The following is a 56,501-nucleotide window of genomic DNA, read 5'->3' on the forward strand; positions in this document are numbered from 1 at the left end:
TCGCCCTGTACCACCCGCACCAGTTTGCCCTGGGTGTTTTCCACCTGATAGTGCAGGCCGCGCAACACGCCTTTGACGGAGCGCGAGTGGTTGTCCTGGACAAAGCTCACGGTGACGCCGGTGTGCTTCGCGAATTCGCGGGCATTGAAGGCTTCGAAGAAGAAGCCACGGCTGTCACCGTATACCGTTGGCTCGATGATCAGTACGTCAGGGATCTCGGTGGGGATGATGTTCATGCAGACTCGTTTGCCAATTTGCCCAGGTACTGACCGTAACCGGTCTTCTTAAGTTTTTCAGCCTTTGCCAGCAGCTGGTCACGGGTGATCCAGCCCTTGTTGAAGGCGATTTCTTCCAGGCAGGCCACTTTCAGCCCCTGGCGGTTCTCGATGGTTTGCACATATTGCGAGGCATCCAGCAGGCTCTCGTGGGTGCCGGTGTCGAGCCAGGCGAAGCCACGACCAAAGCGCTCCACGCGCAAGTCGCCGCGCTTGAGGTAGGCATTGGTGACATCGGTGATCTCAAGCTCGCCGCGCTCCGAGGGGCGAATGCCTTTGGCGATTTCGACCACGTCGTTGTCGTAGAAGTACAGGCCCGTCACGGCATAGCTGGACTTGGGCTTGAGTGGCTTCTCTTCGATGGACAGCGCGTTGCCCTGCTCGTCGAACTCGACCACACCGAAGCGCTCCGGGTCCTTGACCCAATAGCCGAACACGGTGGCGCCGCTGGGGTGGCTGACCGCGCGCTGCAACTGTTCGGTGAAGCTCTGGCCGTGGAAGATGTTGTCACCGAGGATGAGGCAGACCGAGTCGTCACCGATAAACTCCTCACCGATCAGGAATGCCTGGGCCAGGCCGTCGGGTGATGGCTGCTCGGCATAGCTGATGCGAATGCCGAACTGGCTGCCATCGCCGAACAGCTGGCGATACTGAGGCAGGTCCTGGGGCGTGGAGATCAGCAGGATGTCGCGGATATCGGCGAGCATCAGCACCGAGATCGGGTAGTAGATCATCGGCTTGTCATAAATCGGCAGCAGTTGCTTGGATACCCCGAGGGTGATGGGGTGCAGGCGGGTGCCGGATCCTCCGGCCAGGACGATGCCCTTGGTCATGCAATGAGCTCCTTGATGTCGGTATTGCCCAGGCGTTCCCCCTGGTAGCTGCCATCCTGGACATGGCGGCACCACTGCAGGTTATCCAGGTACCACTGCACGGTCTTGCGCAGCCCGGTGGCGAAGGTTTCCTGCGGTACCCAGCCCAGCTCCCGTTCGATCTTGCTGGCATCGATGGCATAGCGCAGGTCATGGCCGGGGCGGTCCTGAACGTAGGTGATCAGGTCTGCATAACGGGCCACGCCTTCAGGGTGCTGTGGCGCCAGCTCGTCGAGCAGGGCACAGATGGCGTGGACCACGTCGAGGTTCTTCTGCTCGTTGTGGCCGCCGATATTGTACGTTTCGCCGACCTCGCCGCGGCTCACCACCTCAAGCAACGCCCGGGCGTGGTCTTCTACGAACAGCCAGTCGCGCACCTGCTGGCCATTGCCGTACACCGGCAGTGGCTTGCCGGCCAGGGCATTGAGGATCATCAGCGGGATCAGCTTTTCAGGGAAATGGTACGGGCCGTAATTGTTCGAGCAGTTGGTGATCAGTACCGGCAGGCCATACGTGCGGTGCCAGGCGCGTACCAGGTGGTCCGAGGCGGCCTTGCTCGCCGAATAGGGGGAGCTGGGCGCATACGGCGTGGTCTCGTGGAACAGGTCGTTGGCGCCATGCAGGTCGCCATACACTTCGTCGGTGGAGATATGGTGAAAGCGGAACGCACGGCGCTGCTCGGCAGGCAGGCGGCTCCACCAGGCACGGGTAGCTTCGAGCAGGGCATAGGTGCCGACGATATTGGTCTGGATGAACGCTGCCGGGCCGTCGATCGAACGGTCCACATGGGATTCGGCAGCCAGGTGCATGATTGCGTCGGGCTGGAAGCGCTCGAGTACGGCACTGACTGTCGCCGCATCAGCGATATCGGCCTGGACGAATTCGTAACGGGTATTGTTGGCGATGCTTTGCAGCGACTCGAGGTTGCCGGCGTAGGTCAGCTTGTCGAGGTTCAGCACTTCGTGTTCGGTGTTGCCGATCAGGTGACGGACCAGCGCCGAGCCAATGAAGCCGGCGCCGCCTGTGACGAGTATGCGCATCTCAAGTCGCCTCTGGTAAACCAAGTTCTATGGCATGCAGCCTAGCTCGTCGGCTAGGGTGGTGGCAGACAAATATCATGGGTTTGAGCGTGATCATGATGGATATGCCGATTGATATCGATCTAATAAGGGGTAAGGCTTTGCCGATCGGCTATTTTTGCTTTTAAAGCCGATATATATCGGTTATAAATTTGCCATCGCTGCTCCTACCCCCATCGACCAACGCCCCAGCGCACATCGGCTCAGGGCCTACGCAGAGGTTAACCATGAAAACCCTCAATTCTACCCCCCGTGCCGACGGCTTCCACATGCCCGCTGAATGGGCGCCGCAGACCCAGGTCTGGATGGTCTGGCCGGAGCGTTCGGACAACTGGCGCCTGGGTGGCAAACCGGCACAGGCCGCTCATGTGACATTGGCCAAGGCGATCGCCCGCTTCGAGCCAGTGACCGTGGGTGTTTCTGCTGGCCAGTACGAGAACGCACGCCGTCAGCTCGACCTGCCGAACATCCGCGTCGTGGAAATCAGCAATGACGACGCCTGGGTGCGCGACACCGGCCCGACCTTCGTCATCAACGACCACGGCGAAGTGCGCGGCGTGGACTGGGGCTTCAATGCCTGGGGCGGCTTCGATGGCGGGCTCTACGCACCCTGGAACCGTGACGAGGAACTGGCCGCCAAGGTCTTGGAAATGGAGCGCTGCCAGCGCTACCAAACCGAGGGCTTCGTGCTGGAGGGTGGCTCGATCCACGTGGACGGCGAGGGCACGGTGATCACCACCGAAGAATGCCTGCTCAACCGTAACCGCAACCCGCACCTGGGCCGTGAGGAAATCGAAGCGGTCCTGCGTGAGCAGTTGGCCGTCGATACCGTGGTCTGGCTGCCGGACGGCCTGTACAACGACGAGACCGACGGCCACGTCGACAACTTCTGCTGTTACGTGCGCCCGGGCGAAGTGTTACTGGCCTGGACCGATGATTCCAACGACCCCAACTACGCCCGCTGCCACGCGGCAATGGACGTGTTGAAAAACACCCGCGACGCCAAAGGCCGTGAGTTTGTGGTGCACAAGATGCCGATCCCGGGCCCGCTGTACGCCACGGCTGAAGAGTGTGCTGGCGTCGACCAAGTGGCCGGTAGCCAGGAGCGCGACCCGTCGGTGCGCCTGGCCGGCTCGTACGTGAACTTCCTGATCGTCAATGGCGGCATCATCGCGCCGAGCTTCGATGACCCCGCCGATGCCCAGGCCAGAGCCATCCTGGCCGAGCTCTTCCCGGATCATGAAGTGGTCATGATCCCAGGCCGTGAATTGTTGTTGGGGGGCGGCAATATCCACTGCCTGACCCAGCAGCAGCCGGCGCCAGTCAAGCGCTGAGACCACCCTGAATAAAAAGGCCCGTCATACGACGGGCCTTTTTTCGGGTGACCTTTCCAAGCGACGTCCGGCCGCCTGAGTGGCATACGTTTTGTATTGTTTTTCAATTAGATAGCTCGAATGGGTCGGGCTCTCTGATCTGTAACAATGCCTACGTAAATTAGCCGCTCACGGGCAAAGGAGTACGTGTGGAAATGAACGCAGCAAGTGAGTCGGCTTTGTGCCCATCGGCAGTTAACCACCCATCGCTCAAGCTGTTGGCGCAGTGGTTGAAGCACCATGGAAACATCCAGGTCAGGACGACCGACCCACGACGTCTGCTTGCCGGGCGATACCCGCAAGGGCTGATCAGTGAAGCAGAGATGCAGGCGCTGATGGCGGTGTGGCACTGATCTCATCGGTTTTACCGGTGCTGGCCCCTTCGCAGCACAAGGCTGCTCCTACAGGTGGCGTGCGATCCCTGTAGGAGCAGCCTTGTGCTGCGAAGAGGCCGGTACAGGCAACAAAGATCAGAAGCGGTAAGTGCTCGTCACCACCAGGCTCCGCGGATCGCCCACCTGGATCTGCGCCGCACTGGTCGCCGAGCTGTAGTAGGTCTTGTCGGCAATGTTGTTCAACGCCGCCCGCACATCCCAGTCGTGGGTGCGGTAGCCGGCCAGCGCATCCCAGCGGCCGTAGCCTGGCAACACCGTGGTGTTCTGGTTGTCGGCATAACGCTCCCCCACCAACGTCAAGCCGGTCTCGGCGTACCAGCCCAATTCCGGTTTCCAGGTCACGAACAGGCTGGCATTACGCTTGGCCACGTCGTTGATGCGGTTGCCTTCCTGGTTATTGTTGTCTTTGACGATGGTCGCATCCTGCAGGCCGATGCCCCCGCGCACGTACCAGTTGCCGACGATATTGCCGGTGGCGGTCAGCTCGATGCCTCGGGAGCGTTGCAAGCCGCTGAGCAGGGTGATTTCCGGGTTTTCCGGGTCACGCGTGCGGCGGTTGTACAGCTCCAGTTCATACACGGCGAGGGTGGTGGTGAGGCGCTGGTCGAACCAGTCGCTCTTGACCCCGATCTCCTTCTGGCGGGTCAGCTCTGGCCCGGTGTCGTTGGTGTTGCCCGGCGCGCCGGGGGTGATGCCGATCAGGCCACCGCCCACTGGCGAGAAGGTCTTGCTCCACGATGCATAGAAGGAGTGGTCGCGCCACGGCGTGTAGACCACACCCAGGCGCGGGCTGGTGGTGTTGCTGTCCTGCGGCTCGGTCAGGCCATCCTTGTTGGTGGTCTCTACCTCGAACTGGTCGAAACGCACGCCGGCGAGCACCTGCCATTGATCGTTCAGGCGGACCTGGTCTTGCAGGTAGAGGCCACGGCTTTGGACCACGGTGTGGTTGTCGCTCGACAGTAACATTGGGCCCGTGTGCTGCCGGCTGCGGTCGGGGTTGCCAACGTCCAGGCTGGGCACACTATTAGGCGCAGCGGTGTACAGGGTCGGGTCACGCCGTTGGCTGCCGAACTCCAAGCCCACCAACAGCTTGTGCTCCAGCCCCACGGTAGTGAAGTCGCCCTCGGCTTCGAGGTTGTTGAACAGGTTGCGGGTGTTCAGGTCCTGTTGCCAGCGCTGGCGGGTGACAGTGTTGGTGCTGGCGTTGTAGCCCGTCGCATAGGTGTTGTCGAACTCGCTGTCGAGCTTGAACAGGCCGAGGGTGTGGCGCAGTTGCCAGGTTTCGTTCAGCTGGTAGTTGAGCCGCGAGCGCAGCGACTGGGCGCGGTCATCGATGTAGTCGCGCTGGGTATCGCTGTAGGTGGTGCTGCGGCTGACGTCGGCGGGGCGGCCATTGACCCCGGGGATACCGCGGTCTGGTGTGCGGTTGTAGCGGCTGTATTCGTACTGCACCAGCCAGTTCAGGTCGGGCGAGAGCTGCCAGCTCATCGACGGGGCGAAGAGCTGGCGGCTGCCATCGATGCCGTCGCGGAAGCTGTTGTTGTCCTGGTTGCCCAGGTTCAGGCGCAGGCTGATGGTATCGCTAGGGTCTGCGCTGAGGTCGGCGTACAGGCTGCGCAAATCTTCGCTGCCGCCTTGCGCCTCGATGCTCGAACGGCGGCCGTGCTCCGGCGCCTTGCTGACGCGGTTGACGATGCCACCCTGGCTGCCGCGGCCATACAACACCGCTGCGGGCCCTTTGAGCACCTCGACCCGCTCGATGTTGTTGAGGTCGCGAATGTACTGGCTGTCGTCGCGAATGCCGTCCAGGTAGAAATCGTTGCTGGCCTCGAAGCCGCGGATGCGCACGCTGTCGAAGCGCGTGTCGGCGCCGCTGCTGACGTTGGGGATGCCCTCAAGTGCCTTGCCCAGGGTGTTGTTGCCGTAGTCCAGCACGTTGGCGGTCTTGACCGTGTCGATGGCCTGGGGCACGTAGCGCACGGGGGTCGAGGTGCGCGTCGCGGTACTGACTTCCTTGACCCGCGGGTTGTCCTCCTCGCGCTCGCCTTCGGCAGTCACTGACATTTCCGGCAGGGTGGTGGTGGCAGCGGTGGCCAGGCTGGCGCTGAACAGCAGCGACAGGCCAAGCGTCAGCGGAGAGAGGCGGCAGGGTACAAGCATGGAGGCATCCGGACCGTGGCAGGTGAGAAAGGGTGCGAATGGTAATGCTTGCTATTTACTGTTGCTTGGGTATTTGTAAAGGGTTGTCTTTACATATGTATCACTTTGTAACTGCCGCTGTTGTATGCTCCGCGCCCATGAAAGCTGCCGGGTTGGTCAAAGCGACATTTCTGACAGAAGAAAAAATGCCCTCTGATAGCGCCAACAGGCATGGAAATGCACCAGCGGCCTGGGGAATTTTGGTTATATCAACCTGCATTTCACGATTTTTTGACATTTGTAATCGCACACCGCTAGGATTCGGCCAACGCCTGCTGGCCATGACATGGCCATGCTGCTGTAAAAGGCCACCGTGCGATTGCCGGCAAGCCTTTCAGTCTGGATCCGCATAGCGTCGAACCTACGAAGGGGCGTTGGTTCCTGGCGTCATATTGCGAAGCGTTTTTGATTAAGAAATAAGGAAAACAACATGTTGAAAACCAGGATCAGCCTGGTCGCACTGGCAATGATCGCCGCGACCCAGGCCCAGGCCAATGAGCAGGCCGACAGCAAGGGCTTCATCGAAGACAGCCACGCCAACGTTCTGCTGCGCAACGCCTACATCAACCGTGACAAGAAGCACGGTACCGATGACCAGATCGAATGGGGCCAAGGCGTCATCGCCAACTTCTCCTCCGGTTTCACCCAGGGCACCGTCGGTGTCGGCGTCGACGCATTCGGCCTGTACGCCTTGCGTCTGGACGGCGGCAAAGGCCACAACGGTGGTGGCGGCGTCGACTTCTTCAAACCGCACGACACCAAGAACGCCGACGGCAACGCCAGCTCGCCACATAACCTGGCCCGTGGCGGCGCAGCCGTGAAATTCCGCATCTCCAACACCGTGCTCAAGTACGGTGACCAGATGCCAGCACTGCCTGTGCTGCAGTACGACGACGCCCGTCTGCTGCCAGAAAGCTTCACCGGTACCCTGATCACTTCCAAAGAAATCCAGGGCCTGGAACTGAACGCCGGCCGCTTCACCCAAGAAGCGCGCAAAAGTGCCGAGCGTCGTGACGGTGGTGGCCTGAAGTCGATCAACGTCTTCGGTGGTAGCTACAAGTTCACCGACAACTTCACCGCTTCGCTGTACACCGCAGACAACGAAGACGTGATGCAGAAGCACTACCTGGGCATGAACTATGTCTTCCCGATCGCCAGCGACCAGTCCCTGACCCTGGACTTCAACGGCTACAAGTCGGACATCAACAACAAGTTCGTCAAAGCGGCCGAGCTCAATGGTGACTCCAACACCATCTGGAGCCTGGCGGCGACCTACGCCTACGGTGCGCACTCGTTCACCATCGCTCACCAGCGCAGCACTGGCAGCACCGGTTACAACTACGGCTTCTACCAGAACGCCGGTGGCGTGGGTGACGGTGGTTCGACCATCTACCTGGCCAACTCGTACTGGTCTGACTTCAACGCCGAAGACGAGCGCTCCTGGCAGCTGGGCTACGGCCTGGACTTCGGCGCCTACGGCGTACCGGGCCTGACCTACAAGCTGGCCTACGTAGTGGGTGACAACATCAACACCCGCAACGTCGCCAACCCGCAAGGTTTCGGTGAAGGTAAAGAGCGCGAAATCTTCAACCAGATCCGTTACGTGGTTCAAGACGGCCCGGCCAAAGACCTGTCGGTCAAGCTACGCAGCTCGTTCGTACGCACCAACAATGCCGTACAGCAGAACGGCTACAACGACGACGGTAACGAAGTCCGCGTATTCGTCGAGTACCCGATCAGCATCTTCTGATCGGATGGCGTCGGGGCTGCTTTGCAGCCATCGCGGGCAAGCCCGCTCCTACAGAGATTTGCGTTGTACGTGTGGGAGCGGCCTTGCGCCGCGAAAGGGGTGCGAAGCACCCCCAGCCTTCAGGCCGGCTCGGCCTGTCTGTGGCGCACTACTTCTTTTTCTACAACCTCCCCTGTCTCCGGCGCAAAACTGTCGCTGCGCGCCATCCGCCACATCCGCGCATAAAACTCGCTTTCAATCGAGCCACTGAGCAATTCGCCAGGCTTGAGGAACGTATGCAGATCTGAAAACAAGCCAATCTCGCTGGCGCTGACACGCCGTGCCAAATGTTTGGGCTTGAGCTCCGACGGGTGCTCCAGGCCCGCCGCCGCAAGCATCTCAGCCAATGTGTGCAGGGTATTGCGGTGGAAGCTCGCCACCCGCTGAGCCTTGTCCGGCACCACCAACGCACGCTGGCGGAGCGGGTCCTGGGTGGCGACCCCGGTCGGGCATTTGTTGGTGTGGCAGCTCTGCGACTGAATGCAGCCAATGGCGAACATGAAGCCGCGCGCAGAATTCACCCAGTCGGCACCAATGGCCAGCACACTGGCGATGTCGAAGGCGCTGACGATCTTGCCCGCCGCGCCAATGCGGATGCTCGAGCGCAAATTCAGGCCGACCAAGGTGTTGTGCACGAACATCAAGCCTTCGCGCATGGGCACGCCCATGTTGTCACTGAACTCGCGTGGCGCCGCACCGGTGCCGCCTTCCTTGCCGTCGACGACGATAAAGTCGGGGGTGATTCCCGTCGCCAGCATGGCTTTGGCAATGCCCATGAATTCCCACGGGTGGCCCAGGCAGAACTTGAAACCCACCGGCTTGCCGCCCGACAGTTCGCGCAGGCTGGCAACGAACCGCAGCAGTTCGACCGGCGTGCGGAATGCGCTATGGGCGGCCGGCGAAATACAGTCTTCGCCCTCACGCACGCCACGGGTGGCGGCGATTTCCGGGCTGACTTTGTGCCCCGGGAGGATGCCGCCGTGGCCGGGTTTGGCGCCTTGGCTGAGCTTGATCTCGATCATCTTCACTTGCGTCGAGCGGGCTTGTTCGGCGAAGCGTTGCGGGTCGAAACGGCCTTCTTCGGTGCGGCAGCCAAAGTAACCGCTGCCGATCTCCCAGATCAGGTCGCCGCCATGTTCGCGGTGGTACGGGCTGATGCTGCCCTCACCGGTGTCATGGGCAAAGCGCCCCAGCCGTGCACCCTGGTTGAGCGCCGCGATGGCGTTGGCGCTGAGGGCGCCGAAACTCATGGCCGAGATGTTGAAGATCGATGCCGAGTAAGGTTGCCGGCACTGCGGCCCGCCAATGGCGATGCGGAACGAGGCGGGGTCGGGCGTGGCCACCGGCAGCATCGAATGGCTGATGAATTCGAAGCCGGGTTTGTAGGCATCGTTGAGCGTGCCGAAGGCTTTTTCGGCGCTCTCGTTCTTCGCCCGTGCATACACCAGGGAACGCTGGGACCGTGAAAACGGCAGCTTGTCGTCGTCACCTTCGATCAGGTATTGGCGGATTTCTGGGCGGATGGTTTCGATCAAGTAGCGGATGTTGCCCAGGATCGGGTAGTTGCGCCGCACCGCGTGGTGGCTCTGGCGCAGGTCATTGAGGCCGACCAGGCTGAGCAGGGCGGTGATCAGTGTGAATGGCCAGAGCCAGGCATGTTGGGGCAGTAATGGGAGGCTGGCACAGGTGAACGACAGGCAGATGAAAAGGCAGGCGTAGCGGCTGGGCAGTGAGTGTTTCATGGGTCCATCGCAGGCAGGATGACCCGCGTAGGATAGGCAATGGCGGGCTGCGGAAAACCTGGGCAATCGGTAAAACACTGTTACCTGATCCCGAGCGCTCAGCTCTTTGTAGGAGCGGTGACAGGTTATCGAGGTAACAGCACGCTGGCCCGCAGCCCACCGCCGTCGCGGTTGCACAACAGCAACTCGCCGCCATGGCTGGCCGCGATCCGCTGGGCAATACTCAACCCCAAGCCATACCCGCCAGACGCCTGGTTACGCGACCCTTCACCCCGTACGAACGGGTCGGTAACCGTCGCCAGCAAGCCTGGCGCGATCCCCGGCCCTCGGTCATCGACATGGATATAAACCCCCGTGGTCGCGCGCTCCAGCGTGACCGAAACTTCCTTGCCATATCGCAAGGCGTTGACCAGCAAATTCTGCAGGCAACGCTGCAGCAGCAGCGCATCAGCCCGCAAGCTGCCGCCCTGGCCATGAACCGGCAGTGGCTCGCGGGCTGTGGACAAGTCGGCACACTGCCGCGTCACCAGCCGGTCCAGGTCCACCTGTTGCAGGTTTTGCTGCTCCCCGGCCCGCAGGTAATCGAGCACTTGGCCAATCATGTCGTCCATCTGCGTGATGTTCTGCCGCAGGCGCTGGCGATGCTCGTCGTCCGGCAAGCGCTCCAGGCGCAGGCGCATGCGGGTCAGTGGGGTGCGCAAGTCGTGGGACACGGCAGCCAGGAAATAGGCCTTGTCGTTGACCATCGCAATCAACCGCTGCTGCATCGCGTTGAAGGCCTGGGCGGCCTGGCGCACTTCTTCCGGCCCGTCCAGCGCCAAGGGCGGCTGTTCCAGGTTGCTGCCCAGGCCGCGCGCGGCATCCGCCAGGCGCCGCAACGGGCGCAGGCACAAGCGCACCGCCACCAGGCACACCAGCAGCACAGCGACGATGCGCAGGGCATACACCCGCAGCAGGTAATCGCTGATCAACACCCAGGCGGACTCGCCGCTCCAGCCCTGCAGCTCCTGGCCATCGATGGTCAGCCAATGCCCATCGGCCAGCGGCACGGCAAACGCGATATGGGCCTGCGCCGTGCGCAAACCGAACAGGCTGCGCCAGACAATCGGTTGGCCCAGTTCATCGGTCAGGTGCACCTTCAGCAGGCGCACCTCCTGGGCGTGGCCCAGTTCGTAGTTGAGGGCCTGTTGCAGCAGCAGCTCGATACGCTTGCGCCCTCTGCGTTCGTCGTGTTCCGCCGCGGGCAGGTTTTCGGCACAGCGCAACTGATAGTGGGCAGGTGCCTGCGTCGGGCTGCCATGGCAATTGGCACTGGCAATCAGCGGCGCGCTGCGGGCGGCAATCAGCCGAACAGGGGCCTCGAGCACCTGGGCGAAACGCACATCGAACCAGATGCTGCTCGACATCAACTGGATCACCACGGTGCCGCTGACCATGATCAACAGCAGTTGGCCAAACAGCGTGCGCGGCCACAGCCGGCGAAGCCAGCGCATGTCAGGCATCAGCCTCGCTGCGCGCAACGCTCAGCAAGTAGCCTTCGTTGCGGATGGTGAGGATCTGCGCTGTGCCGCCCGGCGCGCGCCGCAATTGCTGGCGCAGGCGGCTGACGCACATGTCCACCGAGCGGTCGTCAGGCAGGTGGTCGCGGCCGAACGCACTGCGGGTCAGCTGATCGCGGGACACCACGCGGTTGTTGGCCTCCAGCAGCTCGCGCAATACGCGGTGGTCGGAGCGGGGCAGGGTCAGCGTTTCGCCGTCAGGGCGGGTGAGCAGGCGTTTGACGTGGTCGAGGCGAAACCCGGCGAACTGCTGCGCTTCCACCGCGGGCTTTGCAACCGGCGTATCGAGGCGCTGCGGGCGCCGCAACACCGCTTTTATCCGGGCAATCAGCTCGCGCGGTTCGAAGGGTTTGGCCAGGTAATCGTCCGCGCCCACTTCCAGGCCAATGATGCGGTCCAGCGTGCTGCCTTTGGCCGACAACATGATCACCGCCAACCCGGGCGTCGATTGCAACTGGCGGCACAGGCTCAAGCCATCCTCGCCGGGCAGCATCAAGTCCAGCACCACCAGCTCGACTTTATGCAGCGCCAGTTGCTGGCGCATCCCGTCGCCGTCAGCGGCCGCTAGCACGGTATAGCCGGCATCGGTCAGGTAATCGCAGAGAAGTTCGCGGATCTCGTCGTCATCGTCGACAACCAGCAGGGTCGTGCTCATTTCAAAAAACACCTGTTCGATGAGGGCCGGTGGCGCTCGTTACGTTCGATTACAAGCCCGTACAAGCCGGGCCTGGAGCCCCAAGGGCGGATCCCTAGAATCGTAACAAAAAATCATCTGCGAATACGAAACCTTCCCAAATGAAACCTCGGAGCATCATGAACGACTTCTCTCCCATCAGCCGAGGCGGAAGTCGCCTCAACCCGCTGGCCTTCTTCATTGCCGTGGCCATCAGCGGTGGAGCGATGGCGGCTGACAGCCAGCCCCTGGAGCTGGATGCCACGCAGATCGAAGACAGCGCGCTGGTGCCTGCCGATGAAACGGGCCAGCTAGGGTACACGGTCGAGAGCAGCCGCAGTTCGACCGGCCTCAAGCTGACGCCGCGTCAAACACCGCAGTCGGTGACCACCATCACCCGCCAGCAGATGGACGACCGCGCCATCCACACCATCGAGCAGGCGCTGGAAACCACGCCAGGCGTGACCGCGAGCAAGGCCGAAGTGGGCGGCCGCACCGACTACCGCGCCCGCGGTTATTCCATCACCAACTGGAAGGTCGATGGCCTGCAGTTCCAGGGCGGTTCCGATTTCAGCGGCGGGGGTAATGCGCTGAACATGGACCTGTACGAGCGCATCGATATCGTCCGTGGCGCCAACGGCCTGCTCGGCGGCACCGGCGACCCGTCGGCCACCGTCAACCTGATCCGCAAGGCCCCGACCAAAACCTTTGGCGGCAGCGCCTACGCCACCTATGGCAGCTGGGACAAACGCCGCCTGGGCGCCGACCTTAACCTGCCGCTGTCCGAAGACGGCCGCCTGCGTTCGCGCTTCGTGATGACTCAGCAGGACGCCAACTCGTTCCGCGACAACCAGTCCGAACGCTCCCGCGCCGCGCTGGCCAACTTCGAATTCGACCTCGACGACGCCACCACCCTGGGCGCCGGCTACCAGTACGAATACAACAAAGTCGTCGGCGGCGGCTGGGGCGCGAACATCCCGATCTGGTACGGCGACGGCAGCAAGACCGACCTGCCGCGCAGCACCAACGTAGTGCCGAGCTGGAGCTTTGGCGAGTACACCACCCGCACCGCCTTCGGCTCCCTCGAACACCGCTTCGACAACGACTGGTCGCTGAACCTCAAGGCCGCGCAAAGCACCGCCGAGGCCCTCAACCACCGCGGCTTGGCCAAGGTCAACTCGGCCGGGCGCGGCAGCTTTGGCGGCTACTGGGACCAGGACGGCAGCGGCGCCGTGCTCAACGGCCTGCACAGCTCCAGCGACACCACCCAGCAGTCTGCGCAAATCGACCTGTCCGGCCCGTTCCAGCTGTTTGGCCGCACCCACCAAGCGATGGTCGGCTACAACGACAGCCGCACTGTCGCCTGGTCGCCGGAATACACCTGCAACATGGTCAGCGACAGCCAAGTCAGCGCCGCAGCGCTGGGTTGCCAGTTCCGCGCCAACAACGGCTTCCCGCTGACCGACTGGCGCAATGGCGTGGATGACGATTACGACATGCTCGCCTCGCGCACCGGCCGCCACAGCAAAACCACCACCCGCCTGCAAGGCATGTACGCAGCGACCCGCCTGAGCATCACCGACCCACTGTCGGTAATCGTCGGCGTGCGTACCAGCAACTACTCGGCCATTACCCGCAGTAACGCCGGCGTGCGCACCAGCCAGGAAGAAAACGGCATCGTCACCCCCTACCTGGGGGCAATTTACGACCTCAACGACACCTACTCGCTGTACGCCAGCTACACCGACATCTTCACCCCACAAACCGCCGAGACCAGCAGCGGCAGCAAAGTCGAACCCATTCGCGGCCAAAGCTACGAAACCGGTATCAAAGGCGAATGGTTCGATGGCCGCCTGAATGCCTCGGCCGCGTACTTCCGCACCAAGCAGGAAAACAAAGCCGTGCTGGACGGCGACCTGACCACCCCAACCGGCAACGACGCCTACAAGGCCGGTTCCGGCCAGGAAACCGACGGCATCGACCTGGAAATCGCCGGCGCACTGACCCCCAGCTGGAACGTGTACGCCGGCTACACCTACCTGCACTTCCGCCGCATCGACAGCGACGGCCGCAGCGACCCGTCACACCTGTTCAAGGCCTCCACCACCTACCGCCTCTCCGGCCCACTGGACCGCCTGACGCTTGGTGCGGGGGTTACTGCGCAGAGCAACATCCGCGCGGTATCCAGCCCCGCAGGCCAGCCCACCAATGGCGTGAGCGCAGGCTCGACCGACGTCAACTGGTCGGGGTATGCGATCTGGAATGCCATGGCCAAGTACCAGCTGACGGATGAGACCAGCGTCAGCCTCAATGCCAATAACCTGTTCGACAAGCATTACTACACCCGCTACGGCTTCTATGCCGGGGCGATCTATGGTGACCCCCGCAATCTGTCGCTGACGCTCAGCACGTCATTCTGACGCCCCCCTGTAGGAGCAGCCTTGTGCTGCGAATGGGCCGCAAAGCGGCCCCTTTCCCACCCACAATCAACTGCACTGCACCCCCGACACCTCATCAATCGGCTTATCCAACCGGTCCTCAAACCTGTCCCAGTCCTCGCCGAACAACTCCACTGGATGCATGGTCCGGTCTGACCCATTGCCACAGGCCAGTGCCTTGGCTGGGCAGTAGAGGTCGCAGCCCCAGCAGATGCGCTCGGGGTGGCTGGGGTGGGTGGGGAATTTTTTGGGCATGGTGTTCAGTCCTCGCAGGTGGGGGCTGATTTCACGCTAGGCGGTTTGGTGGTTTGGGTTTTGATTGAGATCAAGGTGGGGTGGGGCTTGCGGGGGGCTTTCAAATTACCGTTTAAGTGACGGCACAAGCAAAAAAGGCCCACCTTTCGGTGAGCCTTTTTTGATACTGCGTATGGTGCGGCACCAAGAGTCGAAAAATATTATAAATAATTGAAATGTATGCACTTAATTATAGGGTTATTTATTTTCTATCCCTAAAACTATCCTTAGGTATTTAACTGGCTTCTGCATGTGAGCCTTCCTAGAGATTCCGGGGTGTTCGAGAAAGGTCGATGGCGGCACTAAGTTATAAGTGCCCTGGCGCTAAGTACGATGAAGAAGCTAGAGCACTCAGCGACGGTCTTGAGGATCGAAACCAAGGATGACTCCAATATGTCGAACCGTGAACGGGGTCCCTGATCTAGAGTGGCTGTGCTTTGTAATAAAGGCAAAGTTAGGACGATGTTTACAGTCGCTTTCTTCGAAGCTATCTAGAGATTTTTCCCGTAAATGCTGTCGCCAGTTTGTAACAACTGCATTCGCATCGCGGTTCCTAATGTATATCAGCATCCCTCCTTGGTCTTGGTTAACATCTCCAGTTGAGTAGCGTGTTGTTAGCTGCTGAAAGCCCTGATAGAGATAGTCATACGAACTATGTATTTTTGCTTCGCCGATCCACAAATAGTTTTTTTGACCTCTGACCGCCAAATCGGAATGTCCGCCAATTTTTTCGTCATGCGTAGCCTTGTAACCCATGTGTGTGAGGCTTCGTTTTATTTCAGATGTGAGTCGATCTTCCCCGTCTTCGGACAATAGTTCGGGGTTTTCTTGAAGTTTTGAGACTATTTCATCAATATCGATGCGCAACGCCTCGACAAAGTCTTCGTAGCTATCGGCTAATAGCCGATTTATGAAGTTTCCTATCCCGGGAATGTGTGGTGCCAAAACTTTCAGGTCGTTGAGGCTGTAGTCGCCAATTGATGTCTTGCTCACTATTGCGCCTCCTGTGAGAAGGCTTGGCCAATAGTAAAATAGGGATAGATTTTTGTCTCGAAGCCTTCGAAACTTTGGCCGCTTTCTGGGTGGTAAAATACGCCAGTGCGTCTAGCTTCGCTTAACTCTTCCGGCGTGAGTGGATACGATTCATCACCATCTATGAATTCGAATTTCGCTTCGAGTATTCGAAGAGGATACCCGGTGAGGTATTGGACTGTTAATATCGCCAATGAAATGTCAGGGGCGCTTATTATTTTACTTATTCTAGTAAATGTAAGGTGGTTGATAACTTTTTCAGAAAGGAGATAGTCAACCATAAGAAGACTTGCGCTCATCAGTGGCTCTGATGGTGCGCTTTCTTCTATTAGGGCGACTATCTCTTCTCTAGTCATGATATTAAAGGACTTTCATCATCACGAAATTGTAGTCCTCAATGCAAGTGCAGCCAAAAATGTAAATCATGTCAATTACGGGGTCTTCGCTGCTTGCAACGGAGAAGTGTGCTGGGATCGCAACTTCAGGGTATCCATAACCTTGCTCCGAAATCCAACGTTTGGAAATGGAGAAGGGATTGAGGTTCTTAACGGCCTCTGTCCCGCCATGATGGTATGGATCTTTTCTTACGTCCAGATCCTTTCGTCGCATTTTTTCTTTATATATGCCTGCGGCATCAGTGACGTGCCCCAACTCGCCAATAGTACCGTCTGGAGCTTCGTAGAGCCGCTCAATGGCAGGATAGAAATTTATAGGGTTGGCTAAGATTCTATCGACTCCCAAGGTTTTTTTTGCGAATTCATTTATGATTCGCTCAATAGCTGTGACCCTGAGTTTGAGATCTTCGGCACTGATTTTTTTTAGGCCGTCTAGCCGAATGTCAAGATAGCCAGCTACAGGGTCAATGGAGATGACGTCAAAGAGTTGAACAGGCCGTCTCCTAATTCCAATAAGCTCATCAAACGCACCAAAGTCTTGGACAGCTTCATCACCCAGCGCGGTGCCCGGCATTTCCTCCCTTTCAGTGACACGTATCTTAGAGCAAAGAATGAAGTCGTGCTGGTTTCCGATCTGCATGTATGCAACGCAGGTAGCACCCCCATTATACTCTTGAAGTTCGTCCCTAGGCATAGGGTAAGGATAGTGACCAGACAAGTCAGAGTCGCAGACGAAGTCTTTAGCCATGCTCTCAATTAGAGCTTTGAGATAGACAGAGTCTATTTCAAACACTTTAAGGCATTTGTCACCGAAGCTAGTTAGCTCATTGTGAATGCTCTCAATGGCTACAGCATACTTCTCTTTATCTTGCCCAGTAAGTCCTGGCTTCAGCTTTTCTACCGTCGGGTCCCAGCCGGTGGAGGCTGGAAGGTTATGGTTTTTAAGTGCATTTCTGAAATTTGTAAACGAAATGTCTCTAGCTTGTAGTGCAGCAATGAAATCCAAGGTGACCATAACGGTAGAGTCCAGCTGAGCCTAAATACCATGCAAGGAGAATGACATTGGCTACCTTAGGAACCGTCCGAAATTGCATCCTTGCCATTCGACGCCGTCCGCTTTCGAGGTTTCGGCTGAAAAACGTATGACTGATGGCGTTTTAGCATCTGAAGGCGAATCCTGCAAAGTGATTTCATGCCAGATGGCAGGCAGCCATCTGCCATGGGGCCATATACCTGCGACGTCTGGCCGGGCCGGCTGATACGCGAGCATGACAAAATGCCATACGTTATGGGCTCCGGGGTGCGATCGTTCGGGGGGCGAACGTCCAGCATTTATTTAGCCGAAGGGTGAGCAGCTTCACCGTCAGGAAATACTGATAGCGCGTGGCCTCACTGTGTTTGGCTAGTCGATTCTCTAGGAACCAAACAACATGCTTCCTTTGCCACGCCCATGGTGTCTGTAGCTTCCATCGCTCCGCAATTGCAGCTTGGATCACCTTCGCTTGCCGTAGGTGCCGCTGCCGCGTCGCATTCGACCCCGTTAGCACTCCACTCAAAAGCACCTCGATATCGAACGTTCTTGTCATACCCGCTTCCCGATGTAAGCAGCGACTATCTCGATCCGACCATGCCCCAACTCATAACTGACCTGTATGCGAGCCTCGCGGTCGAGGTGCCGGTCTACGCCATAGCAATGGCCACCGTTAATGGGCGCACGGTGCTGGGTGATTTGTTCATAGCGTTCACATGCAAATGCGGCGCGCAATTCATGAAATCCTTTCAGTCCGTATTCATGGAGGATTTCCCGCGATGCTCCAGCTACTCTCTGCACAACATCTGTGTAGCTTTCGCGTTGCGCAATCATGTTGCGGCTACCGGTTGGCGACACTAGCGTCGCGAACCTCAGTGCATGACGAATATGGTTATCCACCTCAATCCACCGGGGTGCCGATGCACCACCCCGGCCGCCTTTCGTGCCGTCCTGGATGTTGATCTTGCCGCAGGCTTCAGCCTCACGGCTAAGCCGTGGCAGGTCAGCCAAGATGGCCTCACGCAAGCGCATGCCGGTGGCTCGCGCCAACAGGACAATCGCTGCGGCCCGTCTCTGGTCACAGCTGCAAAGCGCATCGACGATCTGCTTAACGTGTTCGCGGTCTTGGCCCTGAGGCACTGAGTGTCGAACCCCGGTGCGCTGCATTCCTAACGCCTTGCTCGGGCTTGGCAATTTCACGCACTGATCACCGCGAAGCGCCGCCATGGTCCTGTTAACGCTAGATAGCCGATTTTGTGCGGTGCTGATGGCGAGATCACCGCGCCCAACCAGGTCACGCAGATACGCCGCATAGTCGGTCAACACCTTCCGATCAATCTGTCGCGCATCATTGAAACCGGGGCCCTGATCGGAGCGGCACCACTTCACGAATGCCTGCCACCGATCACAGTGCGCTTTGACCGTGCCGTAATGACCGCCACCGAACATGTCTTTCAGCGCTTGCGGCCCTGCGTAGCTCAATTGCCTGCCGTAACCGAAATTGCGGCCATCGCGTCTACCCACCAATGCCATGTCAGTCACCTCATCATCCGATCTCCGCCCCACGTCATCCCGCCAAGAATGTTGAGTGTTATCAGGGATCAAGGCCCCTGCGACCTGTGAGGATGTCCTCTAACGCGGGACTGGCGGCTCCTTACGACCGGGAGCAAGGGCATCTCATGATCTGGCCTCCTGAGCACCGTTACCGGTGGGCGGGTGGAGGCTGCATTGGCTGACGAGACCAGTGCCGCGAGATCCTGAGCCGGGTGAACGCAGCAATGCGATGACCGGGGCATGCCTGACTGTCAGTCAGGTGCAGGCCATTCCTTGGTCTGCGGCACCATCATCTGCATGGCTGTTGCTGGTGACATCGGCGTTTGTCACGGCAATTGTCACGAGGGGAATTGCCGCTGAGCCATGTGCGATCAGGGCTGCAGCAGTGTCAGGAGCGCCCGTCTCTTTCCAGTGAAAGAGACGGGCGCAGGTTGGCGCACGCGAAATGGCCAAGCGGATAGCTTGCTGCTGAGCAGATGGGTAGGGTGGTTGCCGCAGGGGCAACGATATTGAGTTGGCATCCATCACATGGGTAGTGACCGTACGAGCTGCCGGACGCGAATCGTACTTGCGGGTGAACCACCGCGGGAGCGTCGTGACCTTTAAGGTTCGGGTCACCTGGGGTGCTGTCATCGACAGCTCTTGCGACTCCCGGTCTACGCTTGTGGACAATATTCGTCAAGCACCGCGATAACAGGGATTTAGCGCCTGTGGATAAAAGTATCCCCCGGTGGACATCAGTGGTTTTCCACAGACGTAAGCTGTGCCAGCAGTTTTTTTCTTAGGTATGGTCCTTTCAAACGGGGCGGCTTTGCAGCCCCGTTTGAAAGGACCCGCGCGGAGGAGCTTCATGCGGTGCTGTGGGTAACTTCACAGTGAGTTGAGGTGGTGGTGCGGCGGGTTACTCGGTCCTCTTGGCACTGCGAAGGCGCGTGACGTTCTTGCCCGTCTGCTTGGCAAACTCATGCGGCGTCACATGGTCCTCGCGGTTCGCCTCCAGAAACCGGCTCCACCAGGTCATGATCATCCGGCGTTCTTCGAGGAACTCGGCCTTGTGGGTATAAGCGGCCCGCACGTTGTTGCGTTCCTTGTGGCTCATCTGCCGTTCGATGGCCGTTTCTGACCACAGCCCGGACTCGACCAGCGCACTGCATGCCATGGCTCGGAACCCGTGCCCGCAAATATCCACCTTGGTGTCGTAGCCCATCGTCCTGAGCGCGGCATTCACCGTGTTCTCGGACATCGGTTTCCACGGTTTGGCATCTCCCGCGAACACCAGGTCGAACTTGCCGGTGATCGCGTGGATCTGCTCAAGCAAGGCCACTGCTTGCGGCGATAAGGGTACAACGTGGATATCCCCGGCCATCTTTGTACCCCTTGTGGAAAAGGGCACACCGTCCAGCGCCGGGCGGGTGTCGGGGATCTCCCAGATGCCGCGCTTGAGGTCGAACTCGTTCCAACGGGCGAAGCGCAGTTCGCTGGAGCGTACGAATACATGCAACGACAGCATCACCGTGAGGCGCGTGAGCGGGCGACCTCTGTAGTCCTCGATGCATGCCAATAGCTCTGGGAGTCGCGATAGGGGTAATGCGGGTCGGTGAGTGACCCGTGGTGTCTTGATCGAGCCATCGAGGTCGTGAGCCGGGTTCGCCGTGATCAGTCGCAGCCGTTTGGCTTCACGCATGATGCTTTGCAGGTGGTTCTTGATCCTGAGGGCCACGTCGATGGTGCCGCGCTTCGTCACGGCTTCCAGTGGCTGCATGAGGTCGTGGGTGTCCAACTCAACGATTGCCCTGGCTCCAAGCAAAGGGAATACGTGAGTCTTCAACCGGCTGAGCACAGTCTTGGCGTGGCCGGGCGCCCACTTCGGCACCATGCTCGCATACCAGTCGAGCGCAACGCTTTCGAAGGTGCGGCCGTTGATCACGGCTTGGGTCTTGGTTTGTTGCTTGTACTGGATGGGGTCTATGCCGTTGGCGAGCTGCTGCTTGATCTCGAAGCGCTTGCGGCGTGCGTCGCCCAGCCCGACCACCGGGTAGCTGCCGAGGGCGGTCAGGCCTTCGCGGCCATCGGGTTTCACGTACCTGAGCCGCCAGCCTTTGCGGCCGTTGGGTTGCACAAGCAGGTAAAGACCGTCGCCGTCGAAGAGCTTGTACTCGCGCTCTCTGGGCTTTGCCGTGCGACAGGCGGTGTCGGTAAGCGGGGCAGTGGTGCGGGCCATAAGGGTAGTCTCCGATATCGAAACGGACCTCTATCCTTAAAACTACCCTTATTAGCGCTGGCTACCCTCGGAATCCGACGGAACGCCAAAACGAAAAAAACCGCCAGAAGGCGGGTTTTTCGGGGGTTCCAGAGATTTTGAAAGCTTTCTATGGAACCTTGAATGGTGCCGGCACCAGGAATCGAACCCGGGACCTACTGATTACAAGTCAGTTGCTCTACCATCTGAGCTATACCGGCAATGGGGCGTCATTATAACGATCGTTTGGCGCCTGTAAACCACTTCCTTGCGATTGTTTGCAAATGAGCTAAGTCACCGGCTTAAAAGGAGATTTTTCCTACCAGCCGCGGTGGATCGTGTTGACGTTTGGCTCGGTTTTGCCGGGGTTGAAAAACAGCTTGTCGTTGTCGCAGCCGCGCTTGCGGCACGGGGTGTCGGCGCGCAGGGGGAGGCCTCGGTCGCCGCCCAGTTGCATGGCGGGGGTGTCCCAGCCCAGATTGCTGGAAGGCTGGCTTGGGGGGCCGCCGGCACACGCGGTCAGGGCCATGGCGAGGGTCAACAGGGCAAGGGGCTTGGCTTGGGTCACGATGAGGGTCCGTTGTTCCATTGTCGGCTCTGGCGCAACGCCAGAAGGTCGCAGGGCTGGCGGTCAGCGTGCGACGTGTCTTTTTAATGATTTGGGGGGCGGATGATACACCCTGGAAGGGGTGGCGGTGCGTGACCTGTAAGGCATTTCTGAAGCTGAAACCAAATGCTTCGGGGTTGGCCTGCTTCGGACCTATCCTACGCGCGCTGCCGAAGTATCGCTGTTGTCGGGGAAGTGCCTCACGGATACCGTTTTCGGGTCGTTTCGGCGACCGGGTGTGAGAACCCGATTATGAATGAGTGCTACCTCGTAATGGTGGCTGTACGCGGGCAGGCTTCGGTCTGGCCGGGCTTCCTTATTCACTCGGTTTCTCACCCCGCGTACGGCTGCCACCTAAATCCGTGAGAAAGACTCAGTGGCAGTACCTTAATTGAATAAGGACTTACGCCATGATCAAGGTCGTCCCCGATCCACCCCAGCCCCACATTGAGATCACCACCGCAGGCCTGGAAACCTTCCTCGAAGTCGGCAACCCACCGGTTAACCTGCTGCGCGTACAACCCGGCATCCCCATCGACGATGCCTACGAGCAGGTGTCGATCCTGCTCGGCTATATCAAGCACCTGCTCAGGGAGGGCGATATGGAAGACGACCACAAGCTGTTGGGCGCAGCCGATTACCTGGCGGCGCTGGCCAAGGCGTTGATGAACGATATCGAGCTGGCCAAGAACAAAAACCGTTGACGCATCGGGCCGCTTTGTGGCCCCTGCAGAAAGCACAACAAAAGTTTATGCACAAGTAGCATTGCCCACTTGCGCGAAAGGCATGCCGAACCCATACGCCGCTGGTCTTTGCGCAAATGCCTGTTTTTGCGGGCCTTGAACTGCCTGCAGGAATAAGCCAAACGCTTGAAATAGCGCTTGGATCCAACCATTCATCAAAAGCTTGTGCACAGACTTATCCACAGGTTGTGCTGCGGCTAACGGTCGCGTTCCGCGAGGATGAGCAGGTTGCGCGGCGTGAGTGGGTAGTCGCAGAACAAGCCAAGGCGCACGGCATAGCCTTGTTCTTCCATGAACAGGGCGCGGTCGAGTACCAGCCACAGTTCCAGGGGGCGGCGGAACAGGTTGCGCACCCGTTCGAGGTTGCGCACTTCGGCCAGGCGCTGCCAGCCGGCGGCCTCAAGGGCAGCCCAGTCTGGCGTGCCGCTCAGCGGGAGTTGCTTGAGTGCGGCCAGGTCGCGGCAATACGCCTCGAAGGGCTTGTCCAGCCAGGCCACCGGCAGCGAGGGGGTGGGCAGGTAATCATCACACTGGCGCTGTTGGCGTTGCAGCAGGTTGAAGCCCAGGCGACGGGCCATCGAGGTGTCGCGCTGGCGGCGCACGCGGGCGCCGGCGGTGACGGTTTCACTCAATGGCAGGCCGAGGTCGTCCAGCGAAAGCCGTAGGCTGGAGGCTTGGGCGGCTGTGGATACCGGCTGGTAGTGCTGCGCTTCGATGCGGTTGTAGCAGCAGGGGGCCACCGCGACTTGGCGGCAGCCTTGCTGGCTGGCAAGGCGCAGCAGGCGTACGTGCAGGTCGCCGCAGGCGTGCAGGGCGACCACGGTTTTGTCGCTGTCGAGGTGGCGGGCACTGTCGGCGGCCATTACGTCTTGATGCACATGGCGCGCGGGTAGGTGGTGGTGGTCACTCAGGGCTTGGCCGGCAGCGACGAGCTCAGCGTCGTATTCCAGGCAGGTCAGTTGCTGGCCGGGCTGCAGCAGGCGGCGGCCAAGGTGGCCTTTGCCGGAGCACCAGTCCAGCCAGTGCTGGGGGTGCTCGTTGAAGGCCAGGCGGCGGGTGAAGGCTTCGATCTGCTGCCACTTGCGGCCGGGTACGCCGACGTCGAGGCGGTGGGCAGCGGGCGGTAGGCCGGCGTCGGGGAGTGTATCCAGGGCGCTGAGGTGGTGGGCTTGCTGGGCCAGTTGTGGGAAGGGCGCGGGCAGGGTGGTTGGGTCGGGCTCGTCGTCGGCATCGGCCAGGGGGGATTGGCGCAGGTGGGCGGCGAGCGCTGGGTGTTGGGCTTCCCATTCCAGGCGCAGGGCGGTGAATGGCCTGGGTTTCCACAGGTGCTGGTGCTCGGTCAGGAACTGGTCTAGGGCCTGGAAGCGGTCGCTTAGCGGGTGGCTGTGGAGGATGGGGAGTGGGGTCATGGTTGTGGTCGGCAGGGTTGGGGCTGCTTTGCAGCCCTTCGCGGGCAAGCCCGCTCCTACAGGGTGCACAAGGTTTGAGCCCGGTGGCATTCCTGTGGGAGCGGGCTTGCCCGCGAAGAGGCCAGTAAGGTTTAGCGCCCTTGGCAGGCGTCTACCCGCAACCAGCGCTCCAGCAGTTTGAAGCCTTGCACCAGCACAAACGAGATCAACAGGTAGAACAACCCGGCGGCAAAGAAGATCTCCACCGGCAGGTAGGTGCGGGCGATGATGGTCCGCGCCATGCCGGTCAGTTCCAGCAGGGTGACGGTACTGGCCAGGGCGCTGGCCTTGAGCATCAGGATCACTTCGTTGCTGTAGGCCGGCAGGCCGATCCGGGCGGCGCGCGGCAGCATGATGTAGAACAGGGTCTTGCCCCGCGACATGCCCAACGCCCGTGCTGCCTCGACCTCACCTTTGGGGATCGACTGCAACGCGCCGCGCAGGATCTCGGCGATGTAGGCGGCGGTGTGCAGGGTCATGGTCAGCACGGTGCACCAGAACGGATCGCGCAGGTAAGGCCACAACGAACTGTTGCGCACGACGTCGAACTGGGCCAGGCCGTAATAGACCAGGAACAGCTGCACCAGCAGCGGGGTACCGCGGAAGAAGAAGATGTAGCTGAACGGCAGGGCGCGCACGTACCAATGGCGGGACGAGCGGGCGATGCCCAGCGGGATGGCCAGGATCAGCCCGGCAACCACCGCGATGGCCACCAGCTCCAGGGTCAGGGTCGCGCCCTGCGCCAGGCGTGGCAGCCATTTGATGATGACTTCCCAATTCATGATTCAGCCCTCGCAAAGCCGCGAGCGGCGCGTTTTTCCATGAAGTGCATGCCGGTCATGGCGATGACGGTCAAGCCTAGGTAGATGCAGGCCGCGACCATGTAGAAGGTGAACGGCTCTTTGGTCATGGTCACGCCGATCTGCGCGTGGCGCATGATTTCTTCCAGGCCGATGACCGACACCAGCGCGGTGTCTTTCATCAGGATCATGAACAGGTTGCCCAGGCCAGGCAGGGCGATGCGCCACATCTGCGGCAGGATGATCCGCGACAGAATGCGCGCCTTGGACAGGCCAAGTGCCAGGCCGGCTTCGCGGTGGCCCTTGGGGATTGCCAGGATGCCGCCACGGAATACTTCGGTGGCGTAGGCGCCGAAGCACAGGCCGAGGGCGATGACGCCGGCGGCGAAGGCACTGAGCTCAAGGCCGGGCATGTTGAGCGCCTCGCCGAGGCTGTTCATCATGCCAACGGTGCCGAAATAAATAAGCAGGACCCAAAGCAGTTCGGGCACGCCGCGAACCAAGGTCGAGTAGAAGCCGCCAAGCCATTGCAGTGGCTTGACCGGGGACGTTTTGGCGAGGGCACCGAGCAGGCCCAGGATCAGCCCCAGCAGCAAGGCGCAGAGCGCCAGTTTTACGGTCATCAAAGTGCCAGCCGCAAGGGCCGGACCGAATCCGTGCAGGTCGATAGTCATGGGTAGGGTCGTTCTAGGGACCAGCACGCCCAAAGGCGTGCCGGTCGGGGCGAATCAATAGATGCTGAACGGGAAATACTTGTCGTTGATCTTTTTGTAGGTGCCGTCGGCGACAATTTCCTTGAGTGCGGCATTGAGCTTGTTGCGCAGCTCATTGTCGCCTTTGCGTACGGCAATGCCGACCTTGTCGCTGTCGTTTACCGGTTCGCCTTTGAACTCGAAGTTTTTGCCGGCAGCGGACTTCAGCCAGTCGTAGTTGGCGTACTTGTCAGCGAGGATGGCGTCGAGGCGGCCGGAGGTCAGGTCCAGGTAGGCGTTTTCCTGGCCATCGTACAGGTTGACCTTGAACTCGCCGTCCATGCCGCCGTTGTCATCCAGCCAGGTGGCTGCCTGGGTGGCGCGCTGGGTACCGATGGTCTTGCCTTTGAGCGAGGCGCGGTCGGTTTTGAAGTCGACGTTTTTCGGGGCGATGAACTGCTGCTTGTTCGAGTAGTACGGGTCGGTGAAATCGACGGCCTGCTTGCGCTCATCGGTGATCGACAGCGACGAGATCAGGAAGTCGAACTTCTTGGCGTTCAACGCCGGGATGATGCCGTCCCAGTCAGAGGTGACCACTTCGCATTCGACTTTCATCTTGGCGCACAGTGCGTCGCCGATGTCTTTGTCAAAGCCGACCACCTGGCCGCTGGCATCCTTGTTGTTGAACGGCGGGTAGGCCGCCTCGATGCCCATTTTGAGTTTTTCGGCTGCCATGGCATTTGCCGAGAACACCAGGGTGGCGGCAGCGGCCAGGAGGAATTTCTTATAGGTCTGCATTCGTGTTGCTCCGTTAGCGGTGGCTGGACATGAATTGCTTGCAACGCGCCGAGGTCGGGTTCTCGAAGACCTGCTGCGGCGATCCTTGCTCTTCAACCAGGCCCTGGTGCAGGAAGACGACTTCACTGGACACATGGCGGGCAAAGTTCATCTCGTGCGTGACCAGCAGCATGGTACGGCCTTCTTCGGCCAATGCGCGGATAACGTTTAGCACTTCCTGGACCATTTCCGGATCGAGCGCCGAAGTTGGCTCGTCGAACAGGATGACCTTGGGCTTCATGGCCAGGGTACGGGCAATGGCGGCACGTTGTTGCTGGCCACCGGAAAGTTGCGCGGGGTAGCTGTGGCGCTTGTCGAAAATGCCGACCTTGTTCAGCAAGGCTTCTGCGGCTTCGATGGCTTCGGCCTTGCTTTGGCCGAGCACGCGGCGCGGTGCCTCGATGATGTTGTCGAGGATCGACATGTGCGGCCACAGGTTGAAGTTCTGGAAGACAAAGCCGATCTCGCTGCGCAGGCGGTTGATCTGGCGGTTGTCGGCAGCGATCAGGTCGCCGTTTTTGGCGGCCTTGAGCTTGAGTGATTCACCGGCCACCAGGATTTCGCCCTGGTGCGGGTTTTCGAGCAGGTTGATGCAGCGCAGCAAGGTGGACTTGCCGGAACCGGACGACCCCAGGATGGAGATCACGTCACCGTCGCGTGCGGTCAGCGAAATGCCCTTGAGAATTTCCTGCTCGCCGTAGCGTTTGTGCAGATTGCGGATTTCCAGCGCGGGCGTGGCCTGAGCCATGTGCGGTCCTCATGTGTTCGGGTGCGTTCCCAGCTGTTGGCGGCCTTCCTGGCGTGCGCCAAGCTAGCATAGCGGCATTATGGCGGCCAACAGGGTCGCTAGGGGCTCGGGTCGCTGTCGGGGCAGATTGTCGCATCGCTGCAGTGCAACGTCGCGAGGATGACCGCGAAGGTCTAGCCCAACACCAGAGCCTTGATGAAAAAAGGCGCGATGGTGCCAGCTTTGGCCCGCGCTTGGAAGCGGTTTTGGACCATTCGCGGGTAATCCCCCTCTAGGCCATTGCTGACGCTTGCCAGGCAGGGTTGTACCTGCCGGTTGTACTTTTCTGCATTGCAGCGGTGCATAGGTGTTACCTGGGAGCACCTTTGGTGCATTTGTAAGTGGGTATTTCAGTAATCCGGACCTTGCACGGCGATTTGGCGGCCTTTCGGTCAAGGCATGGCCGAAAGCCCTGCAAGCCGCGTCCTTTACGGTTGCCAGATTTTTCTGACGAATGCATTCAGCCGATGGCTCACTTATTGCCAGTAGGAAACCGCCGATTGCAGCGACGCCTAACTAACCCCAGGCGCGCTTCGTTCCCGTAGTCGGAGTGGTCCACTCCTTACAAAGGTAGTTTTATGAGCGGTAACAATTCCAATGACCTCGCTCAGGGGCTCAAATCGCGGCATGTCACCATGCTGTCCATCGCTGGCGTGATTGGCGCCGGTCTGTTCGTTGGCTCCGGCCACGCCATCGCCGCCGCTGGCCCGGCCGTACTGCTGGCCTACGCCGCCGCCGGTACCTTGGTCGTACTGGTCATGCGCATGCTTGGCGAGATGGCCATTGCTTCACCTGACACCGGTTCTTTCTCTACCTATGCCGACCGCGCCATCGGGCGCTGGGCCGGCTTCACCATTGGCTGGCTGTACTGGTGGTTCTGGGTGCTGGTGATTCCGCTGGAGGCCAACGCGGCTGCGGCCATTTTGCATGCCTGGTTCCCTGCTGTAGATCTGTGGGCCTTCTCCTTGATCATCACGCTGGTGCTGACCCTGACCAACCTGTGCAGTGTGAAGAACTACGGCGAATTCGAGTTCTGGTTCGCCTTGCTCAAGGTTCTGGCGATCATTGGCTTCATCGTCGTGGGTTGCGTGGCCATGTTCGGCCTGGCGCCTGGCAGCCAGGTAAGCGGTGTCAGCCACCTGTTCGACACCCAAGGCTTCATGCCCAATGGCCTGGGCGCAGTGCTGGCAGCCATGCTGACCACCATGTTCTCGTTCATGGGTACCGAAATCGTCACCATCGCCGCTGCCGAGTCCAAAGACCCGGGCAAGCAGATCAGCCGCGCGACCAATTCGGTGATCTGGCGTATCTGCCTGTTCTACCTGGTGTCGATCTTCCTGGTCGTGGCGCTGGTGCCGTGGAACGATCCGGCCCTGGCTGAATTGGGCTCTTACCAGACGGTGCTGAGCCGCATCGGTGTGCCGAATGCCAAACTGATCGTCGACATCGTCGTGCTGGTCGCCGTCACCAGCTGCCTGAACTCGGCGCTGTACACCTCCTCGCGCATGCTGTTCTCCCTGGGCAAGCGTGGCGATGCCCCGGCCATGTCGCAACGCACCACCAAGGCAGGTACACCGCATGTGGCGGTGCTGATGTCGACTGCGGCAGCGTTTCTGTGCGTGTTCGCCAACTATGTGGCGCCGGCCCAGGTATTCGAGTTCTTGCTGGCCAGCTCCGGCGCCATTGCGCTGCTGGTGTACCTGGTGATCGCGGTGTCGCAACTGCGCATGCGCAGCCAGCGTGAAGCGCGTGGCGAGAAGATCGACTTCAAGATGTGGCTGTTCCCGGGCCTGACCTGGGCGACCATCGCCTTCATCGTTGCTGTGCTGGTGGTGATGGGGCTGCGTGAAGATCACCGCGCCGAGATCATCGCCACTGCCTTGCTGAGCATTGGTGTGGTGGCGGCCGGGCTGCTGGTGCATCGCAAGCGCGAAGCGGCTGGGCGGGTGGCGCTGGATAACTGATCTGCGCTGCTTTGAATGAAAAGGCCGCGCCCTGTGAAGGGCGCGGCCTTTTTGCATGTTACGGCCTGCTAGCGAGTTTCGCGTCTCGCTGTAGGAGCAGCCTTGTGCTGCGAAGAGGCCGGTGAAAGCAGCCAATAGTTGCGGTGCATTCACCGGCCTCTTCGCAGCACAAGGCTGCTCCTACCCTAGGGCCGGTGATGGCTTATTTAGCCGAACTGCTTCTGCTGTTGTTGTTGCTTGGCCACAACTTCCGAGGCGGCGATGTAAGCCTCCTGGAACTCGTCGCTTTCCAGCCAGGCCATGGTGGTGTCTTCGTCGGCGCCATCCAGCCAGGTGCGGTAGGCGTTGAACACCAGCACGATGTAGTCGGTGGCGTGCTCTTCCTTGTGCCCCTTGAGCACCAGGGCAAGCAGCGGGTCGACCAGGAACACCGAGATCATCGCGACCAGGCTGGTTTCCTGTGCCGCCTTCATCTTGTCGAACAGCTCCTTGTAGCTTTCCGACTCCATGGCCTTGTTGAACACTTGCTCGATGCTGGCGCTGTCGCCGGCGCTGGCCTTGACCGCCTGGCCACTGCGCACCATGCGGTTTTGCTTGGCCTTGCTGGCGGCGCGCTTGGCGCGTTTCTGTTGCTTGGTCGTGGTGGCCATGGGTGAATCCTTGGGTGTGCCTGAAAAAGTGCGCGTATTGAAGCGCAGTTAAAGACGAAACCCAAGCATTGTAGGTGTGCACACACCTGCTAGGCGCTGGCTGGCAGTCTCGGCGGTTCAGTGGCTTGACGTTGGCGCTTCATCCTCTTCGAAGTCGCGTGATGCGCGCCCCACCAGCAGCGGGTCTGGGGCGTGCGCTACGGCCAGGTCCTTGCCTGGGTAATCCAGCGAGTGCAAGAAGTGCCGGATGCAGTTGATGCGCGCGCGCTTCTTGTCATCGGACTTGATCACCGTCCAGGGTGCATCGGCGGTGTCGGTATGGAAGAACATCGCTTCTTTGGCGGCGGTGTAGTCGTCCCATTTGTCCAACGACTTGATGTCGATGGGCGACAGCTTCCAGTGCTTGAGCGGGTCGTCACGGCGTGAGATGAAGCGCCGTAGCTGCTCTTCGCGGTTCACCGAGAACCAGTACTTGAACAGCAGGATGCCGCTGTTGCACAGCATGCGTTCAAGGTCGGGTGCCTGGCGCATGAACTCCAGGTACTGCAGCGGGCTGCAGAAATCCATCACCTTCTCGACCCCGGCGCGGTTGTACCAGGAGCGGTCGAAGAAGACCATTTCGCCCGCCGTGGGCAGGTGCTGGATATAACGCTGGAAATACCACTGGCCCTTCTCCTGCTCGGAAGGCTTTTCCAGCGCCACAATCCGCGCGCCACGTGGGTTCAAGTGCTCCATGAAGCGCTTGATGGTGCCCCCTTTGCCCGCCGCGTCGCGCCCTTCGAACAGGATCACCACACGCTGGCCGGTTTCCTTCGCCCAGCTCTGCACTTTAAGCAGTTCGATCTGCAGCGCGTGCTTGGCCTTTTCGTATTCCTGGCGGTGCATGCGGGTGCGGTACGGGTAGCTGGCCGGTAGGCGTGCGCGCGTGCTGTCTTCGTTACTGCCCTTGGGCGCCCTGGCCACTTCCATGGCTGCCGGTTGCTGGCTGACCTGGGTGATGACGGGGTCGGCGACGGCTTTGATGGCGGGCTTGCGGGGGCGTGCGCGGCGGTTGGGGCTGGTTGGCGTGGCGTTCGGCGTGGCGTTCGAGGTGGATGTGAGTAGCAGGGTGGCGTCGTCGCTCATGGAGGTCCTGTCGGTTCTGATGTGCTTTTCCCATGCTAGGGGCGACAGGCCTGGCGCTTATTGATGCGGGTCAATTTACCCGGACAGGTGGGCTCGGCCCCAGCCTCAGGTGGGTGGTTTCCACCTGATACTCAAAGGGCGGGCGCAATAGCCTGATCTGCCCACGCTTAGGTGGGGCTAACAGGAGACGTTCCCATGAAGCATTACTTTCACCTGGTGTTGAGCTGTGTCAGCAACGACGGCACCGGTTACAACGATTGGCTTACCCTGGCCCTGGACGAGTACAAGATCACCGAGGCGGAGTTGGCAAAGGCGGTCGCATCCGTTGATGACGCCAGGGCGCTGCTGAGCATTTCCTATCGGGGGCAGATGACCCCCGAGGAATTCGATAGCCAGGCGTAATGGCTGATTTGTGACGAGGCCCTCTGTGCATTGCTCAGAGGGCTTTTTATTGGGCGGGGTTACAGATGGCCACTGCAAAAATCGCAGGCAACAAAAAAACCGCACTAGGCGGGTTTCTTGTTGTCGCTTCGGGTAACTTTGCAACCACCAGAAGCTGAAGGTGGTGCCCAGAGACGGAGTCGAACCGCCGACACGAGGATTTTCAATCCTCTGCTCTACCGACTGAGCTATCTGGGCGACGAGGTGAATTAAATAGATTTCCAGACCGTCCGTCAACGACTTTTTGAAAAAATTTTAAATTAATTCCGTCGCTTACGTTTTTTGGGGTCATTCAGCAGGCGGAACGTAGCCTTCGGCCTGGGCGTATTCTTCGCCGGCGAAAAACTTGTCCATCTCGGCCTGGAGGAATTTGCGGTCCTCGGCATTCATCATGTTCAGGCGCTTTTCGTTGATCAGCATGGTCTGGTGCTTCTGCCAGTCGGCCCAGGCCTTCTGCGAGATGTGATCGAAGATGTCCTGGCCCTTGGCACCTGGGTAGGGCGGGCGCTCCAGGCCTGGGAGTTCTTCTTTGTACTTGCGGCACATCACGGTGCGGGTCATCGGGTATCTCCTGCAATCAGTTCGTCGGCCGCGCGTTTGAGCAACTTCTTGACCGGGGCAGCGAGGCCCAGGCGCGGCGGGGTGGCGAGGTTATACCAGAGCCAGTCGGGCTCGGCCACGTGCTGGCCGACCGGGTCGACCTTCACCAGCCAGGGCTCGATCGCCAGCTGGAAGTGGCTGAAGGTGTGGGTCAGGCCGTCTAGTGCGCGGCTCTCTGCCAGGCGCAGGCCATGCTGGTAGGCGAGGTCGTCGAGCTGCTCGATGTGCTCAAGCTCTGGCAGGCTCCACAAACCACCCCACAGGCCGCTGGACGGTCGGCGGTACAGCAGGATCGCGCCTTCGTGGTTGGCCAGCAGTGGCATCAGCGTCCGGCGTTGCGGCAGCGCCTTGCGTGGCTTGGGCTCGGGGTAGCGGGTTTCTTCGCCGTGCAGGTGCGCTTCGCAGCCGCGTTGCAGCGGGCAGATCAGGCAGCTGGGCTTGCTGCGGGTACACAGCGTGGCGCCCATGTCCATCATTGCCTGGGTGTAGTGGTTGGCGCGGGTCTGCGGGGTGTAGCGCTCTGCGCTGGCCCACAGCTGGTTGGCCACCTTGGGCTCGCCGGGGTAGCCGGCCTGGGCGGTAAAGCGGGCCAGCACGCGCTTGACGTTGCCGTCCAGGATGGGCGCGCGGATGCCCATGCTGATGCTGGCGATGGCACCGGCGGTGGAGCGGCCAATGCCAGGCAGTTCGGTCAGTTGCTCGACACTGCGCGGAAACTCGCCGCCATGCTGCTCGACGACGATTTTCGCGGCCTTCTGCAGGTTGCGCGCGCGGGTGTAATAGCCCAGGCCCGTCCACAGGTGCAGCACTTCGTCCTCCGGCGCTTCGGCCAGGGCCTGCACGGTGGGCAGGGCCTGCATGAAGCGGTCGAAGTAATTGAGCACGGTGCTGACCTGAGTCTGCTGCAACATGATTTCCGACACCCACACCCGGTACGGGTTGATGCCCTGTTGCCAGGGCAGGTCGTGTCGGCCGTGCGCGTCATACCAGTCCAGCACGGCGCTGGAGAACTGCTCGGGGCTCATCGTTTGAACAGCCCCTTGAGCGCGTCTTTGAGTTCAGGGCTCACTTTGTCTCCGAGTTTTTCGTCGAGTTTTTCATCAATCTTGTCTTTCAGGCGGTTGCCGGCCAGTTTCGCGGCGACCTTGCCCAGGCCGTCCTGGTCCAGGCGGCAGGCCTTGGCGCCAAGCTCCAGCGGGCCGCGGCAGCGCAGCGGCACTTCAACGCCGACATAGCGCTCGTTGACCTGGCAGGCCGGGTCCGGCATGGCGCGTTGGTCGCCTTCGACGACCACGCCGACGTTGTAGTCCATGCCCAACACGCGCAGGTCGAGGTCGCCGTGGCCGTTGACGGTCAGGCCTGGGATGCGGGCCTTGAGGTCTGGGTTGCTGGCCACGCCATTGCGCACCACCAGGCTGCCACGCAGTTCCTCGAAGGGCGTGTCCTTGCCGCGCGGTTCGCCGCTGAGCGTTTTACGGTTCAGGGTGGCGATGGCCTGGCACAGTTGCTGTTCAAGGTTGGCATTGACCAGCACGCCATCGTTGATGGTGAAGTTGGCGCTGCCATTGAGGGTGTCGACCAATGCCTTCTGGCTGTTGCCGGTCGCGGTCAGGTCGCTGGTCAGGGTCAACAGGCCCTTGACCGGTGGCGTTTGCTCTTTGCCCTCGGCCTTGATGAAGTGTTCCACCGGTACCCGGTTGATCTTGGTATTGACGCCAAGCTGCGGCACGGCAGGGCGCACATCGACGGTGCCCTTGGCCTCGAAGCTGCCATTGTAGAGGCCGCCGCGCAGGGTCTGCAGGGTCACCAGGCCGCCTTGGCCAGTGGCCTTGAGCTGGGCATCCTGAATGGGCAGTTTGTCCAGGGTCAGTGCGCCGAACGTCAGGTCGGCCTGCAGGTCGAGGGCGCGCAGGCGGTCTACCGGCAGCAGCTTGTCGTCGCTCCAGGCGACCTGGGTCGGGGCGTTGGGCAGCGGGGAGCTGCTGGCACCGGCCACGGCGCTGGCTTCCTGTTGGTTGACCTCGGCCTGGCGGGCGGCGGTGGCGCCTTTGGCTTGTTCGCTCTTGGCGGGCAGGTAGCGGTCGGCGTCGAAGGTGTCGGCCTTCAGTTGCACGCGCAGGGCCTGTTTGGCGAAATCTTCGACAGCCACGCGGCCGGTGAAGGTGCTGTCGTCCAGCTTCACGGCCAGGTCTGCCAGGGCCAGGCTGTTCGACGTGCCTTGCAGGCGGGTGACCAGTTCCAGCTTGGTGAACGCGGCCGGGTCGTTCGTGGCGGGCAGCGGGCGGCCGATGCCGTCGAGGAAGGTGCGCAGGTCGAACTGGGCGATCGACAGGCCGCCGCTGAGTTGCGGTGCCTTGTCCAGGTCGCGCAGGTTCAGTTCACCCAGTGCTCGCAGCTGGTTGGCCGATATTTTCAGGCCGTTCCACGAGGCGACATTGGCTGCCAGGTCGACCAGCAGTTGGCCTTGTGCGGCGAAGGTCACGGTCTTGCCGGCAAACGGCTCGCCCGAGGTTTCGCCCGACAGGCGCATGTCTTCGAAGTTGTAGCGCTTGAGCTTGCGGTCAAAGCGCAGTTCGCCGGCAAGCTCGGTGCGGGCCTTGATGCTCGGTTGGGTGGCACTGAGGAAGGCACTTGCCTTAAGCGCAATGTTCGCGCCTTCGTGGACCGGGCCGGTGCTCAGCTGGATGCTTTCGGCGCTGTAGCTCTGGCCGTTTTTGGCATCGGTGTACTGCACGCGGGCGTTGTTCACGGTCAGGCTGTCGATGTCGAGTTTGACCGCACGCTCGCTGCCGCTGTCGGCTTGCGCTGGGGCCTGTTCGGCAGGTGCCTGGGCCGGTGTATCGGTTGGGGCGCCGTTAGGGGCGGGCAATGGCTTGCCGATGTCTTCCCAGTTGCCATGGCCATTTTCGTCGCGGGCCAGGGTCAGGTTCAGGCCTTCGACGCGCACATCGCTCATCTGCACTTCGCGGCGCAGCAGCGGCAGTACGCGTACCGACAGGCCGAGCATCTTCAGGTCGGCGAATGGCTCGCTGGGTTTGCTCAAGGTCGCGATGCTCGCGTCATGCAGCTCCAGGCCCAACCACGGGAACAGGCTCCAGCCGATGTCACCGTTGAGGGTCAGCTCGACATGAGCCTTGTCGCGCGCCAGCTGGCGAATCTCGTCTTTGTAGTCGTTGGGATCAAAGAGGTGGGTCAGGGCGAAGCCCAGCGCCACGATGATCAGCAGCAACCCGAGAAGCCCCAGTCCCAGGATTTTGCCGAACGCTTTCATGGGCGAGTCCTTGTAGTCCGATTTGAATTTCAGCGGCAGAGTATAGCGCCGCAGTGCTTATCCCTGCGTATCCGGCAAGAGATACAGGGCATTTCCCTACGAATGGATCAGATGTTGCGGCTTTCGACAGCCGCAGTTCTCGCAGTTCCTTTTGTGTTGCCTGTACCGGCCTCTTCGCGGGGCAAGCCCGCTCCCCCAGGGTTCATCCGATCATGTGGGAGCGGGCTTGCCCCGCGAAGAGGCCGGTACAGGCGAACCGAAATACCGTTTCAGCTACGGAAAAATCCACGATATCAGATTGCTTTCATCCCACCGGGTGCTGGTAACCTTGCGCCGCTTTCGGTGTGCCCGCGACCCATTGTCGCGGTGCGTCGCCCAGTAAAGGCCATACAAAAAGGATCAAACCCATGAGCAGTAACGTCACGGCGGGCACCTTGGCCGGTGCGCCGAGCTTCCTGTCGAAGGAGCGCATCATCGCCCGTCCGGGCTTCAACCGTTGGCTGGTGCCACCGGCCGCCTTGGCTATCCACCTGTGTATCGGCATGGCCTACGGCTTCTCGGTGTTCTGGCTGCCCTTGTCGCAAGCCATCGGCATCACCGCGCCGGTGGCCTGCTCGGCGGACATGGGGTTCATCGCCCGCCTGTTCAGTGCCGAGTGCGACTGGCCGATTTCGATGCTGAGCTGGATCTACACCTTGTTCTTCGTGTTCCTCGGCTGCTCGGCCGCGGTGCTTGGCGGCTGGCTGGAACACGCTGGGCCGCGCAAGGCCGGGCTGGTGTCGGCGCTGTGCTGGTGCGGCGGCATGCTGATCTCGGCGATTGGGGTAAAGACCCATCAGCTGTGGCTGATGTGGCTGGGCTCTGGTGTGATCGGCGGCATTGGCCTGGGCCTGGGCTACATTTCGCCGGTCTCGACGCTGATCAAGTGGTTCCCGGACAAACGCGGCATGGCTACCGGCATGGCGATCATGGGTTTTGGCGGTGGCGCGATGGTCGGCGCCCCCCTGGCGACCGCGCTGATGGGCCACTTTGGCAGCGCAGAAGACGTCGGGGTATGGCAGAGCTTCGTGGTGATGGCGGCGATCTACTTCGTGTTCATGACGGCCGGCGCCCTGGGTTACCGCGTGCCACCGACCGGCTGGAAGCCTGAGGGCTGGACCGCCCCGGCGAAAAAGGCCGGCAATGGCATGGTCACCGACCGCCATGTGCACGTCAGCGTGGCCTGGAAAACCCCACAGTTCGCCCTGGTGTGGCTGGTGCTGTGCCTGAACGTCTCGGCCGGCATCGGTATTCTGGGCATGGCGTCGCCGCTGTTGCAGGAAGTGTTCGCCGGTAAGTTGCTGGGCAACGAGCTGAGCTTCAGCGAACTGAACGCCACCCAGCTGGCGCAAATTGCCGCCATCGCAGCGGGCTTCACTGGCTTGCTGAGCCTGTTCAACATTGGCGGGCGCTTCTTCTGGGCGTCGTTCTCTGACTACATTGGCCGCAAGAACACCTACTTCGCCTTCTTCGCCTTGGGCGTGGGCCTCTACAGCCTGGTGCCGAACATGGGTCATCTGGGCAACGTGGCGCTGTTCGTGGCGGCGTTCTGCATCATCCTGTCGATGTACGGTGGCGGCTTTGCCACAGTGCCGGCGTACCTGGCCGACCTGTTCGGCACGCAGATGGTCGGTGCGATTCATGGGCGCCTGCTGACGGCCTGGGCGGCGGCGGGCGTGCTGGGGCCGGTGCTGATCACCTACCTGCGCGAGTCTCAGCTGGCGGCGGGCGTTGAGCGCGCGGCGGCGTATGACATGACCCTGTATATCCTCGCGGGCCTGCTGGTGCTGGGCTTTATCTGCAACATGCTGATTCGCCCGGTGGCCGACAAGCACTTCATGAGCGACCAGCAACTGGCCGCCGAGCGTGCGCTGAGCCATGACAAGGGTGCCGATGGCGCGCGGTCGCTGGAGTGGCATGCCGCGCCGGGCAGCTTGCCGTTAGTGCTGATCGCCTGGACTGCGGTGGTTGTGCCGCTGGCTTGGGGGGTGTGGATTACGTTGCAGAAGACGGCTGTACTGTTCCATTGAAGGTAAGGGGGGCGCTGTGCGCCCCTTTCGCGGCGCAAGGCCGCTCCTACAAGGGCGTGGTTGGGTGCAAGAGCCGGCGAAAGGGCTGCAACGCAGCCACAGATTCACAGCTTGTATAGACCTGTAACGGCATCCACCCCCCGTCATTGCTTGCTTTGCCATATGTCATCCGCGTTTCAAGCTGGCGCGATCTGGGCCTATAATGGAGCCCTTTTCGCCCAATGATTTTGCGGAGCTGGTGATGGTCGAACGTAAGGCTTCCGTCGAGCGCAATACCCTGGAAACCCAGGTCAAGTGCTCGATCAACCTAGATGGCAGCGGCAAGGCCCGATTTGATATCGGTGTGCCTTTCCTTGAACACATGCTCGACCAGATCGCCCGACATGGGCTGATCGATCTGGACATCGAGTGCAAGGGTGACCTGCACATCGACGATCACCATACCGTCGAAGACGTCGGTATCACCCTGGGCCAGGCATTCGCCCAGGCGATCGGCGATAAAAAAGGCATCTTCCGCTACGGCCATGCCTATGTGCCGCTGGACGAAGCGCTGTCGCGCGTGGTCATCGACTTCTCTGGCCGCCCAGGCCTGCAGATGCACGTGCCGTACACCCGCGCCACGGTCGGTGGCTTCGATGTCGACCTGTTCCAGGAGTTCTTCCAGGGCTTCGTCAACCACGCCCTGGTGAGCCTGCACATCGACAACCTGCGTGGCCACAACACCCACCACCAGATCGAAACCGTGTTCAAGGCGTTCGGCCGCGCGCTGCGCATGGCCATTACCTTGGACGAGCGCATGGCTGGGCAGATGCCTTCCACCAAGGGATGCCTGTAAATGCAGACGGTAGCCGTAATCGACTATGGCATGGGCAACCTGCACTCGGTGGCCAAGGCGCTCGAGCATGTCGGCGCCGGCAAGGTACTGGTCACCAGCGACGCCGCGGTGATCCGCGAGGCTGACCGCGTGGTGTTCCCAGGCGTGGGCGCGATTCGCGACTGCATGGCCGAAATCCGTCGCCTGGGCTTCGACAGCCTGGTGCGTGAAGTCAGCCAGGACCGCCCGTTCCTCGGCATCTGTGTCGGCATGCAAGCGCTGCTCGAACACAGTGAAGAGAACAACGGCGTCGACTGCATCGGCCTGTTCCCAGGCCAGGTGAAGTTTTTCGGCAAGGGCCTGCAAGAGGATGGCGAGCACCTGAAGGTGCCGCACATGGGCTGGAACGAAGTCAGCCAGGCCAACCACCATCCCCTATGGCACGACATCCCTGACCGCGCACGTTTCTATTTCGTACACAGCTACTACATCAATGCCGGCAAGCCGAGCCAGGTGGTTGGTCGCGGCCACTATGGCGTCGACTTCGCCGCCGCGCTGGCCGACGGCTCGCGCTTTGCCGTGCAGTTCCACCCCGAAAAGAGCCACACCCATGGCCTGCAGTTGCTGCAGAACTTCGTCGCCTGGGACGGGCGCTGGTAAATGAGCCGATCGAAGACCAAGGCCCCGATCATCACCCTGGCCCCCGAGCAGGAGCGCGAGGCGCTCGATACGCTCAAGCGTTTTCTCGAAGACCGTTTCGAGTTGCAGCTGGGGTCGTTTGAAGTGGCCGAGGTCCTCGACCTGTTCAGCAAAGAGATTGCACCCCATTACTACAACAGGGCGATTGCCGATGTTCAGCTGCACCTCAAGGAGCGGTTCGAGAGCATCGAGAGCGACCTGTGGGCACTCGAGAAGCCCTGAAACCCAACAAATATACAGGTTCCCAAGATGCTGATTATCCCCGCTATCGATCTGAAGGACGGTGCCTGCGTGCGCCTGCGCCAGGGCCGCATGGAAGACTCCACGGTATTTTCCGATGACCCGGTGAGCATGGCCGCCAAATGGGTCGAGGGTGGCTGCCGCCGCCTGCACCTGGTCGACCTCAACGGCGCCTTCGAAGGCCAGCCGGTCAACGGCGAAGTGGTCACCGCCATCGCCAAGCGTTACCCGACTCTGCCGATCCAGATCGGCGGCGGCATTCGCTCGCTGGAAACCATCGAGCACTACGTCAAGGCGGGCGTCAGCTACGTCATCATCGGCACCAAGGCGGTCAAGCAGCCAGCGTTCGTCGCGGAGGCCTGCAAGGCCTTCCCGGGCAAGGTCATCGTTGGCCTGGACGCCAAGGACGGCTTCGTCGCCACCGACGGCTGGGCTGAAGTCAGCACTGTTCAGGTCATCGACCTGGCCAAGCGCTTCGAGGCCGATGGCGTCTCGGCGATCGTCTACACCGACATCGCCAAAGACGGCATGATGCAGGGCTGCAACGTGCCCTTCACCAAAGCCCTGGCCGAAGCCACGCGCATTCCGGTGATCGCATCGGGTGGCATTCACAACCTGGGCGACATCAAGGCCCTGCTGGACGCCAAGGCCCCTGGCATCATCGGCGCCATCACTGGCCGTGCCATCTACGAAGGCACCCTCGATGTCGCCGAGGCCCAGGCCTTCTGCGACAACTACCAAGGCTGAGGACTGAACCATGGCACTGGCCAAGCGCATCATCCCTTGCCTGGACGTGGACAACGGCCGGGTGGTCAAGGGCGTCAAGTTCGAGAACATCCGTGATGCCGGCGACCCGGTAGAAATTGCCCGTCGCTACAACGAGCAGGGTGCCGACGAAATCACCTTCCTCGACATCACCGCCAGCGTCGATGGCCGCGACACCACGCTGCATACCGTCGAGCGCATGGCCAGCCAAGTGTTCATCCCGCTGACTGTGGGCGGTGGCGTGCGCACCGTGCAGGACATCCGCAACCTGCTCAATGCCGGTGCCGACAAGGTCTCGATCAACACGGCTGCGGTGTTCAACCCAGAGTTCGTGGGCGAGGCGGCGGACCGTTTTGGTTCGCAGTGCATCGTCGTTGCCATCGATGCCAAGAAGGTCTCCGCGCCGGGTGAAACGCCGCGCTGGGAGATTTTCACCCATGGCGGGCGCAAGCCGACCGGGTTGGATGCGGTGGAGTGGGCGAAGAAGATGGAAGGCCTGGGTGCCGGTGAGATCCTGCTGACCAGCATGGACCAGGACGGCATGAAGAACGGCTTTGACCTGGGTGTTACCCGGGCCATCAGCGATGCGCTGGGGATTCCGGTGATTGCGTCGGGTGGGGTGGGTAACCTGCAGCACCTGGCGGACGGGATTCTGGAAGGGCATGCCAGCGCGGTGTTGGCGGCCAGTATCTTCCACTTTGGCGAGTACACCGTTCCGGAAGCCAAGGCCTACATGGCTTCGCGCGGGATCGTCGTTCGCTGAGCCATTGATTGGGGCTGCTTTGCAGCCCATTCGCGGGGCAAGCCCGCTCCCACAAGGAGCAGCCTTGTGCTGCGAATGGGCCGCAACGCGGCCCCAATGGCATCACCCGTGGTTCTTGCCCAGCAACGCGTGGTAAAGCTCGGTATCCCCAAGAATCCCTACCACCTTGTCGTTATCCTGCAGCACCAGCTTGTTGCCCGTCTGATAACGAATCTGCAGCGCCTCACGCATACCGATATCGGCGTGCACCACCGTCGGCCTGCGCTCCAGCAACTCTACATTCTGCCCTGGCGCCCAATTCTGCATATCCAGGCCGTTCTGGCCTTGGCGTGCGCGCTTGAGCGAGCCGCCTTCGCCAATGTCCAGCCATGAGTCGATACCCGGGTCCAGGCACACCGACCCATTGACCCGTTTGCAGTTGTCCAGGCTGCGCATCAGGCTGCGGCCGCACAGCACGTTCAGCGGGTTGGTGTGGGCAACGAAGGTGCGCACATAGTCGTCCGCCGGGTTCAGTACGATCTCTTCGGGCTTGCTGTACTGGATGATCCGGCCGTCCTTCATGATTGCAATGCGGCTGCCCAGCTTCAACGCTTCGTCCAAGTCGTGGCTGACGAACACGATGGTCTTGCTCAGCTTGCGCTGCAGCTCCAGCAGTTCGTCCTGCAGGCCCTGGCGGATCAGCGGGTCGAGTGCCGAGAACGGTTCGTCCATCAGCAGAATGTCGGCATCCATCGCCAGCGCCCGGGCCAGGCCCACCCGCTGCTGCATACCCCCGGACAGCTCGTCGGGCTTCTTGTTGCGCCACTGAGTCAGGCCAACCAGTTCAAGCTTCTCGTCCACCAGCTTGCGCCGCTCTTTCTCTGGGCGGCCCTGCATTTCCAGGCCAAAGCTGATGTTCTCGCGCACCGTCAGCCAGGGCATCAGGGCGAACTTCTGGAACACCATGGCGATGCGCTTGGTGCGCATCATCTTCAGCTCGGCCGGGGTGCAGTGGGCGATGTCGATGTGCTTGCCTTCATGCTCGACGAACAGCTTGCCGCGGCTGACCGTGTTCAGGCCGTTGATGCAGCGCAGCAGGCTCGACTTGCCCGAGCCGGACAGGCCCATGAGCACGCAAATTTCGCCTTTCTCGATATCCAGGTTGGCTTTTTCGACACCCACCACCAGGCCGGTCTGCTTGAGGATCTGCTCGCGGGTTTTGCCCTGGTCGAGCAGCGACAGCGCCTCGCGCGGTTTGTTGGAGAAGATGACGTCGACGTCTTCGAACCGAATGATGCTCATGCTTCACCCCTTACCGTGACTTCCGGTTGCTTGCAGATACGGTCGAGCATGATCGCCAGCAGCACGATCGCCAGGCCCGCTTCGAAGCCCAGGGAGATATCGGCGGTGTTCAGTGCGTTGACCACAGGTTTGCCAAGGCCGTCGGCGCCCACCAGGGCCGCGATGACTACCATCGACAGCGACAGCATGATGCATTGGGTGACACCGGCCGCGATGCTCGGCATCGCGTGGGGCAGTTCGATGCGGGTCAGCAGCTGACGGCGCGAGCAGCCAAAGGCCTTGCCGGCGTCGAGCAGCTCTTGTGGCACATCGCAAATGCCCAGGTAGGTGAGGCGGATCGGCGCGGCGATGGCGAACACCACCGTCGAGATCAGCCCCGGGACCACGCCCAGGCCGAACAGGGTCAGGGTCGGGATCAGGTAAACGAAGGTGGGTACCGTCTGCATCAGGTCGAGTACCGGGCGCATGGCGGTATAGAACATCGGTTTATGCGCGGCGACGATGCCCAGCGGCACGCCAATGGCCACGCAGACCACGGTGGCGAAGGTCACCTGCGCCAGGGTTTCCATGGTTTCCTGCCAGTAACCCAGGTTGAAGATAAGCAGGAACGACAGCGCAACGAACGCCGTCAGCCCCCACTTGCGCTGGATAACGTGCGCCAGGGCGGCGAACAGGGCGATGAGGACGAACGGGTTGAACCAGGTCAGGGTACTGGTGACGCCATGGATCATGAACTCCAGGCCTTGCGCGATGGCGTCGAAATAATTCGCGCCGTTCTGGGTCAGCCATTCGACGAACGACGCGATGTACTGCCCCAGGGGTATTTTCTGATCGATAAGCATGATAGCGAGCTTCCACCTGCAAAGATTGAAATCAGTCCGGGGCGGGCACGGTCCCGCCCCGAGGTAGCGCTATTGCGTGGTGCGTTATTGCGCCAGCTTGGCCTTGGCCGCCTCAAGGCCGGGTTTGCCATCAACGGTGGTAACGCCCGCCAGCCAGGTATCCAGCTTGCCGGGGTTGTCTTTAAGCCACTTTTTGGCGGCTGCTTCGGGTTTCATCTTGTCGTCCAGGACATAGCCCATCATGGTGCTTTCATCCTTGAGCTCGAACGACAGGTTCTTGAGCAGTTGGCCAACGTTGCTGCATTCCTGCACGTAACCCTTGCGGGTGTTGGTCAATACGGTTGCCTTGCCGAATTCGGGGCCGAAAAAATCATCCCCGCCGGTGAGGTACTGCATCTTGAAGCGGGTGTTCATCGGGTGCGGTTCCCAGCCTAGGAACACCACCGACTCGCCGCGTTTTTGCGCCCGGTCGACCTGCGACAGCATGCCGGCCTCGCTCGACTGCACGATTTTGAAGCCGGCGTCCTTCAGGCCGAAGGCGTTCTTGTCGATCATGCTCTGGATGGTACGGTTGCCGTCGTTACCCGGCTCGATGCCGTAGATCTTGCCGTCCAGTTCTTTCTTGAACTTGGGAATGTCGCTGAAATCCTTCAGGCCCTTGTCATACAGCGCCTGGGGCACGGCCAAGGTGTACTTGGCGTTTTCCAGGTTGGCGCGCACGGTCTCGACGGTGCCGGCATCGCGGTACTGCTTGATGTCGTTCTCCATGGTCGGCATCCAGTTGCCGAGAAACACGTCCAGGTCCTTGCCGGTGGCCAGCGACTTATAGGTCACCGGTACCGAGATCATGGTGGTGTGGGTCTTGTAACCCAGGGCTTCGAGCACAACGCTTGTGGTGGCTGTCGTCACCGTGATGTCGGTCCAGCCGACATCGGAGAAACGTACCGTCTGGCACTGCTCAGGCTCGGCGGCCTGGGCCAGCAGCGGGGTGGACAACAACGCAACCAACAACAGCGAGGGTGAACCTTTCATGGATGGACTCCTGTGATTTTGTCTTCGGGTTCGCGTGGGTCGCCGGGCGTTCTGAAGGTCCGGTCGACCAGGCCTGCAGAGGGCAGGTTGCGTGGCCGTGCTATACGAGTCGCTTTTGATAATCCTCCAGCGCCGGGCAATCGCCTACTGGTGGGGTCGTATCCAGTACGGAACGGGTCGTATCCAGTACTGGCGATGTCGCATATGGATTTTTCCACCCCCTCGGCCGCGTTTTTGCGTCACCAGGCCGCTGGAAAACGGCGTGAAGACGGCCGTACCTCAGGTAAAAACAGCACGGCGCAGGTGGACAAAACTACGTCGGTTGCAGACGGCGAAGGGGTAGGCAAAAGGCCGATGATGCGTGCATTCATGGCGGCTCGCAGCTTCAGCCTAGCAGTTGCCCCGCCCTGCGCATGGCGCGCAGAGACAAGCCCAGCAAGAGGTGATTCGACAATGGCCATCAGCGTGTTCGACCTGTTCAAGATTGGTGTCGGGCCCTCCAGCTCCCACACCGTTGGCCCCATGCGGGCTGGCGCTCTGTTTGTGCAGGGGCTGCGCGAGCGCGGCGAACTGGAGCAGGTAAAACGGGTCGAGGTGCGGCTGTATGGTTCGCTCTCGGCCACCGGCATCGGCCACGGCACCGACAACGCCACCATCATGGGCCTGATGGGCGAGTGGCCGGACGCCATCGACCCCACCCAGATCGTCCCTCGCATCGCCGACCTGCGCGAAACCAACACCCTGCTGCTGGCCGGCCGCCTGCCCATCGAGTTTGTCTGGGCCCGCGACATGCTGTTGCTGGACGAGAACCTGCCGTACCACCCCAACGCCATGACCTTGATCGCCGAAGGCGCGCAAGGCGAGCTGCACCGCGACACCTACTACTCGGTGGGCGGTGGCTTTGTGGTCGATGCCGCGCAGGCCGCCAGCGGTGTGCTGGACGCCGACCAGACCGTATTGCCCTACGACTTCAACAGTGCCGCCGAGCTGCTGCAACTGTGCAAGCAAAACGACCTCAGCGTGTCGCAATTGATGATGGCCAACGAGAAGGTCTGGCGCAGCGAGGAAGAGATCCACGCCGGCCTGCAGAAGCTCTGGCAAGCCATGCAGGAGTGCGTCACCAACGGCCTGAAATACGAAGGCACGCTGCCCGGCGGCCTCAACGTACGGCGCCGCGCTGCCAAGCTGCACCGCAGCTTGCAAGAGATCGGCAAGCCCAACGTGATCGGCTCGACCATGAGCGCCATGGAGTGGGTCAACCTGTTCGCCCTGGCGGTCAACGAAGAAAACGCCGCCGGCGGGCGCATGGTGACCGCGCCCACCAACGGCGCTGCGGGCATCATCCCGGCGGTGCTGCATTACTACATGCGCTTCAGTGATGTGGTGGATGAGTCGAACGTGACCGACTTCTTCCTCGGAGCGGCAGCGGTCGGCATCCTGTGCAAGAAGAACGCTTCGATTTCCGGCGCCGAAGTCGGCTGCCAGGGCGAGGTGGGATCGGCCTGTGCCATGGCGGCGGCAGGCCTTGCGCAAGTGTTGGGGGCGACACCGCCACAATTGGAAAACGCAGCCGAAATCGCTTTGGAACACAACCTTGGCCTGACCTGCGACCCGGTCGGTGGCCTGGTGCAGGTGCCGTGCATCGAGCGCAACGCGATTGCCGCAGTGAAGGCGATCAACGCGGTGCAGATGGCCCTGCGCGGCGACGGCGAACACTTCATTTCCCTCGACCAGGTGATCCGCACCATGCGTGACACCGGCGCCGACATGCACGACAAGTACAAAGAGACCTCGCGCGGCGGCTTGGCGGTCAGCGCCATCGAATGCTGATGCGCTAATCACGCGCTGCTTGTTACCACGACGCCCCACTATGGGGCGTTTGTGCATGACCGGCCGTCAGATGTCGCGATGAGTGTGGGCATTGTCGGTGACACTTAAGAGTGTCGTTTCTGGGCAACCCACCAGGCACGTGTCACCAAAGTGCTCAGCAGTTACAAGGAGCGCGCCTAGCACGGCGGTTCCAGAAGTTCGGTCAGCTCGCACCGAAGGCCCTGATTTGCCGAGTTAAGGCGTCGTTTTCAGGTTTTTTCGGATAGCCGTTCAATTTCAGGCACGGCGTTTGCGTTGAGATTGGCAACAAGCCCCTACCTACGAAGAAGGGGCCATAACAAAAAAATCAGTGCCCGCCTGAGGCACACCCTGCATTTGTGTGAGGAGAAATCGCGATGACGTCGTACACCTCCGGGAATCCAACCCAGAACCGCACAGCTCCCCAGTCCATCGGGTTTCTTCTACTGGACAACTTCACCCTGATTTCCCTGGCGTCGGCGGTCGAGCCGCTGCGCATGGCCAACCAGCTTTCCGGCCGCGAGCTGTACCGCTGGCACACCCTGACCGTCGATGGCGGCCAGGTCTGGGCCAGTGATGGCCTGCAGATCACCCCCGACGCGGCCATGCACAATGCGCCGCCGATCGACACCGTGATTGTCTGCGGTGGTGTCGGCATTCAGCGCACCGTTACCCGTGAACACGTGACCTGGCTGCAGGCGCAGGCTCGCCAGTCGCGGCGCCTGGGCGCGGTGTGCACCGGCAGCTGGGCACTGGCCTGTGCCGGGCTGCTCGACGGCTTCGATTGCAGCGTGCACTGGGAGTGCCTGGCTGCCATGCAGGAGGCCTACCCACGGGTCAACATGAGCACCCGCCTGTTCACCCTCGACCGCAACCGCTTCACCAGCTCCGGTGGCACCGCGCCGCTGGACATGATGCTGCACCTGATCAGCCGCGATCACGGCCGTGAACTGTCGGCGGCGATCTCCGAAATGTTTGTCTACGAGCGCATTCGCAACGAGCAAGACCACCAGCGCGTGCCGCTCAAGCACATGCTTGGCACCAACCAGCCGAAGCTGCAGGAAATCGTCGCGCTGATGGAGGCCAACCTGGAAGAGCCGATCGACCTCGACGAACTGGCGGTGTATGTGTCGGTGTCGCGGCGCCAGCTCGAGCGCTTGTTCCAGAAGTACCTGCACTGCTCGCCGTCGCGCTATTACCTGAAGCTGCGCCTGATCCGCGCGCGGCAGTTGCTGAAGCAGACGCCGATGTCGATCATCGAAGTGGCCTCGGTGTGCGGCTTCGTCTCTACCCCGCACTTCTCCAAGTGCTACCGCGAGTATTTCGGCATTCCGCCGCGTGATGAGCGCGTGGGCTCCAACACTGCCCAGCAGGTGGCGATGATGCCGATCCCGCAGGCCATGACCCTGTCGCCGCACAGCGGGCCGATGGCGGCCCTGAGCCAGGCACGCAACGAGTCGACGTTCGCCAGCGTAAGGCTCTGAAACAGAGCCGGCCTCTTCGCGGGGCAAGCCCGCTCCCACACGTACAGCACTGAATTCGAAAGCAGCGCGATACCTGTGGGAGCGGGCTTGCCCGCGAAGAGGCCGGTGCAGGATTAATCAGTCAGGTGCGCTTGCTGAACTGTGCCAGCGCAGGCAAAAGCTGTTTGTCGATCGCCTGTCGCACCGCCGGCAATATGGTCGCGCTGCCGGTATACATCTGCTCGACCATGCCCTTCAGCGCCTTTGCATTGGGCTCGGTCAGCCCACGCACCACCGCCTCGCAGGCCTGCTCGGCGCTGGCCCCGGCGGGGATGTCGAAACCGCGCGCGCGCAGGTGGCCGGCGAGGTCGTCCTGGTCAATCAAATCCGCATGCATCATGGCTGTTGTCCCTTTTATCGCTAAGCGAGTGCTGCTGTGATTTACGACCGATTCTGTGTCCACCGCGACAGGCCCGCAAGGGCAGAATGTCGCAATGGCTGCTTTGGCTAAGAACAGGTCGTTTACGGCTAAATCACCCGCCCCTGAAGTGCGCACACTCAAGCCATCTACCGCAACGGAGGGTTTGGTCACCCTCGCTCGTGCACAGTGGATGTTGCTCGCTCTTGGCCCCGGATGCTCACGGCTTTCCGGGGTTATTTTTTTCTCCCTAGCTGCCGTTTCCCTAGCGACTCTACGAGTAGGCGGTCGCGGCGTCAGCTGATTAATTCAGTTCCTCTATGCCACAGGAACTGAACCATGAAACAGATGCTGTCCAAAACCTGCCTAATGGGGGCGGGGCTGTTGTTCTCCTCGCTCTGCTATGCCTCATCGCCCTCTCCCCAACTCTTCTCGTTCGAGCAGCGCCACAGTGCCCTGCAAACGAAGCCTGCGGGTTATATGCGGACCTTGCTAGGCGACCCTGCTAACAAAGACGTCGTGCTGGTCGATGTGAAGCCGGCGCTCATCAGCAACGATACAAGCACATTGGCAATCACCCTGCCAGACGGCAAGACGGCGACTTTTAACCTGGAAACTTACAGTGCCCTGCCCGAGGGGCTGGAAGGTTGGGTGGGTTACAAACCGTCGGCTGTGAAATCGAAATCTGCCTCGGAGCTCAAGTTTGACCCGCTGTACTACCTGTCGATTGTGCGCCAAGGCGATCAGCTGGTAGGGGAGATCATGGTCGACGGGCAGCGTTACCGTTTGGAGTATGTGAGCCCGGGTCAACATGCCCTTGTCACGATCGATGAAGCCAAGCTTGCGCCCCTGGATGCCCTCCCAGAGGCTAAGGCGGTAGCAGCGCAAGTGGCGAGTGTTCAGCCCCAAGCCACCTCTGAGCACAGCACCATCCGCCTGATGTTCGTTACCACCCAACAATCGAGGGCCAAGTACCCCAACCCCCGACTGACCTTGAATCAAGCGTTGCAAGACGTGAATCAGACCATGAAGAACAGCAAGGTCAACATCACCTTTGAGTTGGCCGGCATCTACGATGCCAATTACGATGAGTCGGGCAAGGAATATTCGAAGTTGCTCAACGATGTAACCTACTACATGAAAGACGTGGCGCAGGCCCGGGACGGGATGCTGGCGGACCTGGTCTCCATGATCGTGGTTAATAACGCCCTGTGTGGCGGCGGAAAGTTTGGGCCCTCGAAAGCCGCTGGGTTTACTGCGGTGACGTGCTTGTCTTCGCTGGCTCATGAAATTGGCCACAACTTCGGTATGGTGCACAACTCGGGTGGCGCAAGGACACCGTCATACATACATGGCTACCGCTGGAATCAGGGCCTCTTACCCTTCCGTACGCAAATGTCTTATGAATGCACAGGCCGCTCTTGCCCGCGCATTGCATACTTCTCCAATCCGCGCCTGAGCTACGCTGGCGTTCCCATGGGGACCGTCAAGGACAATGACGTTGCACGCGCATTGAATGAGCGACGTAGCATCGTAGAGAATTTTTATCCCTCTCCAGCGAACGCCGCCAAGATTACCTTGTTCGAGCAATCTCGATTCCAGGGCAAGCGTTGCGAAATGTACCTCCAGAAGGGAAGCGTTACACCCCTGAAAGACAGCCTTTGTCGGTCACTGACCACCTCCCGCTCCGCTAAAATCGAAAATTTCCAGGCCGGCAACACGGTGTGCTTGCGTAATACGGATGACTCCAGGAACCGCTGCTTTACGGGGGCTTATACAGGTGATTTCGAAATCAATAACTTTGACCTCGATTCGGCTTGGCCGGGCGAGCTGAAGCGCAGCGTAAAAGGCTGGCCGATGAATGGGTCGGTGACCCAAGTCACTTACGAGAAAGCCGGTGACACCTTCGTTCGGCTTTATGCGCAAGAGGACTTCAAGAGCCCGCTCTGCACGGTTGCAATAGGGGAGGGGAAAACTGTGACCCTGAACACCGAAGGCCAATGCCCCTCCACTGTTGGCAGGTCCCGTTCTGCCCAGGTGCTGGGTTTCGATGGCAGCCAGGTATGTTTCACCAACGCAGACGCCAAGAGAATGCACTGTTACAGCGGCCAGTATCAGGGCGATTTCAGCATTCGAAACTATGACACCAGCAACCTGAATTTACCCAAAGGCCTGGCGGCTACCCGAAGCGGCTACATGAACAGTAATGCTTATCGGATTTCGAAGGGCGTGGAGTAACACCGCTACCGTGACCGAACATCTGACCCCGGCGGCGTAAGCCCCTGGGGTTGTTGTTCATTGGCTACCGGCGTTCCGGGGGCATTTATTGCCCGTCATTCGCTGTTTTGTATGCGGTTACCTGACATTTCTGCCAGGTGACGAGCCTGCGTGACACCTGCTCTGCTATAGGCGATGGACTTCCAGAGGGGCGGAATCATGAAAATATTTGCCTATAGGGCATGGCTCGCCATAGCCGGGTGCGCGTTGCTCGCGGCTTGCTCGTCATCGACACCGCGAGAGAGCGGAACTTCAAGCGCGGTTACGCAATTGTTCACGCTTGAACCCACCCCAGATCGCAGTACGCTTCAGAAAACAGCCACGGGGTATCTGGCTACTCTGTTGGCGAACCCAGCTAACGACGAAATTACGCTGGTTGACGTCAGTGCGGAGCTGATCAGCAACAGCACTCAACATTTGGCAGTGACATTGCCCGATGGTAAAACAGCCCAATTCAACCTGCGCGACTTTAATTCAATGGCCGGTGGTTACGAAGGCTGGGTGGGTTATAGACGTTCGGCGTGGAAGCTGAATCACCCTTCACCTGCTGAGATCGATTTCGACCCTCGCTATTACCTGTCGATCGTGCGCCACGGCACCCAGTTGGTCGGTAACTTGATCGTGGATGGCCAGCGCTATCAACTGGAATACCTCGGAGGCAGACAGCATGCGTTAATAAAGATTGACGGTTCGAAGTTGCCGCCTGAAGACAGTCAACCTCCACAGGGGCATGCAAGTGAAGTATCGACAGTCAAGACCAACCTACCGCCGAAATCAGCACACAGTACGATCAGGTTGCTGTTTGTCACTACCAATCAGGCCCGTGCTAAGAATCCAAACTACCGCGCCGCGCTGACCCTTGGATTGCAGGATGCCAATCAGATCACAAAAAATAGCCAGGTCGCTATAACGTATGAGTTAGCCGGTTTTATGGACGCTAATCACGATGAGACCGGCAAAGATTTTGTCACGCTTCTCAATGATCTGACGTACCGGATGCCGGAGGTGAAAGTTGTGCGGGATCGGGTGCGTGCTGATCTCGTCTCGATGTTAGTGACCAATAACGAGCAGTGTGGTGGCGGTAAACCAGGCCCAGAAAAACATTTAGGTTTTACGGCAATCTATTGCATCCCTTCATTGTCGCACGAGATCGGTCATAACTTTAGTATGACCCATAGCTGGGACGGTGTGAGTAATGCCTACACGCATGGATATCAGTATAAACCTGCGTCGGGCTCCCTCAGGTTCCGCACGCAGATGGCTGGCGAGTGCAGCCCGGCCTGCCCTCGGCAATTGTTCTTCTCCAATCCACGCTTGAGTTATCAAGGGCAAGCTCTGGGTACGGTAGCGAACCATGATGTTGCTAGAGCGATGAATGAACGCAGAGAAACGGTTGAGAATTTCTACCCTCCTTTTACGGGTAAGAGAATCAGGAGTGTCGAACGCGCCAAATTAGGGCTTCCAGCCTGCTTGACGGTCACATCAAGGGGTGCGCTGACTTTTGCGGATTGCGGAAATATCAGTGAAGGTGATTTTTGGTACTGGAACAACAATGCGCTGACGACCATTCGCGTCCAGCAAGGCGATATTTTATCATGCCTTCAATGGACGGCAAATGGTGAGGCGGCAGGCATGGGTGCATGCTCAGGTCTGCGTTCAAACTTTAGTTTTGCGGGGGGGGTGATTAAGTTTTCAGCCTTGGGTATCTCCAACTGCATGGAAGGTAATGGAAGAAGCGCCAGCCCTAAATTCAGCTATTGTTATGACAGAGATGATGCTCGATGGGAAACTATACCCTGACCGTCTAAAATGTATATTAGGGAACAGGTGGGGCTGCGGTACCTGGTTTGGACTTCGCCCCACCTGCATTACCGTGGCAACAGGCCAATGATGCGGCCGACGTAGGCGGGTGGTGGAATGCCGTATTGGAGCTTCGTTAGGCGTTGTATGCACTCGGTGGTCACATCACCGAATGGAGATGCCTTCGACGCTTTCAAGCAGACGTGCAATAACATCTGTTCACTGGCTGCCAAAGGCCCCTCAACATTTTCCCTGTGCAAGCTGTGATAAACATGCAAGCGCTTGTGATCAAAACCGATGATCTGCGTCTGCACCCACACTTCGGTACCCAGCTTCACTTCATGCAGGTAGTTGATGTGCGCCTCCAAGGTGAACAGGGAATGCCCACTTTGCCCGCGGCTGTCGGCATCCAGGCCGATACGCTCCATCAATGCATCGGTGGCATAGCTGAAAATCAGCAGGTAATAGGCATCGCGCAGGTGCCCGTTGTAATCCACCCAGTCCTCCTGGACCGGGGTGCGGTAGGTGATCAGTGCGGGCATTGGAGTCTCCTCAATCGCTAAAGGCCATGCCGTGCTTGGCCTTGCTGGTTTTCACCGCGTCCAGCACTGCCAGCAGAGTGTCATCACGGTAGCGCTCCAGCGCGGCGATGCTGCGATCGCCCAGTTGGTCGGAGGTGCCGTCCACAACATCGTCGATCAGCTTGTCGGTCAACTCGGGGGCTGGCAAGTAGGTCCAGGGCAGTTTAAGCGCCGGGCCGAATTGCGACATGAAGTGGCGCATGCCTGCATCGCCACCGGCCAGGGTATAGGTGAGGAAGGTGCCCATGAACGACCAGCGCAGGCCGGCACCAAAGCGGATTGCATCGTCGATTTCGCCGGTGGTCGCCACGCCGTCGTTGACCAAGTGCAGCGCCTCGCGCCACAGCGCTTCGAGCAGGCGGTCGGCAATGAAGCCGGGGACTTCCTTGCGCACATGCAGCGGGCGCATGCCGAGGGCGGTGTAGATGGTTTTCGCCGCGTCGATGGCCTCCGGCGAGGTGCGCTTGCCGCCGACGATTTCGACCAGCGGCAGCAAGTAGACCGGGTTGAACGGGTGGCCGACCACGCATCGCTCTGGGTGGGTGGACGACTCGTAGAATTCACTGGGCAACAGGCCCGAGGTGCTGGAGCCGATGATTGCATCAGGCTTGGCCGCAGCGCTGATCTTCGCGTGCAGTTCGAGCTTGAGGTCCAGGCGCTCTGGGGCGCTTTCCTGGATGAAGTCGGCGTCACGCACGCAGGCTTCGATGGTGCTGACGAAGGTCAAACGTTGTGGCGAAGCGCCTGGCGCCAGGCCTTGTTTTTCCAGCGCCGGCCAGGCGTTGGCGATGCGCTTGCGCAGGGCCTGCTCGGCGCCGGGGGCTGGGTCCCAGGCGACGACATCCAGGCCGTGGGCGAGGGCGCGAGCGACCCAGCCGCTGCCGATCACGCCACTACCCAGGGCGGCGAAGGTCTTGATCTCGGTGATGAAAGGCATAGCGGTCTCCAGTGGGATCAGCGGCGTTTGAGGTTCATTTTTTCCCGGCCCTCGGCCGGGGTCAGCACGCGAGCGCCGAGGCGGGAGATGATCTCCACCGCGCGCTCGACCAGCTGGCCGTTGCTGGCCAGCACGCCACGGTCCAGGTACAAGTTGTCTTCCAGGCCGACGCGCACGTTGCCGCCCAGCAGCACGGCCTGGGCCGCCATGGGCATCTGCATGCGGCCGATGCCGAAGCCGGCCCAGGTGACGTTGGCGGGCAGGTTGTCGACCATGGCCTTCATGGTGGTGGTGTCGGCCGGCGCGCCCCATGGGATGCCCAGGCACAGTTGGAACAGCGGGTCGTCGAGCAGGCCTTCCTTGATCATCTGCTTGGCGAACCACAGGTGGCCAGTGTCGAAGATTTCCAGCTCGGCTTTTACGCCCAGCTCGGTGATGCGCTTGGCACCGGCGCGCAGTTGGGCCGGGGTGGAGACGTAGATCGAGTTGCCGTCGCCGAAGTTGAGGGTGCCGCAGTCGAGGGTGCAGATTTCCGGCAGCAGCGCTTCGACGTGGGCCAGGCGCTCCAGCGGGCCGATCAGGTCGGTGCCTGGGCCGAACTCCAGGGGCGTTTCGCCTGGGCCGATTTCCAGGTCGCCGCCCATGCCAGCGGTGAGGTTGACGATGATGTCCACGTCGGCTTCACGGATGCGCTCCATGACTTCGCGGTACAGGTTCACGTCGCGGCTGAAGCGGCCGGTTTGCGGGTCGCGGACGTGGCAGTGGACCACGGTGGCGCCGGCTTTGGCGGCTTCGACGGCGGCTTCGGCGATCTGCTTGGGGGTAACTGGGACCAAGTGGCTTTTGGAGGCGGTGTCGCCGGCACCGGTGAGGGCGCAGGTGATGATGACGTCGTGGTTCATGGCGGTTCCTTGTGATGTCGGTGGTGGCCTTTCGCGGGGCAAGCCGCTCCCACAGGGTCAGCAGTGACCCTGAGCTTAGCGCTGCACCTGTAGGAGCAGCCTTGTGCTGCGAAAGGGCCGGATCAGTTGGCGGTAAGCTTGAGGTTGTCCGCAGCGGGCTTGCCATCGAAGGTGGTCACCCCTTCAAGCCAGCGGGCCTTGTCCTCGGGGTGGTCCTTGAGCCACTGGCGGGCCGACTCCAGCGCGTCCTTGTGGTCGAGCAGCGGCTGCATCATGCGGCTCTCGTCCTCGGCGCTGAACTTCAGGTTGGCCAGCAGGCGGTGAGCGTTGGGGCAGCGTTCGGCGTAGTCCGGCGCGGTGACCGTCCACACCGTGGCGCGGCCTTCATCAGGGCCGAGCGCGCCTTGACTGTCGCCCAGGTAGGCCATGTCGATGTTCACATTCATCGGGTGCGGCGCCCAGCCGAAGAACACCACCGCCTCCTTGCGCCGCACGGCACGGTCGACCGCGGCGAGCATGCCGGCCTCGCTGGACTCGACCAGCTGGAACTTGCCCAGGCCGAACTGGTTCTTGGCGATCATCGCCTTGATCTGGGTATTGGCGCCGGACCCCGGCTCGATGCCGTAGATTTTCCCGCCCAGCTCCTTCTCGAACTTATGGATATCGGCGAAGGTCTTCAAACCCTTGTCAGCCAGGTACTTAGGCACTGCCAGGGTGGCGCGGGCATCTTCCAGGCTGGGCTTGTCGAGCACCTTGACCTGCTGGGCATCGACAAACGGAGTGATGGTCTGGGTCATGATCGGGTTCCAGTAACCCAAGAACATGTCCAGGCGTTTGTCGCGGATGCCGGCAAAGATGATCTGCTGCGAAGCGCTGGTCTGCTTGGTCTGGTAACCCAGGCCATCGAGCAGTACTTGGGCCATGGCGCTGGTAGCGATGACGTCGGTCCAGTTGACCACGCCAAGGCGCACGTTCTTGCAGGCCGCGGGCTCGGCGGCGAAAAGCGGGGTTGCAACGATGCTGCTCAGGGCAAGGGACAACAGGCTGCGGCGGATCAAGCTGTGCATGGTGGCTCTCCATCGGCAGTGCATATTGTTATTGAGGGCGGCCTCTGCGGACCGTTTGAATACGCTACGCTGGCCGGACCTTGGTCAAGCGCACGCTGGCGACAGGAATTAGCACCTGGGCGACCAGTTTCTGTGGAGTAGCGGATGATGGAGACGATTGCCTTTCTGTTGGTGCCGGGCTTTTCCGCGATGGGGTTCATTTCGGCGGTGGAGCCTCTGCGGGTGGCCAACCGTTTTGGCGGCCAGTTGTACCGGTGGCAGGTGCTCAGCCTGGACGGTGAGGCGGTGCTGGCGAGCAATGGCATGTCGGTGAATGCCGACGCCGCACTGGGGGAGGGTGAGCCCGTCAACATCCTGCTGGTAGTAGCGGGTTTCGAGCCACTGGCCAATATCCCGCCGAAGCTCCTGCATGCGCTGCGTCGGCTGAACCATGAGGCGGTCATGCTCGGGGGAATCGACACGGGAGCAATGGTGCTGGCCGAGGCGGGCTTGCTGGACGGCTACCGGGCGACACTGCACTGGGAGGCGCTGGAGGCGTTCAAGGAGCGCTACCCGGGCCTGCAGGCGACCCAGGAGCTGTTCGAAATCGACCGCAGCCGCATTACCTGTGCCGGCGGCACTGCTTCGATTGATCTGATGCTGCACCTGATCGCCCAGTCTCACGGCAGCGACCTGGCCGTGAAGGTGTCCGAGCAATTCGTGCTGGGTCGCATCCGTCAGCGCCAGGACCACCAGCGCATGCAGATAGGTGCGCGTTACGGTATCAGTAACAAGAAGCTGGTCCATGCCATCGGCGAAATGGAAAAACACACCGAGCCACCCTTGAGCACGCTGGACCTGGCCGCTGCGATCAAAGTGACACGGCGCCAACTGGAGCGCCTGTTCCGTATGCACCTCAATGAAACGCCCAGCAGTTTTTACCTTGCACTGCGGCTGGACAAGGCGCGTCAGCTGTTGGCCCAGACAGACATGTCGGTGACCGAGGTCAGCCTTGCGTGTGGCTTTGAACTGCCATCGTATTTCACGCGGCGCTACAAGTTGAGGTTTGGAAAGTGCCCACGGGAGGAACGTCAACCTGCCCGTGCAAAATAAGCTTCATTCCAGCTCGCGTTTGAGAATGGCCAGCAGCTTTTCACGGTTTCTGGCCTGCAGGTCCTTGCGCAATGGAGCGAAGTCGCCCGGGTTGAAGCGTGCGCCCAGATGGTCAAATACCAGGTTCAACTTCCGGGTAGGTTGGGCAGGGTCGGTTACGCAGTAGGCGAAAAACAGGATCGCAACGGGGATCTTGTCCCCTTCATGATCCATTTCGATGCTCAGATGTGAAGAGGCGTTCATGACGTTAAAGGTGTGCCTGCCCGCAGATTGCAAAGCGGCTTTAACGTTTGCTTCAAGGCTTTTGAACCAGGGACCTTTAGCCCGCAGCGGTGGCAGATAACCACTGTACACATCGCTTAAAGCGAGCAGGTGCGGCTCATATGCAATGGCTTTATGCGTATGTTCAAACACGGTGAATTGCAGTGTTTGCAACGTGGCGATAACGACGGTAAACCATTGCTCAGGCTGGGTTTCCATCGAGTATTTTTCATTGGCCATGGCCTGTGAATAACGCAGGCACAGCTGCAAGTCTTCCCATGTTTCGAGTGTCAGCCATGGAGCGGGTTTGATTCTCAGCCGCTCCTCGAATATCCGAGTGTCCAGGCTTGCATCGCTCATGCGGCATCGCTCCTTGATGAGGGGAACTGGGTACCAGCAAATCCTGGTACCCAGCCTCGCTAGTTAGATAGCGAGGAAGGCGGCGAT

Annotated in this window: 52 protein-coding genes and 2 tRNA genes (2 of these 54 running past the window's edge); 18 read left to right on the plus strand and 36 right to left on the minus strand. The window is 60.6% G+C overall.

What is annotated here, in order from left to right:
* The 3 genes in view from rfbC to rfbB are tightly spaced (each overlapping or abutting the next) and all read right to left on the minus strand, a layout consistent with a single transcriptional unit that may run on beyond the window.
* Positions 1–236, minus strand: partial view of a dTDP-4-dehydrorhamnose 3,5-epimerase gene (gene rfbC / locus HU764_RS26830; RefSeq protein ID WP_186681878.1) — the 5' portion only. The gene continues 310 nt to the left of window position 1, outside the view; only the first 236 of its 546 coding nucleotides appear in the window; its start codon is at positions 234–236; its stop codon lies beyond the left edge, outside the window.
* The gene (rfbA, locus tag HU764_RS26835) at positions 233–1,108 is read right to left on the minus strand and encodes a glucose-1-phosphate thymidylyltransferase RfbA (protein ID WP_186681880.1); all 876 of its coding nucleotides are present in this window, start codon (positions 1,106–1,108) and stop codon (positions 233–235) included. The genes rfbC and rfbA overlap by 4 nt, the downstream gene beginning before the upstream one ends.
* Positions 1,105–2,187, minus strand: a complete 1,083-nt coding sequence (rfbB, locus tag HU764_RS26840) for a dTDP-glucose 4,6-dehydratase (protein WP_027595208.1) — start codon at positions 2,185–2,187, stop codon at positions 1,105–1,107. Before rfbB ends, rfbA begins: the two co-directional genes overlap by 4 nt.
* Positions 2,188–2,453: 266 nt before the next feature.
* On the opposite strand from rfbB, the gene aguA reads away from it, so the two are divergent.
* Positions 2,454–3,560: an agmatine deiminase gene (aguA, locus tag HU764_RS26845; RefSeq protein ID WP_099428084.1), complete on the plus strand. Its 1,107-nt coding sequence runs from the start codon at positions 2,454–2,456 to the stop codon at positions 3,558–3,560.
* Positions 3,561–3,754: 194 nt separating this feature from the next.
* Positions 3,755–3,952 (plus strand): hypothetical protein, encoded by a 198-nt coding sequence (locus HU764_RS26850; protein WP_027595210.1) that lies wholly within the window; start codon positions 3,755–3,757, stop codon positions 3,950–3,952.
* Between the two features lie 117 nt (positions 3,953–4,069).
* On the opposite strand, the gene HU764_RS26855 is transcribed toward HU764_RS26850, so the two are convergent.
* Entirely contained in the window at positions 4,070–6,154 is a 2,085-nt protein-coding gene (locus HU764_RS26855) for a TonB-dependent receptor (RefSeq protein ID WP_186703132.1), read from the minus strand.
* 469 nt (positions 6,155–6,623) lie between these two features.
* On the opposite strand from HU764_RS26855, the gene HU764_RS26860 reads away from it, so the two are divergent.
* On the plus strand, positions 6,624–7,943 hold the full coding sequence (locus tag HU764_RS26860) for an OprD family porin (protein WP_027595212.1): 1,320 nt from the start codon (positions 6,624–6,626) through the stop codon (positions 7,941–7,943).
* Positions 7,944–8,062: 119 nt separating this feature from the next.
* Here HU764_RS26860 and HU764_RS26865 read toward each other — a convergent pair whose 3' ends face one another.
* The 3 genes from HU764_RS26865 to HU764_RS26875 all read right to left on the minus strand — a co-directional run bounded on the left by HU764_RS26865 (position 8,063) and on the right by HU764_RS26875 (position 11,938).
* A complete protein-coding gene (locus HU764_RS26865; protein ID WP_186703133.1) occupies positions 8,063–9,724 on the minus strand; it encodes an FMN-binding glutamate synthase family protein in 1,662 nt (553 codons plus the stop codon).
* 125 nt (positions 9,725–9,849) lie between these two features.
* Positions 9,850–11,217, minus strand: a complete 1,368-nt coding sequence (locus HU764_RS26870; protein ID WP_186703134.1) for an ATP-binding protein — start codon at positions 11,215–11,217, stop codon at positions 9,850–9,852.
* 1 nt (position 11,218) lies between these two features.
* A complete protein-coding gene (locus tag HU764_RS26875) occupies positions 11,219–11,938 on the minus strand; it encodes a response regulator (protein ID WP_186703135.1) in 720 nt (239 codons plus the stop codon).
* A 140-nt stretch (positions 11,939–12,078) separates the two neighbouring features.
* Here HU764_RS26875 and HU764_RS26880 point away from each other — a divergent pair, with 140 nt between their 5' ends.
* Entirely contained in the window at positions 12,079–14,376 is a 2,298-nt protein-coding gene (locus HU764_RS26880) for a TonB-dependent siderophore receptor (RefSeq protein WP_027595216.1), read from the plus strand.
* A 66-nt stretch (positions 14,377–14,442) separates the two neighbouring features.
* On the opposite strand, the gene HU764_RS26885 is transcribed toward HU764_RS26880, so the two are convergent.
* From HU764_RS26885 to HU764_RS26920, 8 genes are all read right to left on the minus strand, one after another.
* Positions 14,443–14,649: a DUF3079 domain-containing protein gene (locus tag HU764_RS26885; RefSeq protein ID WP_099428088.1), complete on the minus strand. Its 207-nt coding sequence runs from the start codon at positions 14,647–14,649 to the stop codon at positions 14,443–14,445.
* Between the two features lie 390 nt (positions 14,650–15,039).
* Positions 15,040–15,681, minus strand: a complete 642-nt coding sequence (locus HU764_RS26890) for a hypothetical protein (RefSeq protein ID WP_186703136.1) — start codon at positions 15,679–15,681, stop codon at positions 15,040–15,042.
* Complete coding sequence (locus HU764_RS26895; protein WP_186703137.1) at positions 15,681–16,076, minus strand: hypothetical protein; 396 nt, start codon at positions 16,074–16,076, stop codon at positions 15,681–15,683. Before HU764_RS26895 ends, HU764_RS26890 begins: the two co-directional genes overlap by 1 nt.
* A 4-nt stretch (positions 16,077–16,080) precedes the next feature.
* Positions 16,081–17,130 carry a hypothetical protein gene (locus HU764_RS26900; RefSeq protein ID WP_186703138.1) on the minus strand — a complete coding sequence of 350 codons (1,050 nt, stop codon included), beginning with the start codon at positions 17,128–17,130 and terminating at the stop codon, positions 16,081–16,083.
* A gap of 567 nt (positions 17,131–17,697) precedes the next feature.
* The gene (locus HU764_RS26905; protein ID WP_186703139.1) at positions 17,698–18,678 is read right to left on the minus strand and encodes an integrase domain-containing protein; all 981 of its coding nucleotides are present in this window, start codon (positions 18,676–18,678) and stop codon (positions 17,698–17,700) included.
* Between the two features lie 922 nt (positions 18,679–19,600).
* Positions 19,601–20,920, minus strand: coding sequence for a tyrosine-type recombinase/integrase (locus HU764_RS26910; RefSeq protein ID WP_186703140.1), 1,320 nt, complete (start codon positions 20,918–20,920; stop codon positions 19,601–19,603).
* 163 nt (positions 20,921–21,083) lie between these two features.
* Positions 21,084–21,159, minus strand: a tRNA-Thr gene (locus tag HU764_RS26915).
* 98 nt (positions 21,160–21,257) lie between these two features.
* Positions 21,258–21,506, minus strand: coding sequence for a hypothetical protein (locus HU764_RS26920; protein WP_186703181.1), 249 nt, complete (start codon positions 21,504–21,506; stop codon positions 21,258–21,260).
* Between the two features lie 449 nt (positions 21,507–21,955).
* Between HU764_RS26920 and HU764_RS26925 the strand changes: the two genes are divergently transcribed.
* On the plus strand, positions 21,956–22,249 hold the full coding sequence (locus HU764_RS26925) for a DUF3077 domain-containing protein (protein WP_186703141.1): 294 nt from the start codon (positions 21,956–21,958) through the stop codon (positions 22,247–22,249).
* A 236-nt stretch (positions 22,250–22,485) separates the two neighbouring features.
* On the opposite strand, the gene HU764_RS26930 is transcribed toward HU764_RS26925, so the two are convergent.
* The 5 genes from HU764_RS26930 to HU764_RS26950 all read right to left on the minus strand — a co-directional run bounded on the left by HU764_RS26930 (position 22,486) and on the right by HU764_RS26950 (position 26,813).
* Complete coding sequence (locus tag HU764_RS26930) at positions 22,486–23,697, minus strand: methyltransferase (RefSeq protein ID WP_186703142.1); 1,212 nt, start codon at positions 23,695–23,697, stop codon at positions 22,486–22,488.
* A 131-nt stretch (positions 23,698–23,828) separates the two neighbouring features.
* The gene (locus HU764_RS26935) at positions 23,829–24,518 is read right to left on the minus strand and encodes an ABC transporter permease (protein WP_186703143.1); all 690 of its coding nucleotides are present in this window, start codon (positions 24,516–24,518) and stop codon (positions 23,829–23,831) included.
* Positions 24,515–25,210 (minus strand): ABC transporter permease, encoded by a 696-nt coding sequence (locus HU764_RS26940; protein ID WP_186703144.1) that lies wholly within the window; start codon positions 25,208–25,210, stop codon positions 24,515–24,517. The genes HU764_RS26935 and HU764_RS26940 overlap by 4 nt, the downstream gene beginning before the upstream one ends.
* A 54-nt stretch (positions 25,211–25,264) precedes the next feature.
* Complete coding sequence (locus HU764_RS26945) at positions 25,265–26,026, minus strand: ABC transporter substrate-binding protein (RefSeq protein WP_099428098.1); 762 nt, start codon at positions 26,024–26,026, stop codon at positions 25,265–25,267.
* Positions 26,027–26,039: 13 nt separating this feature from the next.
* A complete protein-coding gene (locus tag HU764_RS26950) occupies positions 26,040–26,813 on the minus strand; it encodes an ABC transporter ATP-binding protein (protein ID WP_027594260.1) in 774 nt (257 codons plus the stop codon).
* A 617-nt stretch (positions 26,814–27,430) separates the two neighbouring features.
* On the opposite strand from HU764_RS26950, the gene gabP reads away from it, so the two are divergent.
* Entirely contained in the window at positions 27,431–28,816 is a 1,386-nt protein-coding gene (gene gabP, locus HU764_RS26955) for a GABA permease (protein ID WP_027594261.1), read from the plus strand.
* A gap of 206 nt (positions 28,817–29,022) precedes the next feature.
* Here the strand turns inward: gabP and HU764_RS26960 are convergent, their stop codons facing one another.
* A complete protein-coding gene (locus HU764_RS26960) occupies positions 29,023–29,466 on the minus strand; it encodes a hypothetical protein (RefSeq protein WP_186703145.1) in 444 nt (147 codons plus the stop codon).
* Positions 29,467–29,583: 117 nt separating this feature from the next.
* On the minus strand, positions 29,584–30,435 hold the full coding sequence (gene ppk2, locus HU764_RS26965; protein WP_225935782.1) for a polyphosphate kinase 2: 852 nt from the start codon (positions 30,433–30,435) through the stop codon (positions 29,584–29,586).
* Between the two features lie 351 nt (positions 30,436–30,786).
* On the opposite strand from ppk2, the gene HU764_RS26970 reads away from it, so the two are divergent.
* Positions 30,787–30,993, plus strand: a complete 207-nt coding sequence (locus tag HU764_RS26970; RefSeq protein WP_085273848.1) for a hypothetical protein — start codon at positions 30,787–30,789, stop codon at positions 30,991–30,993.
* A gap of 161 nt (positions 30,994–31,154) precedes the next feature.
* Here HU764_RS26970 and HU764_RS26975 read toward each other — a convergent pair.
* The 4 genes from HU764_RS26975 to HU764_RS26990 all read right to left on the minus strand — a co-directional run bounded on the left by HU764_RS26975 (position 31,155) and on the right by HU764_RS26990 (position 34,903).
* A tRNA-Phe gene (locus HU764_RS26975) sits at positions 31,155–31,230 on the minus strand.
* Between the two features lie 90 nt (positions 31,231–31,320).
* Positions 31,321–31,593: an oxidative damage protection protein gene (locus tag HU764_RS26980; protein WP_027594266.1), complete on the minus strand. Its 273-nt coding sequence runs from the start codon at positions 31,591–31,593 to the stop codon at positions 31,321–31,323.
* On the minus strand, positions 31,590–32,657 hold the full coding sequence (mutY, locus tag HU764_RS26985) for an A/G-specific adenine glycosylase (RefSeq protein ID WP_186703147.1): 1,068 nt from the start codon (positions 32,655–32,657) through the stop codon (positions 31,590–31,592). Before mutY ends, HU764_RS26980 begins: the two co-directional genes overlap by 4 nt.
* A complete protein-coding gene (locus HU764_RS26990) occupies positions 32,654–34,903 on the minus strand; it encodes an AsmA family protein (protein ID WP_186703148.1) in 2,250 nt (749 codons plus the stop codon). The genes mutY and HU764_RS26990 overlap by 4 nt, the downstream gene beginning before the upstream one ends.
* A gap of 407 nt (positions 34,904–35,310) precedes the next feature.
* On the opposite strand from HU764_RS26990, the gene HU764_RS26995 reads away from it, so the two are divergent.
* The 6 genes from HU764_RS26995 (at position 35,311) to hisF (ending at position 40,253) form a co-directional block, all read left to right on the plus strand.
* Positions 35,311–36,972 carry an OFA family MFS transporter gene (locus HU764_RS26995; protein ID WP_186703149.1) on the plus strand — a complete coding sequence of 554 codons (1,662 nt, stop codon included), beginning with the start codon at positions 35,311–35,313 and terminating at the stop codon, positions 36,970–36,972.
* A gap of 241 nt (positions 36,973–37,213) precedes the next feature.
* The gene (gene hisB, locus HU764_RS27000) at positions 37,214–37,807 is read left to right on the plus strand and encodes an imidazoleglycerol-phosphate dehydratase HisB (protein WP_027594270.1); all 594 of its coding nucleotides are present in this window, start codon (positions 37,214–37,216) and stop codon (positions 37,805–37,807) included.
* A complete protein-coding gene (hisH, locus tag HU764_RS27005) occupies positions 37,808–38,446 on the plus strand; it encodes an imidazole glycerol phosphate synthase subunit HisH (RefSeq protein WP_027594271.1) in 639 nt (212 codons plus the stop codon). It begins immediately after the preceding gene.
* On the plus strand, positions 38,447–38,707 hold the full coding sequence (locus tag HU764_RS27010) for a DUF2164 domain-containing protein (RefSeq protein ID WP_027594272.1): 261 nt from the start codon (positions 38,447–38,449) through the stop codon (positions 38,705–38,707).
* Positions 38,708–38,734: 27 nt separating this feature from the next.
* The gene (gene hisA / locus HU764_RS27015; protein ID WP_027594273.1) at positions 38,735–39,472 is read left to right on the plus strand and encodes a 1-(5-phosphoribosyl)-5-[(5-phosphoribosylamino)methylideneamino]imidazole-4-carboxamide isomerase; all 738 of its coding nucleotides are present in this window, start codon (positions 38,735–38,737) and stop codon (positions 39,470–39,472) included.
* A gap of 10 nt (positions 39,473–39,482) precedes the next feature.
* Positions 39,483–40,253: an imidazole glycerol phosphate synthase subunit HisF gene (gene hisF / locus HU764_RS27020; protein WP_027594274.1), complete on the plus strand. Its 771-nt coding sequence runs from the start codon at positions 39,483–39,485 to the stop codon at positions 40,251–40,253.
* Positions 40,254–40,355: 102 nt separating this feature from the next.
* Here hisF and choV read toward each other — a convergent pair whose 3' ends face one another.
* The 3 genes from choV to HU764_RS27035 all read right to left on the minus strand — a co-directional run bounded on the left by choV (position 40,356) and on the right by HU764_RS27035 (position 43,408).
* Positions 40,356–41,534 (minus strand): choline ABC transporter ATP-binding protein, encoded by a 1,179-nt coding sequence (gene choV / locus HU764_RS27025; RefSeq protein ID WP_027594275.1) that lies wholly within the window; start codon positions 41,532–41,534, stop codon positions 40,356–40,358.
* Complete coding sequence (choW, locus tag HU764_RS27030; RefSeq protein WP_172960399.1) at positions 41,531–42,379, minus strand: choline ABC transporter permease subunit; 849 nt, start codon at positions 42,377–42,379, stop codon at positions 41,531–41,533. The genes choV and choW overlap by 4 nt, the downstream gene beginning before the upstream one ends.
* Positions 42,380–42,460: 81 nt before the next feature.
* On the minus strand, positions 42,461–43,408 hold the full coding sequence (locus HU764_RS27035; RefSeq protein ID WP_186682933.1) for a choline ABC transporter substrate-binding protein: 948 nt from the start codon (positions 43,406–43,408) through the stop codon (positions 42,461–42,463).
* Positions 43,409–43,861: 453 nt separating this feature from the next.
* Between HU764_RS27035 and HU764_RS27040 the strand changes: the two genes are divergently transcribed.
* Positions 43,862–45,238, plus strand: coding sequence for an L-serine ammonia-lyase (locus tag HU764_RS27040; RefSeq protein WP_027594278.1), 1,377 nt, complete (start codon positions 43,862–43,864; stop codon positions 45,236–45,238).
* Positions 45,239–45,633: 395 nt separating this feature from the next.
* Entirely contained in the window at positions 45,634–46,740 is a 1,107-nt protein-coding gene (gene gbdR, locus HU764_RS27045; protein WP_027594279.1) for a choline metabolism transcriptional regulator GbdR, read from the plus strand.
* Positions 46,741–46,861: 121 nt separating this feature from the next.
* Here gbdR and HU764_RS27050 read toward each other — a convergent pair whose 3' ends face one another.
* Positions 46,862–47,119 carry a hypothetical protein gene (locus HU764_RS27050; protein ID WP_027594285.1) on the minus strand — a complete coding sequence of 86 codons (258 nt, stop codon included), beginning with the start codon at positions 47,117–47,119 and terminating at the stop codon, positions 46,862–46,864.
* 357 nt (positions 47,120–47,476) lie between these two features.
* Between HU764_RS27050 and HU764_RS27055 the strand changes: the two genes are divergently transcribed.
* Both HU764_RS27055 and HU764_RS27060 read left to right on the plus strand, forming a co-directional pair.
* On the plus strand, positions 47,477–49,375 hold the full coding sequence (locus tag HU764_RS27055) for a M12 family metallo-peptidase (protein WP_186682929.1): 1,899 nt from the start codon (positions 47,477–47,479) through the stop codon (positions 49,373–49,375).
* 198 nt (positions 49,376–49,573) lie between these two features.
* Positions 49,574–51,214 (plus strand): hypothetical protein, encoded by a 1,641-nt coding sequence (locus HU764_RS27060; protein WP_186703150.1) that lies wholly within the window; start codon positions 49,574–49,576, stop codon positions 51,212–51,214.
* A 68-nt stretch (positions 51,215–51,282) separates the two neighbouring features.
* On the opposite strand, the gene HU764_RS27065 is transcribed toward HU764_RS27060, so the two are convergent.
* The 4 genes from HU764_RS27065 to choX form a co-directional block, all read right to left on the minus strand.
* Entirely contained in the window at positions 51,283–51,756 is a 474-nt protein-coding gene (locus HU764_RS27065; RefSeq protein ID WP_186682925.1) for a thioesterase family protein, read from the minus strand.
* Between the two features lie 10 nt (positions 51,757–51,766).
* Positions 51,767–52,732, minus strand: coding sequence for an L-carnitine dehydrogenase (locus tag HU764_RS27070; protein WP_186703151.1), 966 nt, complete (start codon positions 52,730–52,732; stop codon positions 51,767–51,769).
* A 17-nt stretch (positions 52,733–52,749) separates the two neighbouring features.
* Positions 52,750–53,634 carry a 3-dehydrocarnitine:acetyl-CoA trimethylamine transferase CdhC gene (cdhC, locus tag HU764_RS27075; RefSeq protein WP_027594288.1) on the minus strand — a complete coding sequence of 295 codons (885 nt, stop codon included), beginning with the start codon at positions 53,632–53,634 and terminating at the stop codon, positions 52,750–52,752.
* Between the two features lie 122 nt (positions 53,635–53,756).
* Positions 53,757–54,701 carry a choline ABC transporter substrate-binding protein gene (choX, locus tag HU764_RS27080; protein WP_186703152.1) on the minus strand — a complete coding sequence of 315 codons (945 nt, stop codon included), beginning with the start codon at positions 54,699–54,701 and terminating at the stop codon, positions 53,757–53,759.
* Between the two features lie 144 nt (positions 54,702–54,845).
* On the opposite strand from choX, the gene HU764_RS27085 reads away from it, so the two are divergent.
* Positions 54,846–55,793 carry a GlxA family transcriptional regulator gene (locus tag HU764_RS27085; protein ID WP_186682919.1) on the plus strand — a complete coding sequence of 316 codons (948 nt, stop codon included), beginning with the start codon at positions 54,846–54,848 and terminating at the stop codon, positions 55,791–55,793.
* Positions 55,794–55,796: 3 nt separating this feature from the next.
* Here the strand turns inward: HU764_RS27085 and HU764_RS27090 are convergent, their stop codons facing one another.
* Both HU764_RS27090 and HU764_RS27095 read right to left on the minus strand, forming a co-directional pair.
* Positions 55,797–56,414, minus strand: coding sequence for a hypothetical protein (locus tag HU764_RS27090; RefSeq protein ID WP_186682917.1), 618 nt, complete (start codon positions 56,412–56,414; stop codon positions 55,797–55,799).
* A 63-nt stretch (positions 56,415–56,477) separates the two neighbouring features.
* Positions 56,478–56,501 carry the final stretch of a hypothetical protein gene (locus tag HU764_RS27095; RefSeq protein ID WP_186682915.1) on the minus strand. 669 nt of this gene lie beyond the right edge of the window, so 24 of the gene's 693 nt are visible here — the last part of the coding sequence; the start codon falls outside the window, past its right edge — the gene reads right to left on this strand; its stop codon occupies positions 56,478–56,480.

It is taken from the genome of Pseudomonas kermanshahensis (assembly GCF_014269205.2).
Classification (GTDB): domain Bacteria; phylum Pseudomonadota; class Gammaproteobacteria; order Pseudomonadales; family Pseudomonadaceae; genus Aquipseudomonas; species Aquipseudomonas kermanshahensis.

Excerpts from the sequence above, each read along its gene's own strand:
- HU764_RS26970 (WP_085273848.1), top strand. The coding sequence starts at position 30,787 with ATGAAGCATTACTTTCACCTGGTGTTGAGCTGTGTCAGCAACGACGGC.
- HU764_RS27040 (WP_027594278.1), top strand. The coding sequence starts at position 43,862 with ATGGCCATCAGCGTGTTCGACCTGTTCAAGATTGGTGTCGGGCCCTCC.
- hisH (WP_027594271.1), top strand. The coding sequence starts at position 37,808 with ATGCAGACGGTAGCCGTAATCGACTATGGCATGGGCAACCTGCACTCG.
- rfbA (WP_186681880.1), bottom strand. The coding sequence starts at position 1,108 with ATGACCAAGGGCATCGTCCTGGCCGGAGGATCCGGCACCCGCCTGCAC.
- HU764_RS27010 (WP_027594272.1), top strand. The coding sequence starts at position 38,447 with ATGAGCCGATCGAAGACCAAGGCCCCGATCATCACCCTGGCCCCCGAG.
- gabP (WP_027594261.1), top strand. The coding sequence starts at position 27,431 with ATGAGCGGTAACAATTCCAATGACCTCGCTCAGGGGCTCAAATCGCGG.
- HU764_RS26855 (WP_186703132.1), bottom strand. The coding sequence starts at position 6,154 with ATGCTTGTACCCTGCCGCCTCTCTCCGCTGACGCTTGGCCTGTCGCTG.
- HU764_RS26910 (WP_186703140.1), bottom strand. The coding sequence starts at position 20,920 with ATGGCCCGCACCACTGCCCCGCTTACCGACACCGCCTGTCGCACGGCA.
- choV (WP_027594275.1), bottom strand. The coding sequence starts at position 41,534 with ATGAGCATCATTCGGTTCGAAGACGTCGACGTCATCTTCTCCAACAAA.
- HU764_RS27050 (WP_027594285.1), bottom strand. The coding sequence starts at position 47,119 with ATGATGCATGCGGATTTGATTGACCAGGACGACCTCGCCGGCCACCTG.
- HU764_RS27085 (WP_186682919.1), top strand. The coding sequence starts at position 54,846 with ATGATGGAGACGATTGCCTTTCTGTTGGTGCCGGGCTTTTCCGCGATG.
- hisA (WP_027594273.1), top strand. The coding sequence starts at position 38,735 with ATGCTGATTATCCCCGCTATCGATCTGAAGGACGGTGCCTGCGTGCGC.
- HU764_RS27070 (WP_186703151.1), bottom strand. The coding sequence starts at position 52,732 with ATGCCTTTCATCACCGAGATCAAGACCTTCGCCGCCCTGGGTAGTGGC.
- gbdR (WP_027594279.1), top strand. The coding sequence starts at position 45,634 with ATGACGTCGTACACCTCCGGGAATCCAACCCAGAACCGCACAGCTCCC.
- HU764_RS26940 (WP_186703144.1), bottom strand. The coding sequence starts at position 25,210 with ATGACTATCGACCTGCACGGATTCGGTCCGGCCCTTGCGGCTGGCACT.
- HU764_RS26935 (WP_186703143.1), bottom strand. The coding sequence starts at position 24,518 with ATGAATTGGGAAGTCATCATCAAATGGCTGCCACGCCTGGCGCAGGGC.
- HU764_RS26945 (WP_099428098.1), bottom strand. The coding sequence starts at position 26,026 with ATGCAGACCTATAAGAAATTCCTCCTGGCCGCTGCCGCCACCCTGGTG.
- HU764_RS26930 (WP_186703142.1), bottom strand. The coding sequence starts at position 23,697 with ATGACCCCACTCCCCATCCTCCACAGCCACCCGCTAAGCGACCGCTTC.
- HU764_RS26895 (WP_186703137.1), bottom strand. The coding sequence starts at position 16,076 with ATGACTAGAGAAGAGATAGTCGCCCTAATAGAAGAAAGCGCACCATCA.
- HU764_RS26990 (WP_186703148.1), bottom strand. The coding sequence starts at position 34,903 with ATGAAAGCGTTCGGCAAAATCCTGGGACTGGGGCTTCTCGGGTTGCTG.
- HU764_RS27035 (WP_186682933.1), bottom strand. The coding sequence starts at position 43,408 with ATGAAAGGTTCACCCTCGCTGTTGTTGGTTGCGTTGTTGTCCACCCCG.
- HU764_RS26995 (WP_186703149.1), top strand. The coding sequence starts at position 35,311 with ATGAGCAGTAACGTCACGGCGGGCACCTTGGCCGGTGCGCCGAGCTTC.
- HU764_RS26875 (WP_186703135.1), bottom strand. The coding sequence starts at position 11,938 with ATGAGCACGACCCTGCTGGTTGTCGACGATGACGACGAGATCCGCGAA.
- mutY (WP_186703147.1), bottom strand. The coding sequence starts at position 32,657 with ATGAGCCCCGAGCAGTTCTCCAGCGCCGTGCTGGACTGGTATGACGCG.
- aguA (WP_099428084.1), top strand. The coding sequence starts at position 2,454 with ATGAAAACCCTCAATTCTACCCCCCGTGCCGACGGCTTCCACATGCCC.
- HU764_RS26885 (WP_099428088.1), bottom strand. The coding sequence starts at position 14,649 with ATGCCCAAAAAATTCCCCACCCACCCCAGCCACCCCGAGCGCATCTGC.
- cdhC (WP_027594288.1), bottom strand. The coding sequence starts at position 53,634 with ATGAACCACGACGTCATCATCACCTGCGCCCTCACCGGTGCCGGCGAC.
- HU764_RS26950 (WP_027594260.1), bottom strand. The coding sequence starts at position 26,813 with ATGGCTCAGGCCACGCCCGCGCTGGAAATCCGCAATCTGCACAAACGC.
- hisB (WP_027594270.1), top strand. The coding sequence starts at position 37,214 with ATGGTCGAACGTAAGGCTTCCGTCGAGCGCAATACCCTGGAAACCCAG.
- HU764_RS26905 (WP_186703139.1), bottom strand. The coding sequence starts at position 18,678 with ATGGCATTGGTGGGTAGACGCGATGGCCGCAATTTCGGTTACGGCAGG.
- HU764_RS26980 (WP_027594266.1), bottom strand. The coding sequence starts at position 31,593 with ATGACCCGCACCGTGATGTGCCGCAAGTACAAAGAAGAACTCCCAGGC.
- rfbB (WP_027595208.1), bottom strand. The coding sequence starts at position 2,187 with ATGCGCATACTCGTCACAGGCGGCGCCGGCTTCATTGGCTCGGCGCTG.
- HU764_RS26925 (WP_186703141.1), top strand. The coding sequence starts at position 21,956 with ATGATCAAGGTCGTCCCCGATCCACCCCAGCCCCACATTGAGATCACC.
- HU764_RS27090 (WP_186682917.1), bottom strand. The coding sequence starts at position 56,414 with ATGAGCGATGCAAGCCTGGACACTCGGATATTCGAGGAGCGGCTGAGA.
- HU764_RS26850 (WP_027595210.1), top strand. The coding sequence starts at position 3,755 with ATGAACGCAGCAAGTGAGTCGGCTTTGTGCCCATCGGCAGTTAACCAC.
- HU764_RS27060 (WP_186703150.1), top strand. The coding sequence starts at position 49,574 with ATGAAAATATTTGCCTATAGGGCATGGCTCGCCATAGCCGGGTGCGCG.
- HU764_RS26960 (WP_186703145.1), bottom strand. The coding sequence starts at position 29,466 with ATGGCCACCACGACCAAGCAACAGAAACGCGCCAAGCGCGCCGCCAGC.
- HU764_RS26870 (WP_186703134.1), bottom strand. The coding sequence starts at position 11,217 with ATGCGCTGGCTTCGCCGGCTGTGGCCGCGCACGCTGTTTGGCCAACTG.
- choX (WP_186703152.1), bottom strand. The coding sequence starts at position 54,701 with ATGCACAGCTTGATCCGCCGCAGCCTGTTGTCCCTTGCCCTGAGCAGC.
- HU764_RS27055 (WP_186682929.1), top strand. The coding sequence starts at position 47,477 with ATGAAACAGATGCTGTCCAAAACCTGCCTAATGGGGGCGGGGCTGTTG.
- HU764_RS26900 (WP_186703138.1), bottom strand. The coding sequence starts at position 17,130 with ATGGTCACCTTGGATTTCATTGCTGCACTACAAGCTAGAGACATTTCG.
- hisF (WP_027594274.1), top strand. The coding sequence starts at position 39,483 with ATGGCACTGGCCAAGCGCATCATCCCTTGCCTGGACGTGGACAACGGC.
- HU764_RS27065 (WP_186682925.1), bottom strand. The coding sequence starts at position 51,756 with ATGCCCGCACTGATCACCTACCGCACCCCGGTCCAGGAGGACTGGGTG.
- HU764_RS26865 (WP_186703133.1), bottom strand. The coding sequence starts at position 9,724 with ATGAAACACTCACTGCCCAGCCGCTACGCCTGCCTTTTCATCTGCCTG.
- HU764_RS26860 (WP_027595212.1), top strand. The coding sequence starts at position 6,624 with ATGTTGAAAACCAGGATCAGCCTGGTCGCACTGGCAATGATCGCCGCG.
- ppk2 (WP_225935782.1), bottom strand. The coding sequence starts at position 30,435 with ATGGAAGTGGCCAGGGCGCCCAAGGGCAGTAACGAAGACAGCACGCGC.
- HU764_RS26880 (WP_027595216.1), top strand. The coding sequence starts at position 12,079 with ATGAAACCTCGGAGCATCATGAACGACTTCTCTCCCATCAGCCGAGGC.